We start from the raw sequence: 56007 nt of genomic DNA, 5'->3' as shown, positions 1-56007 counted from the left end.
CCGCCGGCACGGTCCGCGTTGTCACGGTAGCCCACGGTTGGCCCATCTACACGAGCACGTGCGCGCCTTCTGCCGAATGATGACGATCAGCAGCAGGCTGGCTGCACAACTGGTCTACACCAGTGTGCCGCACGGGACGCACCTGCCAAAACGGGCCGGTCAGGAGGATGCCGATGAGCGCGAGCAGCGCCGCCGCAGCACCACCCCAGCCGAGGTGGTGGAACGGCCTGTTCCAGGGGCTCCAGAAGATGGGGCGGAGTCTGCAGCTGCCGATCGCCGTCCTTCCGGCGGCGGGCATCCTGAACCGGCTCGGGCAGCCGGACGTGTTCGGCAAGGACGGCCTGGACTGGGCGGACGTGGCCAAGGTGATGGCCGGAGCCGGCGGTGCGCTGCTGGACGCGGACCTGGGTCTGCCGCTCTTGTTCTGCATCGGTGTCGCGATCGGCATGGCGAAGAAGGCGGACGGCTCCACCGCGCTGGCGGCGGTGGCGGGGTTCCTCGTCTACCGCGGGGTGCTGCACGCCTTCCCCGACGACTGTCCGCCCGGCACGAAGGACGTCGGGGGCGGTTGCACCACGCCGACGGACACCTTCGCGGGGTACACGTACCAGAACCCGGGGGTGTTCGGCGGGATCATCATGGGTCTGCTCGCGGCCTGGTTCTGGCAGCGCTTCCACCGGGTGAAGCTCGTCGACTGGCTGGGCTTCTTCAACGGGCGTCGGCTGGTGCCCATCATCATGTCGTTCGTCGCGATCGCGTTCGCGGTGGTGTGTCTGGGCATCTGGCCGCCGGTGGGTGCCGCGTTGGAGAGCTTCTCGGACTGGCTGGTGGGGCTGGGTGCCTGGGGTTCGGGCCTCTTCGGCCTGGCGAACCGTGCGCTGCTGGTGATCGGTCTCCACCAGTTCCTGAACGTGCCCGTGTGGTTCCAGTTCGGCAGCTATACGAAGCCGGACGGCACGGTGGTGCACGGCGACATCAACATGTTCCTGCAGGGCGACCCGGACGCGGGCCAGTTCCTGTCCGGCTTCTTCCCGATCATGATGTTCGCCCTCCCGGCGGCGGCGCTGGCGATCACGCACTGCGCGAAGCCGTTGCGCCGCAAGGAGGTCGGGGGGTTGATGCTGTCGGTGGGCCTGACGTCGTTCGTCACCGGCATCACGGAGCCGATCGAGTACTCGTTCCTCTTCGTGGCGCCGGCGCTGTACGCGATCCACGCGGTGCTGACGGGCGTGTCGATGGCGGTGACCTGGGGGCTGGGCGTGCACGACGGCTTCAGCTTCTCGGCGGGGTTCATCGACTACGTCATCAACTGGCGGCTGGCGACGAAGCCCTGGATGATCATTCCGATCGGCCTGTGCTTCGCGGTGGTGTACTACGCGGTCTTCCGCTTCGCGATCACGAAGTTCGACATCCCGACGCCGGGGCGGGAGTCGGACGAGGAGATCGCGGCGATGCAGGCGGACAACACCAAGGCGTAGCGGCGGGTCGCGCCCGCCCGGAGGCCGTCGAGGCCCTTGGATCGGTGATCCGGGGGCCGTTCGCCATGGGCGGCCGGGTGTGGTGCAGACCACAGGAAATCGAAGGTTCCTTATCTATCCCCGACCATGCTACAACTGGTCTACACCACCCATTGGTGTAGACCACGCACGAGCAGGGCACCTCTGTCCGAGCGCTCGCGTACCCCCGTTCCGAGACGCCGCCGATCCCCCGTTCCCCGGGCGCGCGCCTTGCCTTCTGGAGGAAGCTCATGTCCACAGCCACCGCTGCTGCGGAAAAGAAGAAGGGCGCGGGCGTGATGGCTGTCATGCAGCGCATCGGCCGGAGCCTCATGCTCCCCGTGGCGGTGCTGCCTGCCGCCGCGCTGCTCGTCCGCCTCGGCGACAAGGACATGCTCGGCGACCCGTCGCTGCCGGGCTTCCTCACCAAGATCGCCGGTTACATGTCCGCCGGCGGCGGTGCGATCCTCGCGAACATGGCGCTGCTGTTCGCCGTCGGCATCGCGATCGGTTACGCCAAGAAGTCCGACGGCTCGACCGCTCTCGCCGCGGTCACCGGCTACCTGGTCTTCGCCAAGGTCCTCGCGACCTTCACCGACCCGAACCTGCCGAAGGTCGAGACGGTCGTCGACCACAAGGTGGCCCTCGTGGACGCTCCCGTCGACGCGAAGGTCCTCGGCGGTGTCGTCATGGGCATCGTGGTGGCCCTGATCTACCAGAAGTTCTACCGGACCAAGCTGCCCGAGTGGGCGGGCTTCTTCGGCGGCCGTCGGCTGGTCCCGATCCTGTCCGCCTTCGCGGGTCTGCTGATCGGCATCCTCTTCGGCCTGATCTGGCCGGTACTCGGTACGGGCCTGCACAACGTCGGCGAGTGGCTGGTCGGCTCCGGCGCGGTCGGCGCGGGCATCTTCGGCGTCGCCAACCGCGCTCTGATCCCGGTCGGCATGCACCACCTGCTGAACTCCTTCCCGTGGTTCCAGGCCGGCGAGTACAAGGGCAGCAGCGGTGACATCGCCCGCTTCCTGGCCGGCGACCCGAGCGCCGGACAGTTCATGACCGGCTTCTTCCCGATCATGATGTTCGCCCTCCCGGCGGCCTGCCTCGCGATCGTCCACTGCGCCCGCCCCGAGCGCCGCAAGGTCGTCGGCGGCATGATGTTCTCCCTCGCGCTGACCTCCTTCGTCACCGGTGTGACCGAGCCGATCGAGTTCACGTTCATGTTCATCGCCCCGGTGCTGTACGCGCTCCACGCGGTGCTGACCGGTGTCTCGATGGCGCTGACCTGGGCGCTCGGCATGAAGGACGGCTTCGGCTTCTCCGCCGGCGCCATCGACTACATGCTGAACCTGGGCAAGGCCACCAACCCGCTGGGCCTGGCCGTCGTCGGCCTGTGCTTCGCCGCGGTCTACTACGTGGTCTTCCGCTTCGCGATCATCAAGTACAACCTGCCCACCCCGGGCCGCGAGTCCGACGAGGAGCTCGCCGAGCTGCTCAAGGCCGAGGCCAAGTAGGCCGGTAACCCGTACGGCGCCTGCGCCCGTACGGCACCTGCGCCCGTACAGCGCGAAGCCCCCGCCTTCCCTTCCGGGAGGGCGGGGGCTTCGTCCGTTCGGGCTCGTTCGGGCTCGTGTGGGCCGGAACCGCGCGGGCTCAGACCTCGTACACGGCGCCCGCGTACGCGAGGTCGACCGGGCCGTCGTAGACCGCGCGGGCGTCGGCCAGGTTCTGCCGGGGGTCCGTCCACGGCGGGATGTGCGTGAGGACCAGCCGGCCGACCCGGCCGGTGCGGGCGAACTCCCCGGCCTCGCGGCCGTTGAGGTGGAGATCGGGGATGTCCTCCTTGCCGTGCGTGAAGGACGCCTCGCACAGGAACAGGTCCGTCTCCTCGGCCAGCAGCCCCAGCTCGGGGCAGACGCCGGTGTCCCCGGAGTACGTCAGGGAGCGGCCGCCGTGCTCGACGCGGATGCCGTACGCCTCCACCGGGTGGCTGACCCGCTCGGTGCGGACCTGGAACGGGCCGATCTCGAAGGTGCCGGGCTTGAGGGTGCGGAAGTCGAAGACCTCGCTCATCGAGCGCTCGTCGGGGACGTCGTCGTAGGCGGTGCTCAGCCGCCTCTCGGTGCCCTCCGGGCCGTAGACGGGGATGGCGGAACAGCGGCCGCCCTCGTGCCGGTAGTAGCGGGCCACGAAGTACGCGCACATGTCGATGCAGTGGTCGGCGTGCAGGTGGCTCAGGAAGATCGCATCGAGGTCGTAGAGACCGATGTGGCGCTGCAGCTCGCCGAGGGCTCCGTTGCCCATGTCGAGGAGCAGCCGGAAGCCGTCGGCCTCGACGAGGTAGCTCGAACAGGCCGATTCCGCGGACGGGAACGACCCCGAGCAGCCGACGACGGTGAGCTTCATGGAGCGTGAACCTCCAGGGACGGTCCGTGGACGGAATGCGGGCCGTGCGTGGGTCGAGCGTAAGGCGCGAAACGTCAGGTCGCTCCTCCGCGGCAGGCCGTTGTGGGGGGAATCACCTGTGCTGTCACCCGGGGGAGCGACAGGGGGCACGGGCGTGCCGGTGCACTGCCGTGCCGGGGGTTGCGCGCGAGGCTAACGTCGGAGCATGGACACGTCCTGGTGGCCCGCGGCGGCGGCGGTGGTCGCCGTGCTGCTGGTGGTGCTGGTCGCGGGGCGTCTGCCGGCTCTGCCCCGGCGTGCCCTGCCGCAGCACACCTCCGGTACGGAGCCGCAGCCGCGCCCGGGTGAGCTGTGGCGCCTGGCGGACGGGCGGCTGTGCCTGGTGCTGACGGTGGAGCCGGTCCGGGCGCACCGGGCGCGGGTGGCGTGGATCAGCGGGAAGTACGACGACCGGCGGCCCGGGGTGATCCCGCTGCCGCCGGGGACGGTGGGGGCGCAGGGCCGGCCCGGCTTCCTGGAGGCGGACCGGCCGGAGCAGGTGTGGGTGTGGGAGTTCCGCAGCCGGCTGGGGATGCTGGATCCCGCGGTGTGGGACGAGGTCAAGGGACTCGGAGGTGGCGGCTGATGGTGGGCGCGGTGCGGGTGCGGCGGGTCTACGATCCGGCGGAGCCGGAGGCCGACGGCGTACGGGTCCTGGTGGACCGGCTGTGGCCGCGGGGCCTGGCGAAGGCGCGGGCACAGGTGGACGACTGGCCGAAGGTGCTGACCCCGTCGGGGGAGCTGCGCACGTGGTTCCATGCGGGCGGTTCGGCCGAGGAGTTCCGACGGCGGTACGAGGCGGAGCTCGCGGAGCCGGAGGCGGCGGCCGAACTGTCCCGGCTGCGGGAGCTGGCGTCGAAGGGCCCGGTCACGCTGCTGACCGCGGTCCGCGATCCCGGGTCGAGTCACGCCGCGATCCTGGCGGAGCTGCTGTCCCCGTGACGGCCGCCTGAGGGCCTCCGGTTCCCGGCCTCGGGTCCGGCCTCCGGTCCCGGCCTCGGGTCCGGCCTCCGGTCCCGGCCTCCGGTTCGCGTCGGCCGGGCGCCGGGGCTTCGGGGTGTCTCGTCGATCGCGCCGCGGGCCCGGCTCGATCGGCAGGACACCCCTAGGCCCAGAGCTGGCCCTGGAGGGTTTCGATGGCCTCTTCGGTCGTCTTCGCCGTGTAGACGCCGGTCGAGAGGTACTTCCAGCCGCCGTCTGCCACGACGAAGACGATGTCCGCCGACTCGCCCGCGGCGACCGCCTTGCGGCCCACGCCGATCGCCGCGTGCAGGGCGGCTCCGGTGGAGACGCCCGCGAAGATGCCCTCCTGCTGGAGGAGTTCGCGGGTGCGGGTGACCGCGTCGGCGGAGCCGACCGAGAAGCGGGTCGTCAGGACCGAGGCGTCGTACAGCTCGGGGACGAAGCCCTCGTCGAGGTTGCGCAGGCCGTACACGAGGTCGTCGTAACGGGGCTCGGCGGCGACGATCCTGACGCCTTCGATGTGCTCGCGCAGGTACCGGCCGACACCCATCAGGGTGCCCGTCGTGCCGAGACCGGCCACGAAGTGGGTGATCGAGGGGAGGTCCCGCAGGATCTCCGGGCCCGTGGTGGCGTAGTGGGCGCCCGCGTTGTCCGGGTTGCCGTACTGGTAGAGCATCACCCAGTCGGGGTGCTCGGCCGCCAGTTCCTTGGCCACCCGGACGGCGGTGTTCGATCCGCCCGCCGCCGGCGACGAGATGATCTCGGCTCCCCACATGGCGAGAAGGTCGCGGCGCTCCTGGCTCGTGTTCTCCGGCATGACGCACACGATCCGGTAGCCCTTGAGCTTCGCGGCCATCGCCAGGGAGATGCCCGTGTTGCCCGAGGTGGGTTCCAGGATGGTGCAACCGGGGTGGAGCCGGCCGTCCTTCTCGGCCTGCTCGACCATGTGGAGCGCGGGGCGGTCCTTGATCGAGCCGGTCGGGTTCCGGTCCTCCAGCTTGGCCCAGATCCGGACGTCCTCCGAGGGGGACAGCCTGGGCAGCCGGACGAGCGGCGTGTTGCCGACCGCGGCCAGCGGGGAGTCGTAGCGCATCAGACGGAGCCGCCGGCGACGGCCGGGAGGATGGTGACGCTGTCGCCGTCCTTGACCGCGGTGGAGATGCCGTCGAGGAAGCGGACGTCCTCGTCGTTGAGGTAGACGTTCACGAAGCGGCGCAGCTTGCCGCCGTCCACGATGCGCTCCTCGATGCCCTTGTGGCGCTTCTCCAGGTCGGCGAAGAGCTCGGACAGCGTGGTGCCCTCGCCGGTCACGGCCTTCTCGCCGTCGGTGTAGGTGCGGAGGATGGTGGGGATGCGGACCTCGATGGCCATGGCAGCAGGCTCCAGTCGTGTCGTGACGAAAGTGTGGGGGCGCGGCGCAGGGCCCCCCGCGCGAGGGGCTGTGGGTGCTCAAGCGGCAGGACAGATACTGCTGGCGAGGCGGCACAGGTCGACGTGCAGCCGCGCCACGAGCAGCAGCCTGCCGGGCGTCTCGATGCTCACGTCGTGGGGAACCATGCGGTCATGTTAACGATTCCCGCTCCCCGGTTTGGAGTGTGATCCCGCATCGTGGACGTCTCACGCTCACATCGTGGTCAGTAGGCCTCGACGACCTGCACTTCTTCCTCGGTGATGACGCCTTCGACGATCCGGTACGAGCGGAACTGGAACTCGCCGAGGCCGTCGGTGTCGGCCGTCGAGACGAGCACGTAGTGCGCGCCGGGCTCGTTGGCGTAGGTGACGTCGGTGCGCGAGGGGTAGGCCTCGGTCGCGGTGTGGGAGTGGTAGACGATCACCGGGTCCTCGTCGCGGTCGTCGAGCTCCCGGTAGAGCTTCAGCAGATCCTTCGAGTCGAACTCGTAGAACGTGGGCGAGCGGGCCGCGTTGAGCATCGGGATGAACCGCTCGGGGCGGTCGGTGCCCGCCGGGCCGGCCACGACGCCGCACGCCTCGTCGGGGTGGTCCTGGCGGGCGTGCTCGACGATCCGGTCGTACAGGTCCTTGGTGAGGGTCAGCATGAGCGACAGGATAAGCAGACGGGCCCTCCCGTACCGAGGTGTGGTACGGGAGGGCCCATATCGTGGACACGAGCTCTGTGGAGCAGGCGTCGTGAGACCTGGTCAGGAGGCCTTGTTGAAGGCGGCTCCGGCCGGGTTGCGGCGCTTGAGCACCAGGTAGGACACGCCCAGGATCAGGCCCCACAGGGGGGCGCAGTAGAGCGAGACGCGCGAGTCGGCGTCGATGCCCATCATCACGATGACCACGGCGATGAAGGCCAGCGAGAGCCAGCTCGTCCACGGCGACCCGGGGGTCTTGAACGGGGAGGCGGGCAGCTCTCCGCGGTTCACCTTGGCGCGGTAGCGGATCTGGCAGACCAGGATCATGATCCAGGCCCACATGCCGGAGATGGTGGCGAAGGAGACGACGTAGTCGAAGGCCTTGCCCGGCGCGACGTAGTTGATCCAGACGCCCACCAGCATCAGGCCGGCGGAGAAGGTGGTGCCGACGAGCGGGGTGCCGCTCTTGGTGAGCTTGGTGAAGACCTTCGGGCCCTGGCCGTTGAGCGCGAGGTCGCGCAGCATGCGGCCGGTGGAGTACATGCCGGAGTTGCAGGAGGACAGGGCGGCGGTCAGCACGACGAAGTTGACGATCGCGGCGCCGAGGCCGAGGCCCATCTTCTCGAAGGCGAGCACGAAGGGGCTCTCGCCGGCCTTGAAGTTCGACCACGGGATGACCGACATGATCATGATGAGGGCGCCGACGTAGAAGACGGCGATGCGCCACGGCACGGTGTTGATGGCCTTGGGCAGGGTCTTCTCGGGGTCCTTGGACTCGCCGGCGGTGACGCCGACGAGCTCGACCGCGAGGAAGGCGAACACCACGATCTGGAGCGTCATCAGCGTCTCGCCGATGCCGTTCGGGAAGAAGCCGCGGTCGTTCCACAGGTTGGAGAACGAGGCGCCGCCGGCGGCGTCGGAGAAGCCGATGGTCAGGACGCCGGCGCAGATCAGGATCATGCCGACGATGGCGGTGACCTTGACCATGGAGAACCAGAACTCCAGCTCGCCGAAGAGCTTCACGGAGATCAGGTTGGCGGCGTAGAGGATGACCGTGAAGATCAGCGCGTAGGCCCACTGCGGGAAGCTGTCGTGGGTCCAGTACGACATGTACTTGGCGGCGGCGGTGACCTCGGTGATGCCGGTGACCACCCAGAAGAGCCAGTAGGTCCAGCCGGTGGCGTACCCCCAGAAGGGACCGAGGAACTGGCGGGCGTAGTCCGAGAAGGAGCCCGAGACCGGGCGGTACATCAGCAGCTCGCCCAGGGCGCGCATGATGAAGAAGATGACCAGGCCCGCGATGGCGTAGGCCAGGATCAGGCTCGGTCCGGCCTTGGAGATCGCCTTGCCGGCGCCCAGGAAGAGACCGGTGCCGATGGCTCCGCCGATCGCGATCATCTGGATCTGGCGGGCGCCGAGTGCGCGGTGGTAACCCTCGCCGCCCTCGGCCGGTGCGCCCTCGCCGGGCGTCCTGTCGTGCTGCTCGACCTGCACAGAGGTCATGTCTTGGTGCGCCTTTCTCCACGCCGACCCGCGCCTTGACTGGCTGCGGATCGGGTCCTCGATCCCCCCGGATACGGATGGAGTTGCACCCGGCGGTCAGCCGGTTCAAGCGCGCCGGGGGACATGGGTGGCGCCCCGTCGGCGGTCGTGAAGATTTATCACGGCCCTACGGGTGATCGACGGGTGCAAATGTGACGCAGGACACCAAAAATTCAGGACAAAGGTCCTGAAACAGATCAGATCACCGCATGGCGGTGATCTGATCGTTATCCGGATTTGAGCGTCCGCTGAGCGAACGGAGCGCGGGTGGTACGCGACCGATGGCCGCCTCTGAGCTTTTCCTGAGCTTTCGGGCGGCTCTCAGAGGGTTTCGATGAGCGTCTCCTGGAGCCCGCCGAGCCAGAGGTAGGCCATCACCATCGGCTTGCGCGGATCGTCGTCCGGTAGCCGGAAGAGCATCGCGCTCTCGTCGTCCTCGGTGATCTCCAGGCGGGCCGCGATGGTCAGCCGCAGGTCGTTGAGGGCGCCCAGCCAGCGCAGCGGCAGCTCCCCGGTCAGCTCCAGCACGGCCGTCTCGTCCTCGCCCGGCGCGAGCCCGTCCAGGCTGTGCACGACGGCCAGCGCGTCCTCCCGCTTGCGGGTGCGCAGGTCGTTCTCGGTGAACCGGCGGAACTCCGCCGAGCGCGCGGCGAGCTCGGCCGGGTCCACGCCCTGGTCCTCGGGGCCGGGGCCGCCGTAGGCGTCGGGGAAGAGCCGGGCCAGCGCCGGATCGGCCGGCCGCTCGGTGGGCCCGTCGCTGCCCTCGGCGAACAGCACGGCCAGCGGGTCCGCATCCGCGTCGGGCTCGGGCGCGCCCGGCCCGATGAGCTCCAGCAGCTGCACGGCCAGGGAGCGCAGGATGGAGATCTCGATCTCGTCCAGCGCGATGACGGCGCCGCCGCCCTTCAGTGCCTCGAACATCCCGGCGGAGCGCCCCATCAGATGCGGTCCTGGGAGAGGGTTGCCCACAGGCCGTAGCCGTGCATGGCCTGCACGTCGCGCTCCATTTCCTCGCGGGTGCCGCTGGAGACGACCGCCCGCCCCTTGTGGTGGACGTCGAGCATCAGCTTGTGCGCCTTGTCCTTCGAATAGCCGAAGTACGCCTGGAACACGTACGTCACGTAGCTCATGAGGTTGACCGGGTCGTTGTGCACGAGGGTCACCCAGGGGACGTCGGGCTCGGGGACCGCAGCGGCTTCTTCTGCCGACTGGGTGCGTTCGATCTCAATGGGAGCAACACTCACTCGTCCCATGCTGCCACTGTGACGGGCCCGTCGCACAAACGACCCCGACATCTCGTCACTCTGACGAAATGTGCGCTAGCATCCGTGACATGAACCCTGCGGACCTGGGCCTGCCGGTGGACGTGCCGTCGACAGCGCTCTTCACGGATCATTACGAGCTCACGATGCTGCAGGCCGCCCTGGCGAACGGCACCGCCGACCGCCGCTCGGTCTTCGAGGTCTTCACCCGGCGGCTGCCCGAGGGCCGGCGCTACGGAGTGGTGGGCGGCACCGGACGCGTCCTGGACGCGGTGGAGAACTTCCGCTTCGACGGCGCCGTGCTGGAGTTCCTGCGCGAGCGCGCCGTCGTCGACATGCGGACCCTGGACTGGCTGGCCTCCTACCGCTTCTCCGGCGACATCTGGGGCTACCCGGAGGGGGAGGTCTACTTCCCCGGCTCCCCCGTCCTGCGCGTCGAGGGCAGCTTCGCCGAGTGCGTGCTGCTGGAGACCGTGATCCTGTCGATCCTGAACCACGACTCCGCGATCGCCGCCGCCGCCTCCCGGATGGCCTCGGCGGCCGGCGGGCGGCCGCTGATCGAGATGGGGGCGCGGCGCACGCACGAGCTGGCGGCCGTGGCGGCCTCGCGGGCCGCGTACGTCGGCGGATTCGCCTCGACCTCGGACCTGGCGGCGGGCTTCCGGTACGGGATCCCGACGGTCGGCACCTCCGCCCACGCCTTCACCCTGCTGCATGACAGCGAGCGCGACGCCTTCACGGCGCAGGTGGCCTCGCTGGGCGGTGGGACCACGCTGCTGGTGGACACCTACGACGTCGCCGAGGCGGTACGGACCGCCGTGGAGGTGGCCGGGCCGGGACTGGGAGCGGTGCGGATCGACTCCGGGGACCTGCTGCTGGTCGCGCACCGGGTGCGGCAGCAGCTGGACGAGCTGGGCGCCACCGGGACGCGGATCGTGGTGACCTCGGACCTGGACGAGTACGCCATCGCCTCGCTGGCGGCGGCTCCGGTGGACGCGTACGGCGTCGGCACGCAGCTGGTCACCGGCAGCGGGCACCCGACCTGCTCCATGGTCTACAAGCTGGTGGCCCGGGCGCAGTCCGCCGACCCGAAGGCGCCGCTGGTGCCGGTGGCGAAGAAGGCCGGCGGCGGGAAGACCTCCGTCGGCGGCCGCAAGTGGGCGGCGCGGCGGGTGGACGCCGAGGGCGTGGCGGAGGCCGAGGTCGTCGGGACCGGGCCGGTCCCCGCTGCCCTGGCGGACCGGCAGCTGCTGGTCGAGCTGGTCAAGGCCGGCGAGGTCGTCGCCCGCGAGCCGCTGGAGGCCGCACGGCAGCGCCACCGCGAGGCCCGCGCCGGACTCCCCCTGTCGGCGACACAGCTCTCGCGGGGCGAGGCCGTGATCCCGACGGAGTACGCGTAGCGCGGCCCGGGCGGGGGGAAGAGCCTCCCGCAGGGCCCGCCGCAGCACACCACCGAGCCGAAGGGCACCCGAAATGCACCGCGCACTGATCGTCGTCGACGTACAGAACGACTTCTGCGAAGGCGGCAGCCTGGCGGTCACCGGCGGGGCCGATGTCGCCGCCGCCATCACCGAGCTGATCGGGCAGGCCACCCCCGGGTACCGCCACGTCGTGGCCACCCGCGACCACCACGTCGACCCGGGCCCGCACTTCGCGAGGCCGCCGGCCGAGCCGGACTACCGGGAGTCCTGGCCCGTCCACTGCGTCGCCGGCACCGAGGGCGTGGGGTTCCACCCGAACTTCGCGCCCGCCGTGGCCTCCGGCGCCGTCGCCGCCGTCTTCGACAAGGGGGCGTACGAGGCCGCGTACAGCGGGTTCGAGGGCGCCGACGAGAACGGCACCGGGCTGGCGCAGTGGCTGCGCGAGCGGCACGTCAGCGAGGTCGACGTCGTCGGGATCGCCACGGACTACTGCGTCCGGGCCACCGCGCTCGACGCCGCCCGCGCCGGTTTCACCACCCGGGTGCTGCTGAACCTGACGGCGGGCGTGGCCCCGGACAGCACCGAGCGGGCCGTGGAGGACCTGCGGACGGCCGGCGTGGCCGTCGTCGGCGGCCCCGCCCGCTGAGGCCCGTCCGGGCCGCCTGGGGCCCCTCAGGTGCCCAGCAGGGCGCGGATGGGGTGCCAGAGCTCCTGGGCCCGGTCCGGGGCGCCCCGCCAGAGCAGGCCGTCCGGGTGGTGCAGGACGGCGGTGACCTCGTCCGGGGTCGGGGGCTGCGCGTTGCCCCGCAGGTACACCGCCCGCATGCCGTGGTTCCGCAGCCTGGTCAGGGCGCGGGCCCGGTTCGCGGCGTGGACGAGCACGCGGACGTTCCCGTCCTCCCCGGACGGCCTGGGCAGCGTGAGCGCGACCACCACGCTGCCGCCTGGCAGTCTGACGAAACCTCCACCGGGCATGATCTTCAGCTCCCCCGTCAATAAGAAACTCAGCTCACGCATCTAAACGCGATCGGCCGCCGCCCGCTAGAGGGCGACGGCCGATCATGCTTTGACCTGCGGTTTTGCGAGTTACTTCGCGGCGGGGCCGACCTCGACCGTCATCTGGAGGCCGTCGTAGGTCTCCTTGGCGATCTTGATCTTGGTGTTGGTGTCAGTGACCTTCACCGAGCCGGTCGGGTTCTCGTCGTAGTAGTACTTGCCCTTGTGGTCGTCGAAGACCAGGTTCGCGGGCTTCGGCTTGAGGAAGAGCTCCTCGCCGTTCTTGTGCAGGGTGAACGCATCCGTCGAGTACGCGCTGAACGGCGCGTCGTACGGCTGGATCTTGTTCCGCAGCAGGGTGCCGTCGGCCCACTTCATGGGCTTGGCGTTGGCGTCGATCGGAAGGATCAGACCGGCGCCCGGGTGCTGGCTGACGTTGTTGTCCTTCTGGGACTTGTCCCAGAGCCAGATCAGCAGGCCGTCCTGGTACGGGTAGTGCTCGACCCAGTTCGGCTTGGAGTTGGCGAAGCCGAAGTTGTACGGGCCGACCTTGAGGGTGGAGTCGTACGACACGTAGCGGCGGTTCTCCGCGATGTAGTACTGCTCGTACTCCTTGGTGAAGCCGGCGCCGATGCGCGAGAAGCCCTTGCCGGTCCAGCCGTTGTCGCCGTTCTCGGCGCCGTCGGTGAACAGGGTCTGGCCGTCCGCGGTGATCGAGAGGGCGTCGGCGGTGAAGCCCTTGCCGCCCGCGCCGCCGTCCGTCTGGTAGCGGAAGCGGAGGTCCACCTTCTTGCCCGCGTAGGCGTCGAGCGGGAACTTCAGGTCCTGCCAGCCGCCGGAGACGTCGGTCAGACCGGCGTTGCCCGCGGCGTCGGCCGGGATGGCCTTGCCGTTGGCGGTGCCGTTCAGGACGGTCCAGGTGGCGCCGCCGTCGGTGGACACCTCGGTGTAGAGGTAGTCGTAGTCCTTCTCGATGTCCCACCAGCCCTTGAGGGACAGGGCGGCGGAGGACTTGCCGGTCAGGTCGACCGAGCGGGTCAGGGTGTTCTTGAGGTCGTCACCCATGTTGCTCCACCACTGGGTGGAACCCTCGGCGGGAGCGACGACCTCGGTCTTGACCTGCTTCTTGGGCAGCTCGACGAGCAGCGCCTGCTTGTCCTTGGTGTTGTACTCCGAGACGCCCAGCTTGTGGGTGGACTTCGTCGCGGCCTTCGCCGTGTCGTAGTTCAGCCAGCCCAGCTGCAGCTTGTCCCAGGCGGTCATGTCGCCGGGGAGGTTGCCTATGGACTCCTTGCCGTCGCCGAGCCAGGAGCCGGCCGACATCAGGGACCAGAAGCCGACGGAGTTCTCGGCGGCACCGGAGGTGTCGTAGAGGTCCGGCAGACCGAGGTCGTGGCCGTACTCGTGGGCGAAGACGCCGAGGCCGCCGTTCTCGGGCTGCATCGTGTAGTCACCGACCCAGAGGCCGGTGTCGCCGATCTGGGTGCCGCCGGCCTTGTTGTTCTCCGGGCCGGTCTTGCCCGCGTTGGTTCCGTAGGCGTACCAGCGGTGCGCCCACAGCGCGTCGTGGCCCTGCACGCCGCCGCCGGCCGACTCGTCCTCGCCCGCGTGGACGATCTGGAAGTGGTCGATGTAGCCGTCGGGCTCGTTGAAGTTGCCGTCGCCGTCGAAGTCGTTGCGGTCCCACTGGTCGTACTGCGCCAGCTGAGCCTTGATCTGGGCGTCGGTCTTGCCGGCCTTCTTCTGCGCGTCGACCCAGGCGTTGACGCCGTCGCGGACGGTGTCCCAGACATTGGCGCAGTTGGTCTGACCGCAGTAGTTCGAGCCGTAACGGGCCTCGTTGTACGGGACCTTGACCCAGTCGGCGACCTCGCCGTCGACGGAGTAACGACCCGAGGAGGTCTTCTCGTAGTAGGTCTTCAGCGAGTTCTTGCCCTGGCCGGTACCGAAGTACAGGTCCTGGAAGTACTCGCGGCTGAAGTCCTTGCGCCAGGCGGTGCTGTTGTTCGTGGCGCGGTCCGGCTGGGCGATCTGGTTGTGCGCGGGGCCGGGGGCGCCGCCGTACTTCGGCACCGCCGGCTTGGGGCCGTCGGGACCGTCCGGGTCGAACATGGTCGTGTTGTCGACCTGGTCGCCGAAGTCGACGAGGATCGTGAAGATCTTGTCGGTCTTCTCGCGGCCCAGCTCGACGTACTTGTTGTCGTCGAGCTTGACGACCTTCGAGGCACCCCGCTGCTCGACCTGCTTCTTGCCCTTCAGCACCTGGTCAAGGGCAGCCTCGCGCGCCTGCGCCTGCTGCTTGCTGAACGGACCGTCGAGGTTGTGCGGGACCTGCTCCTTGGCGGGAGCGGTCGGGTCCTGGCGGTCCGCGGCCGGCGCGCCGCCCCAGCTGGTGTCGGCCTGGGCCGCGGTGAAGAAGGCGCCGGAGGCCGCGGTGGCGGCCAGGGTCACGCCGATGGCTGCGGCACGCAGCGCTCGTCGACGGCTGGAATTGCTGGTCACTTGATGTCGTTCCCCTCCCGCGGCCGCGACACAGGTCGGAACATCTCCGTAGGAGTGGGGGGTTCCGCGCGGCGCGCGTCTCAAGTGACGACATTTGACCGGAGAGTCGAGAGAAAAGACAGACCTTGACTTGTTCCTTACAACTGCACTATGCGGTCAGGTGGTTCCGCTATCCGGACGTTCTCCTGCCATAGGGGACGAAGGGAACTTCCCGCCCCTCGCACCGTGGTGGAGCGTGACCCCGTGCGCCCCCCGTGCACCGGCACCGTGGGTTAGGTCACGCTTACTGCCGGTTCCGCCCGGGAATCTCCCGTCCTAGAGTCTCTTGACTGGCCCTCCCGCCTTGAGGACGGATACCGCCATGCCGCGTCCGACTGCCGCACAGCTCGTGTACGGGTCCGCCACGGTCGTCGTGTCGACCATCGCCATGCTGCTGCTCTCGCAGACGAGTTCGGGCATCGGGGTCGCGGTGATCTGTGTGGCCGCGCTGGCCCTCGGTCTGCTCATCGCCGTCAGCGGGGCGATCCCCGCGCGGCGCCCGCGGCCCGCTCCTGCACCCGCCGCCAGGGCCGCCGCCACGGCCGCCGGCACTGCCGCCGAGGGGGAAGAGGCGGCGGAGGCGGGAGCTCCCACGCCGGCGGCCGCCCGGGTGCCCGAACCCCGGACGGCCGCCGCCGAACAGCCGGTGCACCACTGAGCCGTACGCCCGCCCGGCCCGGGGTGCGCCGCGCTACACCACCTTGACCACCACCGTCTTGCCCACCTTGTCGTGCAGGGCCTGCTTGTACGGCTTGTCGACGAGCATCGAGACGATCAGCGCGAGCGGCCACAGGCAGAAGCAGCAGATCAGCGTCGGCAGCCAGAGCACCGCGGCGCGGGCCAGGGAGGCGCCCGACGGCGGGACGCTGCCGTCGTTGAGCATGGCGGTGCGCAGGCCCAGCGCCTTCTTGCCGATGGTCTGCCCGCTCCGGTGGATGAACCACCAGTCGTAGCCGACGTACACGGCGATCGAGATCAGGGTCATGGCCAGGCCGCTGCCGCTGTACGACTTGGTGATGACCTCGCTGACGTCCTCGCCCTTGTTCGTCTCGACGACGTAGCGGTTGGTGCCGAAGGCCAGCTGGATCAGGGCCAGCGGAATGGCCACGATGATGACGTCGATGATGCGGGCGCCGAGCCGCTTGCCGAAGTCGGCGAGCGGGGGCATCCCGGCGAGCGGGTCGGGCATGCCGTAGCCGCCACCGCCGTACGCGCCTCCCCCGCCGTTGTACGGGCCGCCGGGCGGCGGGGGCGGTGGGGGCGGGTACCCGCCTCCGCCGCCGCCGTAGGGGCCTCCTCCGCCGCCGTAGGGGCCTCCGGGCGGCGGCGGCCCGCCCGAGGTCGGCGGCTCCGTGGGCTTCTTGCGGAACGGGTCGTCCTCGGGCCGCTCGGCCGGCGGCGGCTGATCGGTACTCATGCCCCGAGTCGACCCCGCCTCCTGACGACCCGCAACGGGACGGAGTCCGTTAGGGGTATCCACCCCCCGGACGGCGCCCAGGGCGGCACCGGGGGGCCTGTCGGGGGCCGGGCGCCGCGGGCCCTGGCGGCCCTGCCGTGGGGGCTAGTGCTGTGACCGGAAAGGTCCACCGGGTCGCGCCGCCCGGCACGGCACTAGCGGGACACGTACGTCCCGGCCGCGCGGTCGTGCCAGCCGCGGCGGCGGGGCCGGTCGCCGAGACACCACAGGCAGCCGAGGAGCCCGAAGAGGGCGAACACCAGCCAGCGGCTCAGGGCCGCGCCGAAGCCCGGGGGGCGGAGGGTCGAGGCGGCCAGGACCCGGATGCCGAGGAGCTTCTTGCCGGGGGTACGGCCCCAGCGGGCGGTGGGGAGGACCTCGTAGAACACCCCGAAGAGGAGGACGGCGCCGAGGACGAGGCCGAGGTGGCCCGCGACGGTCCCGTCGAACAGCCAGACGGTGGTGGTGCGGCCGGTGCTCCGGGCGGCGTCCACCTTGGCCTGGAGGTGTGCGGTCGCGGCGGGGACCAGGGGCCGGGCGGTGGCCGCGGCGACCGCGGCGAGGACGAGGGAGTCCAGCGCACGGGCCGCGGCCCGGCGCGGCAGCCCGGCCGGCCGCACGGCCCGCTCCGCCATCTGCTCGAACACGTCCCGCCCAGTGGGCCGGTGCCGGGCGGGGGCGGAGCCGTCCGCATCCGGCCGGTCCGCATCCGCCCGGCCCGCGGACGGCTCGGCCCGGAGCGAGCCGCCCCCGGCGGAGCCCTGCCGAGGCGTCCAGGGGACGGCACCCCGCGGCGCCGACTCGCCGTCCCGGGTGTCCCGTTCGCCGCCGCGTACGGTCTGCCGGTCGCCGCCTGCCTCCGGGCCGGGCCGCCCCGGCGCGGGCTGCTCGGGCGTCCGGACTCCCGTGCCCCGAAGGCCACCGGAGGCCGGCTCCGCCGCCCGCACCTCCGCGCGGGCCGGCTGCCGGACACCGGCAGCGTCCGGGGCGGGGCGGTCCGGAGTGGACGGCCACCGGGGTTCGTCCGCCGTGGCACGGCTCGGTGCGGGCTGCCCGGACGGCGACCAGGGGTCGGGCTCCCCATGCTGTGGGCGACGGGGCGCCGGCTGGGCCTCGGGCCAGGACGAGGTGAGGCCGGAGTCGGAGCCGCCGCCCGGCGCGGAGGGCCAGGCCGGGGGCTCGGCGGCGGGGGACCGCGCCGACAGGATGCCCACCCCCTCGGCCGAGCCGCGCCCTGCCGCGGCCCCGGCCCCGGCCCCCGCTCGGGCGAAGGACACCCCCGGCCCCCGCTCCGCCGCCGGCGGCGCGGGCTCCGGCTCCGGCGCGGCCTCCGGCTCAGGCTCTGCCTCCGGCTCGGGCTCTGCCTCCAGCTCCGCGCGGTGGCCCCAGGACACCCGGTCGTCGCGGGGCCCGCCGAAGCCGGCCTGCTGGGCGGGATCGGCCTGCCATGCGGCCGCCGGCGCCCGCTCGGCCACCACCTCGGTCGCGCCCGTCCGGTCCAGGAACACCGGCCCCGTCTCGTCGGCGGGGGTGGCGGGGCGGCTCGTACCCGGGACCCAGGACAGGCCGTTCCAGTACCGGACGTACCCGGGGATGGACGGATCGGGGTAGTAGCCCTCGCGGGCCGCGTGCTCGCCGTCACCTGGGGAGGGCGTCAATGTCCCCAACTCCGATCGTGGCTTGAGGCTTGTGCAGGGGGAGGACCATAGCCAAGAACCGCCCCCCGACCGGTCCGGTAACGGGAGAATCCAAGCCTTCGAGCGAACCTCCCCCCGTGCGGCTCTTTTCGGTCAGTCGACAGAATCCGGCCAATCCCCCGATGGGGTGCCCGAAGTCGCGTCATACCCGGGCACTTCGGCGCTCTCTGCGGGTGTGGGGCCCGAACCGGCCCCGCACCCGGCACCCCTGCATTCCTGCACCCCTGCAGCCCGAACCGAGAAGAGGCCGCCATGCACCAGCACCCCGTCATCGAGCGCGAGCTGGAACTCAAGCTGGTCCTGTCCCCCGAGCGCAGCATCGCCGTCCCCGCCCGCCTGGTGTACCTGGCCGACGACCCGTACGCCGTTCACATCACCTTCCACACCGGCTCCAGCGCGCCGGTCAACTGGACTTTCGCGCGCGAGCTGCTGGCCGAGGGGGTGTTCCGCCCGTGCGGCCACGGCGACGTCCGGATCTGGCCCACGAAGGTGGACGACAAGGCGGTGTTGTGCATGGCGCTGAGCTCCCCGGACGGCGACGCGCTGCTGGAGGCCCCGGGGCCCGCCGTCTCGGCCTGGCTGGAGCGCACCCTGCGCGCCGTCCCGCCCGGCAGCGAGGCCGAGCGGCTGGGCCTGGACGAGGCGCTGGCCGAGCTGCTCGCCCCGACTCCGGCCGACGACCTGTGGATGCGCGACCCCTGGCCGTCGGACGAGTCGGCGGACGGCGAGCTGTGATGCCGGGCGGGCGGAGCCCCGTACCGCGGCCGCGGCGGCCGCGTGGGGCGTCAGTGGAGCTTGCCGGGGTTGAGCAGGCCGAGCGGATCGAAGGCCTGCTTGACCGCGCGCTGCATCTCCAGGCCCACGGGTCCCAGTTCGCGGGCGAGCCATTCCTTCTTCAGGACGCCGACGCCGTGCTCGCCGGTGATGGTCCCGCCGAGCTCCAGTCCCAGTTCCATGATCGCGTCGAAGGAGGCGCGGGCCCGCCGCGTCTCGTCCGCGTCGGCCGGGTCGAAACAGACCACCGGGTGGGTGTTGCCGTCGCCCGCGTGCGCGCAGACCCCGATCAGCAGGTCGTGCGTGCGGGCGATGGCGGCCGTCCCGTCCAGCATCTCGGCGAGCCGCGAACGCGGTACGCACACGTCGTCGATCATCGTCGCGGGCCGCAGCGCCTCCAAGGCGGTCAGCGACATCCGGCGGGCCCGCAGCAGCAGTTCGGACTCCGCCCGGTCCTCGGCGGGGACGACCGCGGTGGCTCCGGCGGCCGTGCACAGCCGCGCGACGGCGGCCAGGTCTCCGGGGGCCTGCGGGGTGTCGAAGGCGGCCAGCAGCAGGGCCTCGGTGGTCTCGGGCAGGCCCATCCGGCCGAGGGCGTTGACGGCCCGGACGGTCGTACGGTCCATCAGTTCGAGCAGCGAGGGCGCCAGGCCCGCCTCCATGACGGCGCAGACGGCCGCGCAGGCGGCCGCGGCGGAGGGGAACTCGGCGGCCAGCGCGAGCTGCGGGAGCGGCGCGGGGCGCAGCCCGAGGACGGCGCGCACGACCACGCCGAGGGTGCCCTCGGAGCCGGTGAAGAGCCGGGTGAGGTCGTACCCGGCAACCCCCTTGGCGGTGCGCCGGCCCGTGCGCAGCAGCCGCCCGTCGGCCAGGACCACGTCGAGGCCGAGCACGTACTCGGCGGTGACCCCGTACTTGACGCAGCACAGGCCGCCCGAGGCCGTGCCGATGTTGCCGCCGATGGTGCACTGCTCCCAGCTGGAGGGGTCGGGCGGGTAGTACAGGCCGTGCTCGGCGACGGCCCGGGAGAGGACGGCGTTGACGACGCCTGGCTCGACGACGGCGATGCGGTCGACGGTGTCGATCTCCAGGATCCGGTCCATCCGGATCAGGGAGAGCACGATGCAGCCGTCGGTGGCGTTGGCCGCGCCGGACAGGCCCGTACGGGCGCCCTGCGGGACGACGGGGACGCGTAGGGCGGTGGCGGTGCGCAGGACGTGCTGGACCTGTTCGACGGTGCGGGGCAGGACGACGGCGGCCGGGGTGCCGGCGGGGCAGAAGGCGGCCATGTCGGTGGCGTAGGAGGCGGTGACCTCGGGGTCGGTGAGGACGGCCTCGGCGGGGAGCCCTTCGAGCAGGCTCTCCGTCAGCCGCGCGGCGAGCGGGTGCCCGGAGCGCGGTACGGAGGCCTGGAGATCATCGGCTGTGAGATCCATGGGCTCAGCGTGGCACCGGGGGCCATCGGTGTGAACACGGCGGCGACCGGCTTCGGACAGCCGGGCACGCTCTTCATATTGACGCACAGTGCCTTCATGGACCGTATCGACGAGGAATCGCAGCAGCCCGTGCCGCCCGTGACCTTCACCGGCCGCAAGACGCTCGTGGCGGCCGCGGTTGCCGTGGTCCTGATCGTCGGGGCGCTGGTCATCCGGCCTGCCCGCCAGGGCGACGACGCGCGCCCGCCGGGTCCCAGCGAACGGGCCGCCTCGGCGGTCGGCATGGGCGCGCCCGCGGCGGCGGTGGACCTGACGGCCCTGGTCGCCGACCGGGAGAAGTGGGTCGCGGGGCATCCGGACGACGACGGGTCGTGGGCGGTGCTCGGGGCGGCGTACCTGGAGCAGGCGCGGCGGACGGCGGCCCCGGGCTGGTACCCGAAGGCGGAGAAGGCGCTGAAGCGGTCGCTGGAGATCCACCCGGCCGAGAAGGGCAACTTCGACGCGATGACGGGCATGGGCGCGCTGGCCAACGCCCGCGGGGACTACGCCACCGGCAAGAAGTGGGGCGAGCTGGTGCGGGCGCAGGCACCGCAGCGGTGGACGGCGTACCCGGTGCTGGTGGACGCCTACTCGGGCCTCGGGGACTACAAGGGCGCCGAGCGGGCGATGGAGCGGCTGGTGGACCTGCGGCCGGGACTGACGGCGTTCATCCGGGCCTCGCAGGTCTACCGGGACCGCGGCTGGCGCGAGGACGCGGCGATGGCGATGGAGCACGCGGCGGGCGCGGCGAAGTCCCCGGCGGAGAAGGCGTACGTGCTGTTCCGGCTCGGCGAGCTGGCCTGGGAGCGGGGTGAGACGACGGAGGCGCTCGGCCAGTACGAGGGCGCCCTGCGGGCGGACCCGGCGCAGGCGGAGGCCCTCGGGGGCCGGGCGCGGGCGCTGGCCGGGCTGGGCCGTGGCGGGGAGGCGGTACGGGACTACCGGCTGGCGCTGGGCCGGGCGCCGATGCCGCGACTGGCGCTGGAGCTGGGCGAGTTGCTGGAGTCGCTGGGGCGGGCGGACGAGGCACGGGTGCCCTACGACATGCTGCGGGCGGCGGCGCGGGAGGGGGCGGACGGGGTGAACGACGAGGTGGTCCTCGGCCTGTTCGAGGCGGACCACGGGGATCCGGGCGCGGCGGTGCGGCGGCTCATGCAGGAGTGGGCACGGCACAAGAACATGCAGGTGGCGGACGCGCTGGGGTGGGCGCTGCACAAGTCGGGGGACGACACGGCGGCCCTGGAGTACGCGAAGAAGGCGACGGACCGGGGTTTGCGCAGTGCGGACTTCTCCTACCACCTGGCGATGATCGAGCGGGGTGTCGGGGACGAGGCCGGGGCGCGGCGCCACCTCCAGGAGGCGATGCGCACGAACCCGCGGTTCTCGCCGGTCCGGGTGCCGCTGGTGAAGGAGGCCCTGGCCTCGATCGGCCAGCCACAGCCGGGCGGTCCGGAGAACATGCAGCCGCCCACGCCGTGGGTGGCGCCGGAGCTGCCCAAGCCGGCCAAGCCCGAGCCGAAGCCCGCGGCGGCGAAGGCGGCTGCGCAGAAGCCGGCCGCGGCGAAGCCGAAGGCGGCGGCTGCGCCGGCGAAGCCGAAGCCGGCCCCTTCGCCGACGCTGACGCCGGTGCCGGCGCCGAGCCCGTCGGGAGAGTGACACGGCGGCGGGCCGGGGCCCGGGAGCTCGTGCCCCGGACCCCGGCCCGCGTACCGCCGACCCCCGTACGGCAGGCCGCGTACGGCCCGTCTACCGCAGAGCCGCGTAGCCGCTGTGACGGCTAGAGGTTGCCGCGCTTGGCCTGCTCGCGCTCGATGGCCTCGAACAGGGCCTTGAAGTTGCCCTTGCCGAAGCCCATGGAGCCGTGGCGCTCGATCATCTCGAAGAAGACCGTCGGGCGGTCCTGGACCGGCTTGGTGAAGATCTGGAGCAGGTAGCCGTCCTCGTCGCGGTCCGCGAGGATCTTCAGCTCGCGCAGGGTCTCGATCGGGACGCGGGTGTCGCCGACCCACTCGCCCAGCGTGTCGTAGTACGAGTCCGGGGTGTCCAGGAACTGCACGCCCGCCGCCCGCATCGCGCGGACCGTGGCCACGATGTCGTTGGTCGCCAGCGCGATGTGCTGGACGCCCGCGCCGCCGTAGAACTCCAGGTACTCGTCGATCTGCGACTTCTTCTTCGCGATCGCCGGCTCGTTGATCGGGAACTTCACCTTCAGGGTGCCGTCCGCGACCACCTTCGACATCAGCGCCGAGTACTCGGTCGCGATGTCGTCGCCCACGAACTCCTTCATGTTCGTGAAGCCCATGACCTTGTTGTAGAAGCCGACCCACTCGTTCATGCGGCCGAGCTCGACGTTGCCGACGCAGTGGTCGATCGCCTGGAAGGTCCGCTTGGCCGGCGGCTCGACCATCGGGCCGACGGCGACGTAGCCCGGCAGGTAGGGGCCGGAGTAGTTCGAGCGGTCGACCAGCGTGTGGCGGGTCTGGCCGTAGGTGGCGATCGCGGCCAGCACGACCGTGCCGTGCTCGTCGGTCAGCTCGTACGGCTCGTCCAGGCCGCGCGCGCCCTGCTCGACGGCGTACTTGTACGCGGCGCGGGCGTCCGGGACCTCGATGGCGAGGTCGATGACGCCGTCGCCGTGGTCGGCGACGTGTTCGGCGAGGAAGCGGCCGCGGTCCGTGGTCGGCTTGATGACCGAGGTCAGGACGAAGCGCGCGGCGCCGTTGGTGAGGACGTAGCTGGCCGTCTCGCGGACGCCGTTCTCCGGTCCGGAGTAGGCGACGAGCTTCATGCCGAAGGCGGTGGAGTAGTAGTGCGCGGCCTGCTTGGCGTTGCCGACGGCGAAGACGACCGCGTCCATGCCCTTCACCGGGAAGGGGTCTGCCTCACGCGCGGTGTGCGGGGTGGTTTCGAGGTTCGCCAAGGAGTCAGTCATGAGCGCAGAGTCCCGCCGATCCACAAGCTGCGCAATAGTTTCCATTTCTCCTGTACAGGTTGCCCAGTAGGGGCGGAGGATGACTGAGAGATCTGTGCAGGATGACCACTCCCCGAGCGCCCTGGAGGCCCCGATGGGAATCGACGCACTCGACGGCCGGCTCATCGTGCTGCTCGCGCGGGAGCCCAGGATCGGGGTGCTGGAGGCCTCGCGCCGGCTCGGCGTGGCCCGCGGCACCGTGCAGGCCCGGCTCGACCGGCTCCAGGCGAACGGGGTGATCCGCGGATTCGGCCCCCAGGTGGATCCGGCGGCCCTCGGGTATCCGGTGACGGCCTTCGCCACGCTGGAGATCAAGCAGGGCCAGGGGGCCGACGTACGGGCCCACTTGAGCGGGGTGCCTGAGGTCCTGGAACTGCACACGACCACCGGGCACGGGGACATGCTGTGCCGGCTGGTGGCCCGGTCCAACGCCGACCTCCAGCGGGTGATCGACCGGGTGGTCGGCTTCGAGGGGATTGTGCGGGCCTCGACCGCGATCGTCATGGAGAACCCGGTGCCCCTGCGGATCATCCCGCTGGTGGAGCAGGCGGCGGAAGACCGCTGACACAGTTCCAAAGAACTGTTTGCAAAGAACTCATTGCATAGAGTCCTTTGCAAGTCTACGGTTGAGGCATGCCCGAAGAGCCCCAGGCCACCGAGCCCGCCAAGCAGCCACAGCTCCGCATGCTGGACGCCCGCTCCCTGCGCGGACTCGCCCACCCGCTGCGCATGCGCATGCTGGCCGCCCTGCGGCAGGACGGCCCGGCCACGGCCTCCCAGCTGGCCGAGCGGCTCGGGGAGTCCAGCGGCTCCACCAGCTACCACCTGCGCCAGCTCGCCGCGCACGGGTTCGTCGAGGACGCCCCGGAGCACGGCAAGGGCCGGGAACGCTGGTGGCGGGCCTCCCACGAAGGCACGGGTTTCGACGAGTCGATGCTGTACGACGGCGACCCCGAGACCCGGGGCGCCGCCGATGTCTTCCTGCACGAGATCGCAACGATCCACGCGCAGGAGATGGACACCTGGCTCGGCAATGCCCACGCGTGGCCGACGGAGTGGCGGCGCGGCTCCGACATCAGCGACTTCACGCTGCGCCTGACGCCCGAGCAGAGCCTGGAGCTGGTCCACAAGCTCCACGACCTGGTCAACAGCTACCGCGACCTGCCGGCGGTGGAAGGCATGGAGACAGTCCGCGTCCACACGCACGCCTTCCCCCGCCGAAGCGGGGCATAGCCGGCCGCCGGCCACCCGCCGGTCCCGCTCCGCAGGCTCGTCCCGCGCGGATGCACCTGTGCGTCCGCGCCCGTACCTCACCCCTCCCTGCCTGAGAAGGAGTCCTGCCATGCACGCCTTCCCGTCCGCCGCCCCGTCAGCCGAGCTCCATGCCGGCGCCCATGCCGCCCGCGGCGCCGAGCCGGCCGCCGAGGCCGCCGCCAGGCACCCCGCCGGGGAAGCCGCCCCCGCCACCTCCCTGCGCAACCGGCTCGGCGCGGCACTGATCGGCGCCGGGCTGCGCCTCGTCCAGCCCGGCCCCCTCCCCAGCCGGATCGCCCGCGCCCCGCACGCCGCATGAGCCGGCGGCCCTTCACGGCCGTCCTGGCCGCCAACACCGTCTCCATCGCGGGAAGTTCACTCACCCTCATCGGCGTCCCGTGGTTCGTCCTGCAGACCACGGGCAGCGCCGGGCGGGCCGGGGTCGTCGCCTTCTGCGCCACCCTGCCCGTCGTCGTCGCCGCGCTCGTCGGCGGCCCGGTCATCGACCGGATCGGCCGCCGCCGGGTCTCCGCGGCCTCCGACCTGATCTGCGGTCTGGCCGTCGGCGCGATCCCGCTGCTGCACTACGCGGGCCTGCTGGAGTTCTGGATGCTGTGCGCGCTGATGGCCGTCGGCGGCCTCGTGCACACCCCCGGCCTGACCGCCCGCGGGGTCCTGCTGCCCAGCCTGGCCGAGCACTCCGGAACCACCCTCACCCGGGCGGCGGGCCTCTACGACGCGGTCTCCCGCGGTGCCCGCATGATCGGGGCCGCGGTGGCCGGCCTGCTGATCGCGGTGTTCGGCGCCGAAGCCGTCCTGCTGCTGGACGCGGCCACCTTCGCCGTCTCGGCGCTGCTGGTCACCGCCTTCCTGCGCGGGGTGCCGGCCGCCGATCCGCAACCGGCCGCCGGCAAGGTCTCGTTCGCCGGCTACCGGGCCGAACTGGCCGAGGGTTGGACCTTCCTGACCCGTTCACGGCTGCTGCTCGGCATCACGCTGATGGTGATGATGACCAACGGCCTCGACCAGGGCTGGTCCTCGGTGCTGCTGCCCGTGCACGGCCGCGAGGCCCTCGGCGGCGCCACCGCGCTCGGCCTGCTGATCTCCCTGTTCGGCGGCTCCGCCCTGCTGGGCGCCCTGCTGTACGGGTGGTGGGGCGAGCGGTTCCCCCGCAGGACCGTCTTCGCCGCGGCCTTCCTGGTCTCCGGCTCGACCCGCTACGTCGTCGCCGCACTCACCGGCAGCACGCTCCCGCTCGCCGTGACGATGGCCCTGGCCGGGCTGGGTGCGGGCATGCTGAACCCGATCCTGACCACGGTGGTCTACGAGAAGGTGCCCGAGGAACTGCGCAGCCGGGTCGCCGGGGTGAGCACGGCGGGCTGCGAGCTGACCATGCCGCTGGGCGGGCTCGCCGCCGGTCTGCTGGTCGACGGGTTCGGGACGGCGCGGGCGCTGCTGCTGTTCGGCGGCACCTACCTGCTCGTCACGCTCGCGCCGCTGGTCTTCCCGGCCTGGCGCGCCATGGAGCGGGCGCCCGGGCCGGTCAGCACGACGGAGCCGGCTCTCCCCGGTTCAGCGCCCGCAGCGCGTTCACCGCATCCGTCAGCGAAGTGACGGGGACCAGCCGCAGCCCCTCGGGGAGCTCGGACTGGGCGTCCGTGCACTCCGCCTCCGGTACGAGGAACACGTCCGCACCGTCCCGGCGCGCGGCCTGGGTCTTCAGCGCCACCCCGCCGACCGCGCCGACCTTGCCGTCGGGGGTGATGGTGCCGGTGCCGGCGACGGTGCGGCCGCCGGTGAGGTCGCCGCCGCTGCCGTCCCCGTCGAGCTTGTCGACGATGCCGAGGGAGAAGAGGAGGCCCGCGCTCGGCCCGCCGACGTCGGCGAGGTGGAGCTCCACCTTCACGTCCTTGGGGTCCTTGTGGAGGTATCCGAGGGCGGCCCGGGAGGCGGCCGACTGCGACGTGGCCATTTCCTCCAGATTGTGCTCCTCGATCTCCTCGTCGCTTCCGCCCGAGGGGTAGACGGCCTCCTTGGGCATGACCGCCCGGGTGGTGTCGAACAGGTTGTCCAGCAGCTCGGGCAGGGTCACCGTGGTCGACGGGCCGGTCGCCTGGATGGTGGTCATCCGCAGCTGGCCGGTGGTCTGCCGGGTCGGGGCGCCGGAGACGACGATGACCTGCTTGCCGTCCCGGACACCGAGCACGTCGGCCGTGGGCCCGGGCCGGGCGATCACGAACGGCAGCGGCGCGAAGGCCGCGGCGGCGAACAGGCCGAGCACGGGCGCGGCGCAGGCGGCCAGGGCGGCGGGACGCGGCAGACGTGTGAGGCGAGAGAGCACCCGGCCAATCTATCGGGCGCCCGATGCGGCGAAGCCGCGCCCCGACGACGGGACGCGGCTTCGGCGGGGCACGGCCCCGTGCGGCGCGCTCAGCGCAGGGCGTCGGCGACCTCGCGGGCCGCGTCCACCACCCGCGGGCCGACCCGCTCGGGCACGGCGTCGGCCAGCATCACCACGCCGACGCTCCCCTCCAGCCCGGTGATGCCCACGAGCGGGGCGGCGGCTCCGCTCGCACCGGCTTCGAGCTCCCCGTGGGTCAGCGTGTAACCGGGCTCGATCAGCGAGCCCTGCCGCGCGGCCAGGATGGCCCGGCCGGCCGCGCCGCGGTCCAGCGGGTGGCGGAAGCCGGCCCGGTAGGCGACGTGGTAGTCGGTCCAGGTCGGCTCGACGACGGCGACGGCGAGCGCCTCGGTGCCGTCGACGAGGGTCAGGTGCGCGGTGGCACCGATGTCCTCGGCGAGGGAGCGCAGCGCGGGCAGTGCCGCCTCGCGTACGAGCGGGTGCACCTGCCGCCCCAGCCGCAGCACGCCGAGTCCGACCCGGGCCCGGCCGCCGAGGTCGCGGCGGACCAGGGCGTGCTGCTCCAGGGTGGCCAGCAGGCGGTAGACCACGGTGCGGTTGACACCGAGTCGGTTGGAAAGCTCGGTGACAGTCAGACCGTGGTCGGTGTCGGCGAGCAGCTTGAGGACCCTGAGCCCTCGGTCGAGAGTCTGGGAGGTTTCCGCGGTCACGACGCCTCTCCCTCTTTCGGTGGCGGCGGTGACTCTCACGGGGTGGAGCGCTGCCGGTCCCTCGGCGACGCACGGAGAGGCCGCCGGTAGCGGCCATGGCACCGGCTGCGCTCCCGCGGCGGCGCTGCCACGGGGCGTTCGATGCGGGGACAGTAGCGAGCGGGTCCGCTCAGCGGAAGTCCTCGTCCAGAATCCGGGCGCGTACTACCCCTTTATGACGGTTTCCGCAGGCCCGTCGGCGTCAATTCGTGATCGGCAGCGACCGGTTGGGTCCGTACGAAGCACCGCACGGACCCCACGGTCACATCTGGAGAAACCACCCACGGAGTCGGGGGGTCAAGCCGGGCGCCCGGGCTGCGGCCGGGGGGCGGGGCTGCCGGCCGGGGCCTGGGCGCCGGGGCGTCAGCGCATGCGCGTGGCCCACTCCTGGACCTTCTTGATCCGCTCCCGCAGCTGCCCGGCCGTGGCCTCCGCGCTCGGGGGCCCGCCGCACACGCGGCGCAGCTCCGTGTGGATCACGCCGTGCGGCTTGCCGCTCTGGTGGACGTACGCCCCCACCATCGTGTTCAGCGACTTGCGCAGCTCCAGCAGCTCCTTGTGGGAGACCACCGGCCGCCGCTCCGCGGGCAACTCCAGCAGGTCGGCCTCGGCGTCGGGCTTGCGGCGGCTGTGCGCGATCTGCCGCGACTGCCGCTTCTGGAGCAGCAGCTGCACCTGGTCCGGCTCCAGCAGCCCCGGGATGCCGAGGTAGTCCTGCTCCTCCTCGCTGCCCGGGTGCGCCTGCATGCCGAACTCGGCTCCGTCGTACAGCACCCGGTCGAAGACGGCGTCGGACTCCAGCGCCTCGAAGGACATCTGCTCGTCCTCGCCGGTGTCCTCGTCCTCCTGCCGGTTCGCCTCCTCCATCTCCTTCTCGGACTCGGCGTACGGGTCCTCCTCGCCCTGCTTCTTCGGCCGGTCGAGGACGTGGTCGCGCTCGACCTCCATCTCGTTGGCGAAGCCGAGCAGGTAGGGGATCGTCGGAAGGAATACGGACGCCGTCTCGCCACGTCTGCGCGAACGCACGAAACGTCCGACGGCCTGGGCGAAGAACAGCGGGGTCGAAATGGTCGTCGCGTACACGCCGACCGCGAGGCGCGGTACGTCCACGCCTTCGGACACCATCCGGACCGCGACCATCCAACGGTCGTCGTTCCCGCTGAAGTCGTCGATCCGCTTCGAGGCGCCCGCGTCGTCGGAGAGCACGAGGGTCGCCTTGGTCCCGGTGATCTCGCGGATGAGCTTGGCGTACGCGCGCGCCGCGTCCTGGTCGGAGGCGATGACCAGGCCGCCCGCGTCGGGGATGCTCTTGCGCACCTCCGTCAGCCGCTGGTCGGCGGCGCGCAGCACGTTCGGCATCCATTCGCCGCGCGGGTCCAGGGCCGTGCGCCAGGCCTGCGAGATGGCGTCCTTGGTCATGGGCTCGCCGAGGCGGGCGGCGATCTCGTCGCCCGCCTTCGTACGCCAGCGCATGTTGCCGCTGTAGGAGAGGAAGATCACGGGGCGCACGACGCCGTCGCCGAGGGCGTTCCCGTAGCCGTAGGTGTAGTCGGCGGAGGAGCGCCGGATCCCGTCGTTCCCCTCTTCATAGGTGACGAAGGGGATGGGGTTGGTGTCGGACCGGAAGGGCGTACCGGTCAGGGCGAGGCGGCGGGTCGCCGGGTCGAAGGCCTCCAGGCAGGCCTCGCCCCAGGACTTGGAGTCGCCGGCGTGGTGGATCTCGTCGAGGATGACCAGCGTCTTGCGCTGCTCGCAGCGGTTGCGGTGCAGCATCGGCCGCACGCCGACGCCCGCGTACGTCACGGCGACGCCGTGGTACTCCTTGCTGAGCGGCCCGGCGGAGTAGTCCGGGTCCAGCCGGATGCCTATCCGGGCGGCGGCCTCGGCCCACTGCTTCTTCAGGTGCTCGGTCGGCGCGACGACGGTCACCTGCTGCACCACGTGGTGGTGCAGCAGCCAGGACGCCAGGGTCAGGGCGAAGGTCGTCTTGCCTGCGCCGGGCGTCGCCACCGCGAGGAAGTCGCGGGGCTGGGTCTGCAGGTACCGGTCCAGCGCACCCTGCTGCCAGGCGCGCAGCTTGCTGGCGGTGCCCCACGGGGCACGGCCGGGGAAGGCGGGTGAGAGGTGGTGGGAGGCGGTAGTAGTCACGGTCTCCGGTTCGGGCTCTCGGCGGCGGTCGTACGTAGGACAACCGGGCCACCCTACCGGTGCGGGCCGACCCCTCGGCGAGGGACAGGCCCGCGACCTCGCCGGGTGCGGTGAGCGTCACACCGCTTCGTGCAGCGCCTTCAGCCGCCGGGCGATCTGGCCCGCGTCTTCGAGGCTTCCCGTCACCACCTCGATCACCAGCTTGTACGCCTCGTCCTGATCGACGTCGATCATTTCGGTCCCGTTGAAGTCGAGGAACACGACGGTGCACATCCACGCCATGCGCTTGTCGACTACTTTGCGGCGGGAGCCACGGCCGGTACGGCATCCACCCGGGTCGCGACCCACGCCCCCACCAGCGCCACGGCGGCCATCGGCAGGAAGACGACGACGAAGGCGGCCGGGTGCGAGGCGGTCGTTCCTTCCGCGAGGGCGTGGCCGGCGCCCGCCGCTCCCCCGCCCACCGCTCCCCCGCCCAGCGCCGCGAACGCCGCGCCCCCCGCGGCGAGCAGCACCACATTCGCCAGGGCGTCCGAGATCTGCAGGGCGGCGGAGTTGGCCCCCGCCTCCTCCGGCGCGGACAGCTTCAGCAGCAGCACGCTCGTCGAGCCGATCACCAGCCCCATCCCCAGGCACCCCAGCGCCCAGACCAGGGCCACCGTCCACACCGGCACCGCCTCGACCAGCACGGCCGGCGCCCCCGCGATGGCCGCCGCGACGAACACCATCCCCAGCACCATGAGCCGCTGCCGGTACGGCGCCACCCGCCCCTTGGACTGCACCCACGAGCCGCCCGCCCAGGTCACCCCGCCCAGCGCGAGCGAGAACCCGGCCAGCGTCGGGCTCAGCCCCCGCTGGGTGACCAGCATCAGCGGCACGAAGCTCTCCGCGGCGATGAAGGAGCCGGCCGCGACCCCGCGCAGCAGCACCACGGAGGGCAGCCCGCGCCGCGCCAGGTACGTCCCACGCGGCAGCAGCCCCAGCACCGCGGGCACCAGCAGGGCGGCCCCGACGAGACCGGGCAGCACCGACACCCACCGCAGGTCCTGGGCGGCGTACTGGAGCAGCCCCGCCCCGACGGAGATCCCGAGCGCCAACCGGATCCGCCGCCGGTCGAAGGCCGCGGGCGGCGCGTCCGCGTCGACGGGGCCGGAGGCGGTCCGCCGTATCGCGGGCAGCGCGACCGCCAACGGCACCACGACCAGCGCCGGAATCCCGAGGAACACCCACCGCCACCCGAGGTGCTCGGTCACCGTCCCGGCGGCCAGCGGTCCCACGATGGACGGCACGACCCAGCTCGCGGCGAAGGCGGCCATGATCGCGGGCCGCAGCCGCTCCTCGTAGGCCCGGCTGACGACGACGTACAGGGCGACGATCACCAGCCCGCCCCCGAACCCCTGAACGGCCCGCCCGAGCACGAACACCCCCATGCCCCCGGCGGTCCCGCAGCACACCAGCCCGGCGGCGAAGGACCCGATCCCGACGGTGAGCGGCCGCAACGGCCCCCGCCGGTCGGCCCACTGGCCGGAGAGCACCATGCCGAAGAGGCTGGTGGTGAAGTAGGCGGAGAACCCGAAGGCGTAGAGCCCGATCCCGTCGAGCTCCCGCGCGGCGACGGGCATGGCGGTGCCGACGGCGGTGGCCTCGAACGCGATGAGGAACACCACGGAGATGATCCCGACGCTGAGCGTCCGGTACGCGGACCCGAGGATCCCGCCCCCGGGCTGGGGCGGGACCGGCACGCTGCGCTGCGGAACGCGGGGTTCAAGGGCACTCATCGCCCCAGAGTAAGGCCCGTAGCCGCCGGGCGCCCCTGTCATTTCGACGGACCCCGCCTCGTCCCGCGGACCTAGGCCCCGCGCGACTGTGAACGCAGCATGGCAGTCCCATTGCAGCCCCCGCGCCGCCCTTCCCGAAGCTCCCCGCCCCCCGTAGCTTCATTCCCGGAAGCACCACACAGCCGTGTGCCCGAGTGGTTGAGGGACTCGCCTGCAAAGCGAGTTACGCCGGTTCGATTCCGGTCACGGCTTCCACGGCAAGGCCGCCCAGCCGGGTCTGGGCGGCCTTCGCTTTTGGCTCTTCGGCTCACGGCTTCGTCTTGGCGACCTTCTCCTTGACGATCAAGGTGTCCGGGAGGCCACCGTTGCCCTTGCAGGCCAGCTCCCTGCTCATCACGAGGGCAGCGGAGTGGGCGATGGCGAGGTTGGCCTCCCTTAGAGCGGTTTCATCCGCTGATGAAGCCGAGTTGACGTTGACACTCACCTTGACCGGTACGGCTTTGTCAGGCCCGGCGAGGCGAGGGCTCGCGCAGTCGAAGAAGAGCAGGGCTCGGTCGGACAGGACCAGGGCGTTGCGGCCCAGGTCGTACTCCCAGTAGTGGCCCTTACCGCTCTCGCTGCCCTCCCCCGTCCGCTGCAACTCGGACTGGATCTCGAACGACACCGACAGGCGTCGTCTGTTCGTCGTGTCGAACGGCACGGCCTCGCAGGCCCTGTCTCCCGGGGAGGCACCGATCGCCGCATAGCCACCGGAAAGCCTCTCGGCCACAGCTGCCACGCGGGCGCTGGCGTCTTTGCGGGGCGGGTCGAATTCCGTGCTCCCGGTCAACAGCTCGACCGCTCGGGCAGCGCCCGCGTTCAGGAGCCCGTCGCCGCACACCTCTGCCGAGGAAAGACGGACCGGCTGATCGTCCTCCTTCTGCCCGCTGCATCCCACGAGGAGAACAGCGGCCAGCACTGCGCCCAGCGAGGCGCAGCTGCGGAGAGCCGTGCCCTTCCCCGCGCCACCGCGTCTCTCCTTCATCCGGGCAGCACCTACTTTTTCACCTGGGTCTCGTTGCCCGTGTGCCGCTCAAGACCCCAGCCAGTGTTGTAGCCGTTCATCGACGACTGCCTCAGTACCTCGTCCAGCGGGTCGTCGTCGCTGACCGGGTGGCGCTTCAGGAAGCTGTCCACGGGTCCTCGGGAGTGCTGCTCCCCTGACTGGTACACGCTCGCCTTGTCATCGTGGGCCTTGCCCTCGCTCTTGTCCTTCTGCCGCTCGGACTCCTCGTTCGACCAGTCGCTGATGAGCCCGCCTGCGGCCTGCTCCAGCGCACCGCTGCCGGTGTCGACGGCGAGGGGCACGATCACGGCCGCGGCGCCGGCTGCCAGAGCAGTGGCCGGGAAGAAGGCCACACCAGCCGCGATGGCTGCCGTGGTACCGAACTCGATCCAGCCCGACCGCTTCTCCAGGGCCCGGTCGTAGTCCTTCAGCCACTTCTCCGCATCGGCGTCGATCTGCTTGCCGCGAGACTCGTCCAGGATCCCCTGGAATTCCCCGCCGGTCCGGGCCGCCTCCATCAGACCGCTCTCGTTGAGCTTTCCCCCGGCGCCCACCTGGGACTCCAGCACCGAGGCCTGGAAGATCGACTCCGCCCGCGACATCGTGACGTACGAATCAGGATGCTGGCCCAGGCTGCTGAGGAATTTACGAGCAGCTTCCCGATCGAATTCCGCATGGCCGTCGGCGACCCCGGCGAAGACGCTTACTGAGCTGTTGTCGTTCAGTGCGTGGTTCAAGTCATCGATGTAGCCGGCTCCCATCCGCCCGAGGCTGTCCGCCATGGACTCCTGGTTCTTCAGCAGGGCCGCATCCCCGCCGTACTTGGACACGACCTCCTGCATGATGCGCGTCGACACCTCGTCGCGCTCCAGCTTGGGCGACAGATCGTCCCAGGCGTGGCCCAGGGTCGCCGCCTCCAGCGCGTGGCCGAGGGCGTTTGGCATGTACTGCTGGACCGTCTTCAGGTCGTCCGGGTTGGTGCCCTCCATGTCGATGGTGAAGTCGTACTTGGCGTTGCCGAAGAAGTCGAGGTAGCTCTTGAGGGGCTTCTTGTCGGCACCCTTGCCGAGATCAGCGGGGCCGGACTTCTCCGTGCCGTCCTCGTTGTACGCGTGTGGTGGCCGCTCGGGGTCGAAGAACTGCTGGGCCGCTTCCGGGCTGTGGCCCAATGCCTCAAGGAAGCTGACCACCGGGTCGTAGCCGGCGCCGTTGACCCCGGATGGGTTGAAGAGGTTCTTGCCGTAGCCGTCGAGACGCCGGGCCTGGTTGAAGAAGTCCGTGTTCTTGGCGTGCAGCTGCGTCGCGTGCTCGGCGATCGGGACGAGGAACTTCGGGTCGTAGTTCCCGTACCGCATGATGCCGCCGAGTAGCTGGTACCCGTACGGCGGGTTCTGGTCGTACTTCGCGAGGGGGATGTGCTGAGTGCCCAGCTTGCGCATCTCCTGGGCGAAGCTGTCCGGTAGGTGGGGCTCGTTGTGGGAGTTCGTGGCGGTGGCGAGGTTGAGGCCCAGGTTCTTCTGGAGTTCCTGGACGTCCTTGAGTCGCTGCTCGTCCAGTTTGGAGTAGTCGTACGTATCCGTGGACATGTACCCGAAGAACTGGAGCGCGCCCATGGGTCCGAGCGCCGTGTAGAAGTCCCTGGAGAACTCCGGAACCTTGGCGTTGTCCGCCAGCAGCTCGTTGAGCTCGCCGAGCTCGGCGTGTGTCAGGTCGCGCCCCTTCCTGGCGAGGTCGGCGGCATGTCCGGCCTGCTCGGCGTCGAGGCTCGCATACTTGGGTCCGCTGAAGTCGTGGTCGTCGGTGACGTTCGCAGCGAGCGCGCGTGCCAGCGACTGGTCTACGTCATCGCAGCCGTCGACGATGGCGTCGATCTTCTGCTGCCAGAGACCACGGTTCTGGCGCACCAACTGGTAGTCCGGATCGTGCCGAGCCGCGTTCCGTTCGGCCTCGGTGGCGAGTGGGGCGGCCGATACCCGGCCAGCCGCATCCACTTGGAATCCGGCGGCGGGCGCCTCCTCGGCCACGATCTTCCTGAGTTGCTCCTTGGCCGCCTTGAACGCGGCGTGTCCCTCGGTCAGGGCCTTGTGAATGCCCGTGGCCTCCTTGGCCGCGTCCTCGAATTCCTTCGCCGACTTGTCGACGAACGCCCGCCCGACCCCTGCCGTGACCCCGCTCCACTCGGCCTTGTCGGCCTTTGCCTTCATGCCGTTACGGGCAGCCTCGGCCAGCTCTTCGAGCTTGTCGGCCATGGCCTTCCAGTCGTCCATCGCAGTCTGGAGCTTGTCGAGCGGTGCGTTGACCACGTTCTCGTACGTCAGCATATGCGCACCTACTTGAGGTATTGGTCGATCGCGGAGACGGCGAAGTCGGCCTGGAGCTGTTGCTCGTCCTTGGCGTGGGAGGCAACGGAGTAGTTGAGGCCGTTGGAGATGTTGGCGCAGGCGGCCACAAGGGTCTTCACCTGGCTTTCCCAGCGGGACTGTACCTTCTGCAGAGCCGCCCCGCTGGCGAAGTTCCCCTTCGTGAGGGCGCTCGCGGCTTCGGTGGTGGTGGCGGCGGCGTGCTTGCCGTCGGTCTGTAGGCGAGAGTGGAGCTTGTACGCCTCGGTGCCGATGGCTCCGATGTGGTCCTGGTTGAGCTCCAGGTCGCCGCCGGCGGTGTTGCCGCTGCCGCCGGGGTCGTTGGGGACGTGGTTGAGCCGCATGGAGACATTGGCCGCGGCGGTGGCCCGCGCGGCGGACCATTCCTCGTCGAACGACATCGCGTGCTCGTCTCCTTCCGTCCTGCCTCGGTACGCGTGGTGACGGCTCGGGTCAGCTCGACTTGGTCGGCCGTCGTTCTTGCGACCGCTGGGGGTCAGCGAGGGCGGATGACACCGTAGCCGACGGGGTCGGTTCGCTCGACCTCCGTGCAGGGGCCCCGGGGGTGGAGGGATGCAATTGAAGCCACCCGGGGGTGGGGATGTAGAAGGCACGCACAGGTTGTGACGCTGTTGGTGTGCATGGTGCCCTGAGGGTGAGACTCTTTCAGGACAAGATGAGGATCACCCTGCCGGGACTGAGCGACGGTGACGGGGGCCGTCCCGGCCCCCGGTCAGCGGTTCCGGCGAACGACCACTGCAACCACGGCCCCACCGATGATCACGCAAGCGCCCAGCCCGAGGGCGATCCAGGGCAGGTTGCTGCCGCCGTCCTCCTTGGCCTCGGCCTGAGGTGCATCGGACGCCGGCTTCTTGCCGTCGGCCGACGGAGCGGGCGAGTTCTTGGCGTCGGCGGCGGCCAGGTCAGGGAGCGGGTACACATCCGCCGGACCGGGGTCACCGGGAGTCGGCAGCGCGATCTTGGGCCGCACGATGCCGTAGCCGAGGTAGTCGTTCCGCTCCTTACCGTCATCGGCCTTGCCGGCGGTGTTCAGGAGGACACGGAGGACCTGGTTGTTGGTCCAGTCGGGGTGCGCGGACCAGAGCAGTGCGGCCGAAGCGGAAGCGAGCGCCGTCGCGTCACTGGTGCCGTGTGACTTACAAAATCCGCTCTCTCCCGCGCAGGCGGTGAAAATGTCCTCTCCGGGAGCCGAGAGATCGATTTGTGAGCCATGCTGAGATTCCTTGGTAGGTCCGCCGCTCGGGTCAACGGCAGAGACACCCACGACACCCGGCGTCGCAGCCGGATAGAGAATCTCGTTAGTCGTGTCCCCGGAGTTACCAGCGCCAGCAAAGATCAACTTGCCCTTTGACAGGGCATACTTCACCGCTTCAAGCCGAGCCGGATCGTCCTTAGGTGTGACCATGGAGATGTTGATGACTTTGGCGTCGGAGTCAGCCGCAAAGCGAATCGCCTCAGTCCATGACGGACTGGTCTCGTTGAACTCATGAGGTACCCGAATGGGAAGGATCTTGGCTCCGGGCGCGAGACCGAACGCACCATCTCCGCTGGGATGCTTACCGGAGCCTGCGATGACTGCAGCCATAGTCGTACCGTGTCGGTCGTAGTCGGTACGTTCGTCACCCTCGTATGACGTGGCAAAATCCTTGCCGGCTAGAACTTGTCCTTCCAGCTCGGGGATGCGCGCAACGCCACTGTCGATCACCGCCACAGTGACGCCCTTGCCAGTACTGATTTTCCAGATGTCGTCGGCCTTCATGGCGCCGAGATGCCATTGCTGTGATCGAATCGTGGCCGCCTGGGCCGGGGTCGCGACGACCCCGGCCAATAGAAGACCCACAAGGGCTGAAGTCGCCTTGTACATCAGCGGTTGCGACGGACGACGACCGCGGCCACGGCTCCACCCAAAACCAAACAGGCGCCCAATCCGAAGGCGAGCCAAGGAAGAGAACTACCTTCACCCTTCTTGGCTTCGGCCTGGGGCGTCGGCGACTCATTGACGTTACCGTCCGCCGATGGGGACAGTGACTTCTTATCAGCTGCTGCGAGGTCGGGGAGCGGGTACACATCCGCGGGTCCGGGGTCGCCGGGGGTCGGCACGGCGATCCGAGGACGGACTACGCCGTAGCCGACATAGTCATTACGGTCCCCGTCATCTGGCTTACCCGCTGTATTCAGCATCACCCGAAGTACCTGGTTGTTGGTCCACGCGGGGTGGGCAGACCAAAGCAGGGCGGCGGAAGCAGACGCAAGGGCAGTCGCATCGCTAGTGCCATGCCCCTTGCAAAGACCCGTGCCCCCGCTGCAGCCAGTCACGATATCGACCCCTGGAGCCGACATGTCGACATACTTGTTGTGGTGGGACTCTTTTGTCGCTGCACCGTCAGGGTCAACGGCACCGATACCCACTACGCCTGGCGTTGCGGCAGGGTATCGGACATCATTTGTAGTTTGGCCGTCGTTCCCGACAGCCGCAAAGATGAGCTTGCCTTTATCCATGGCATACTTGACCGCATCCGCAAGATCGCCACTTTCCGAGAAGTTACCCATCGAAATGTTCAAAATCTTGGCATCCGAGTCTGCGGCATACCGAATCGCCTCAATGATCGACCTGTAGGGCGCCGTCCCATCACCCCCAAGGTCCACCCGCAGGGGGAGGATCTTTGCTCCTGGGGCAAGACCGAACGCACTGTCCGAACCACTCGGCCCCTTGCCATTGCCAGCAATGATCGCGGCCATACTGGTGCCGTGATTGTTGTAGTCGGTACGTTCGTCACCCTTGTACGACTCAGATGCAAAGTTCCGACCTTTAAGCACCTGTCCTTCCAGCTCAGGAATTTGAGCCACACCGGTATCGATCACTGCGACAGTGACACCCTTGCCGGTGCTGATCTTCCAGATGTCGTCAGCTTTCATGGCGTCGAGATGCCACTGCTTGGACCGAACCGTCTCCGCGTGAGCAGGCGTCGCGGCGACCCCCGCTAGCAGGAGGCCCATCAGGGCTGAGGTCGCCTTGCGCAGGCGCATCACGTGCAAAGTCCGTTCTCTCAGTCGATCACTGGCGGCACAACGCGATCGTTGCCCTGCCAGGTTTCTTCGTCCTCGGCCAGGTAGTCGGGGCGCTCGCCCGCGTTGTGGTCTCGCTTGTTGCCCGCGGTGTGGACACCCGCACCGGCGTGTCCGATCCCGCTGCGAGCCGGGCCCGAGCCGGCATTGTTGCGTACGAGACCCGAGCCGCCCTGTGTGAACGGCTGACCGCCCGTGGTCGGGCGGCCAATCGCCCCGGCCTGACGGCCACCGACGACACCGCCCGGCTCCATCGCCAGTCGGCGTCCCGTCGAAGAACCGCTCTGGCCGCCGCCATGAGGGCCACCCGCGCCAGGATGCATTCCGGCGCCCATGCCACGACCAGCTTGCGAGCCGCCTTCGTGACCGATGACATTGCCGCGCGGGATTCCCGGCGTGGGCCCACCGGTGGTCACCTGGCGACCACCGACGATCCCGGTGTCACGCGGGAGCAGAGGAGAAAGACCGCCGGTCTTCCCTCCCGGAGCCGTCAGAGGCGGAAGTTTACTGACGGGGCCGCCACCTCCGATGGGCAGCGTCGGTCCACTCATCGGCGGAAACGAGACTGGCGGCACCGGCCCAACAGGGCTGGTGCCACCCGGGCCGGGGCCAGGGGGCAGGGTGGAGATCGGAGGGACTGTCTTGTCGGGCAGGGTTGCTACGTGGTCGAGGTCCACGTCCACGTCGTGGTCCGGGACCATCGGCACGGGCGTGGGTCCGGTTGTCGGGGGCAGCTTCGGGTCCGGCTGGTGGCCGGTCACCCAGCCCGGGTCGCTGGAAGATCCATCGCTTCGTGGGGCCGACGGCGCGTACGACGCACCGACAGAACCGGACGACCCGCCAGAGCCACGCGAGACGTAATCGTCATTCCCATAGTCACCAACCGGGGTGAAAGTCGCCGGCGGTGGCGGGAAGGTCGGGATTTCAGCCTTGCCCATCTGCGTCTTCGACTGGTCGTACGAGCCGGCGAGCTTCGTCAGGGCGTCGACGGCCTTCTGGTGGTCGCTGTTCAGCTTGACGCTGGCGATTTGGCCGAGCTTGGCCGAGTCCGGGTCGTTATGGAAGTCCTTGGAAGCCTTCAGGTTGGCGGCCGCGTCCGTGTCGTACGCCGGCATGTTCTTCTTGACCTCGACCATGGTCTGGGCGGCCTCGGTCATCCACTTGCCGCCCGCGGCGCTGTACTCGCCCAAGCGCAGGGTGGCGTTGCCCGCTCGGCTGACCCAGTCTTCGAAGGCCGTGGCGGCATCGCCTTCCCAGCCCTTCACCCTGTGCTTCTTGAGGCTTTCGCCGATCTCCTTGATCGCGGCAGCGGCCTCCGTCAGCTGCGTGCCACGGGTCTTGACCGTCTCGGGGTCGATCGAGGCGATCATGGCAAGCAGCTGCTGGTGCGTGTAGCCCTCGAAGTTCGTTGCCATCAGAGCTTGCCCTTCCCCTGCTTACCCTCGTCCGTGGTCCCGTGCTGGGCATCCTTGCCCTGCTTGGCCAGCGGGTCCCGGTCGGGGACATAGTCCTTCTTCGCCTGGGCGACGATCGCCCGCATGCGCGCCTGGGTTTCTTCGTCCACGCCACCGAAGCCCTTGCCCGCCGTCAGGATCGCGATGCCCAGGGCCTCGATCTGGCCCGCCAGGCCCTTGGACAGGTTCTGCAGCTGGGTGTGGACCTTCGAGTACGTATCGAACAGGGCGTCCGCCTCGGGGAAGCCCTTGCCGAGGGCCCCCTCAGGGAGGGTGCCGTGGGCTAGTTTCTTGTCGTCTGCCGGGGAGCCGTCGAGCTTGTCCAGGAGGTCGTCGACCAGCTTTTTGTAACCGGTCATTGACTCGAACTCGACCTCAAGCGCCTTCGCCTGCGCCATGATCGCCGCCGACAACCCCGCCGAACTGCCCACCAGCCCAGCCAGGCCCGAAGCCTGCTCCTCTGCCACGATGGCCTCCCCGATTCCCCGTCGTCCCCGTGGGCACGGCGTTTCCGCCGTGCGCCCCGTCCCCGTTCGCACCCGTTCGCACGCGCACGTCACACGTCCTACCCGATCACTCTAGCGACCGTCGCCGACAGTCCCAACCTCGGGGTTGCACGTGCAATGCGGGTCACACGGTCACGAGTTGGGCGACACCACCGCCGCTGACGGTCTGATCGGGAGCCTGTTCACCGGGCGGCCCGTGGCCGCGCGTACTGCCGAGGCTACCGCCGCCGGCGTCGTCACCACAGGGATCGCGCTCGCCGCCTTCGCGCCGAACGGGGCCACCACGTCGCGTTCTTCGACCAGTTTGACGATGCGGACCGTCGGGGCGTCCAGCGAGGTCGGCAGGGCGTAGCCCGTCAGGTCCGGGTGGCGGATGACGCCCGAGGCCGAGCGGAGGTTCTCCGTCAGGGCCGCGCCCACGCCCTGGGTGACGCCCGCTTCGATACGGGCCTCCAGCTGGCGGGGGTTGAGGATGCGGCCCACGTCCTGGGCCACCGCCAGCTCGACCACCCGTACCGAGCCCAGCTCGATGTCCACGTCGACCACCGCGCGGATCGCGCAGAAGGCCAGGCCCACGAAGGCATCGCCCTGGCCGTCCGCGTCCAGCGGTTCCGTGGGGTGGGGGCGGCACTGGGCCGTGGCCCAGAGTTCCTTGCCCTCCATCGCCTCCGCGACCGTCGTCGAGAAGGCGCCGTCGTAGGAGGTGATCCGGCCGTCCTGGATCTGGAGGAGTTCCGTCGACATGCCCAGCTTGTGCGCCATGGGCTGGAGGAGCTGGGTGCGGACCATCTTCGCGGCCCGTTCGACCGCGCCTCCCGACACCCACGTGTGGCGGCCGTGCGCGGACGGGCCCGCCGGCGGCTGGTCCGTGTCGACCGGGGCCGTCACCACCTCGTCCACGCCCAGCGTCTCCTGCACGATCTGGCGGGCGAGGGTGGCGAAGCCCTGGCCGGTGTCGACCGCCGCGCAGATCACGGTGGCCGCTCCGTCGACCACCTTGACCGTGGCCGTCGACACCTCGTCCGTGCCCTCCGCGCCGAGCATGTGCACCATGCCGACGCCGTACCCGACGCCGCGCCGCACCGCGCCCGGCTCGCCCGCGCCCTCCGGGCCGCCCGGCAGGAGCCACTCGTCCTCCGGGGTGTCCTTCGGGAGGGAGGGCAGCTCGAAGTCGCGTACCGCGCGCAGCAGTTCCGCCACCGGTGCCGGGCAGGTGACCGTCTGGCCGGTGGGGAGCAGGTCGCCGGTGGCCAGTACGTTGCGCAGGCGCAGTTCGGCGCCGTCGAGGCCGAGGGCGGCCGCGAGCTTGTCCATCTGGCCCTCGTACGCCGCGCAGACCTGCATCGCGCCCTCGCCGCGGACGTGGCCCGACGGCGGGTTGTTCGTACGGACCGCCCAGCCCTCGACGAAGGCGTGCGGGACGACGTACGGGCCGCAGGCGAAGGCCACCGCCGCCGCCAGCGACTCGGCGGAGGAGTCCGCGTAGGCGCCGGCGTCCATCAGGATCTGGGCCTCCACCTTGACCAGGCGGCCCTCCGCGTCCGCGTGGTGGCGGTAGCGCAGCAGCGTCGGGTGGCGGTGGGTGTGGCCGAGGAAGGACTCCTCGCGGGTGGCGGCGAGTTTGACCGGGTGGCCCGTACGGAGGGCGAGGAGGCCCAGCGGGAGCTGGAAGGCCGCGTCCTCGCGGTCGGCGGTGGCGCCGGGCACACCGGTGACCACGACGCGGACGCGGTCGGGCTCCAGCCCGAAGCACGCCGCCGCCAGGTCGCGGTCCAGGTGCGGGTCGGTGGAGGCGGTGTAGATCTCCACGCCGCCGTCGGGGCGGGGCACGGCGAGGCCGGCCTCGGCACCGATGGGCGCAGGGTCCTGGCGGCCGATGCGGTAGAGGCCCTCGACGACGACCTCGCCGGTGGCCTCCGGGTCGCCGTAGCGCAGCGGGATGTGCCGGATCAGGTTGCCGTCGGGGTGCAGGGGCGGGGCGCCGAAGGACTGCTCGGGGTCGGTGACGGCGTCGAGGAGTTCGTACTCCACCGCGATGGCGGCCGCGGCGAGGCGGGCCGTGTCCGGGTGGTCGGCGGCGACGGCGGCGATGGGCTCGCCGTGGTGGCGTACGACGTCGTGGGCGAAGACCGGCCGGTCGGCGATCCGGCGGCCGTGCGTGCTCGCGCCGGGGATGTCGGCGTGGGTGACGACGGCCCGCACGCCGGGCATCTCGGCGGCGGCGGAGGTGTCGACGGACAGGATGCGGGCGTGGGCGTGCGGGGAGCGCAGCACGGCGGCCCAGAGCAGGCCCTCGGCCCACAGGTCGGCGGCGTAGGGGAAGGTGCCCTCGGCCTTGGCGCGGGTGTCGGCGGCCGGGACGGAGACCCCGATTCCGCGCAGGACTTCCTGCTCGCCCGCCTCGGCGACCGCGGCGGCCGCCGCCCCCGTGGACACCGTCACCGTCGCCGTCCCCGTCGCCGTGGCCGCGTCGTGCCCGCTCACGCCATGCCTCCGTTGTGGTGGGTCTCGTGCGGCCCGTCGGTCCCGTGCGCCCCCGGAGCCCCGTGCGCCCCCGGCATTCCGTGGACACCGCCCTCGCCGGGCGGCGCCTGGTGCGGGATGTGGGGGAGGTGCGGGGTGCGCTGCTCGGCCGCTGCCGCCTGCTGCGCGTCGGCGGCGCCGGCCGCCTCCCGCTCGGCGACGACCTCGCGCACCGCCTCGATGACGCCCTTGTAGCCGGAGCAGCGGCACAGGTTCCCGCACAGGGCCTGGCGGGTCTCCAGCTCGCTCGGGGCGTGGTTGCCCTCCAGCAGGTCATGGATGGTCATGGCCATGCCGGGCACGCAGAACCCGCACTGCACCGCACCCGACCTGCACAACGCCTGCTGCACGTCCGAGAGTTCCCCGCCGCTCGCGAGCCCCTCGACCGTACGCACCTCGCTCCCGGCGGTCGTCGCGGCCGGCACGAGGCAGGAGGCGACGAGCCGGCCGTCGACCTGCACGGCGCAGGCGCCGCACTCGCCCTGCGAGCAGCCGTCCTTGGCGCCGGCGAGGCCGAGGCGCTCGCGCAGCACGTAGAGCAGGGATTCGCCGATCCAGGCGCCCGTGACGGGGCGGTCGGCGCCGTTGACGCGCAGGACGTAGGAAGCCAGCGGGTGCTCGTGATGGGCGACGGCGGCGGTTTCCGGCTGGTTTTCCCCGTACGTCGCCTCCTCGCCCGGGAAACCCTCGGCGGTCCCCGCATCCGGCGCCGCCACAGCGCTGTCCGCGGTACCCGCACCCGGCGCGGGCGCGGCCGTGTCTTCGCCGGAGCCCGGGAGGGAGGCTTCGGCGAAGCCGTGCCCGCCCGCCCCGGCGGGCTCCGCCGCGCCACCGTCCGGGCCGTGCGCGGAGGCGCTGGAGCCCTGCCCGAGGGTTCCCCCGGCCTCCGTGAAGCCCCCCGCGTACGCGGGGTCGGCCCCGCCCGCCGGAGCCTCGCCGCCCGCTTCGCCCCCGCTGTCGGAAACCCGGGCGGAATCCCCGTCGGCGACCGCTGCCGGGCCGGGGCCCGCCCCGGCAGCGGCGTCCACGGCCGGGGTCTCGGCCTGCTCCGCCCCCGGGTGCGGCCGCTCCCCCGCAGCCTGCATCGCCGCCGGGCCGTGAGCGGCCTCGATGTCGTGCGGAGCCGCAGCCACGGGCTCCGGCTCGGGCCCGGCGGAAGCCGAAGCAGCAGCCGAGGCGGAAGCCGCAGCCGAGGCCTCAACCGCAGCGGAAGCCGCAGCCGCAGCCGAACCCGCAGCAGCAGCCGCCCCCGCCCCGTACTCCGGGCCGTGTTCCGGCGCAGCCGAAGCAGCCACCGGCTCCGGCACCGGCACCGCCGCCGGCTCCGGCTCCGGCTCCGGCTCCGGCTCCGGCAGGGTGCCCACACCGGGCCCGCCCAGCACACGCGGCCCGCGCGAAGGGCCGGCGACACCGGCGACACCGGCACCATCGGCCCCCGGGCCGCCGACGCCGGGACCGCCGAGCAGCCGCAGGCCCGCGCCCGAGGTGCCGCCCGGTCCGCCCGCCTCGGCCTGCGCGTCCGGAAGCACGCCAGAGCTCAGCGGGGCACCTGCGCGCGCCTTCTCGAAGTCGGGGTGCGCGGCCCACGGGGCCGCCGCGCCGCCCGGCAGCGTGGCCGGGGCCTGGCTCCAGTCCGCCGTCGGGGCGCTCGGGCGGAACTCGCCCGTCTGCTCGGACAGTTCCGGCAGGGTCCACTGCCCGGTCGCCACCGGCTCGGGCTCCTGCGCCGCCTCCGGGAACCGCCACTCGGCGGTGGCGCCGGGGTCGTGCCCGTCCTCGGCGGGGGCCGGACCGCCGGCCGGGTCCGCGAACCCCGCAGCCACCGACGCGGGGATCGGGACCGACGCCGGGATCGGTCCGCCGAGCGGAGCGGGAGAGGCCGCCCCGGCCGCGGGAGCCGTGCCCCCGCCCTGGGGTGCGCCCGCGCCCGCCTCCGGCCACTGCACCCCCGGAATCGTCCAGGTGCCCGTCGCCGCAGGATCCGTACTGGCGGCGGAGCCGAGCGGCACGATCATCGGCGGCGGCACGTAGCCGTGCCCGGGGGCGGCGAGCGGCTCCCCGGTGCCGAGCGCGTCCAGCATGTCCTGCGGCAGCTTCACGAAGGCCGTCGCGTCGGAGTCGAAGTCGCCGCCGTGCGGGACCGGCTCCCAGCCCCAACCGGAACCGCCCTGACCGCCGTACGCGCCTTGACCGCCCTGGCCCCCGTACGCGCCCTGACCGCCCTGCTCTCCGTAAGCGCCCTGACCGCCCTGGTCTCCGTAGCCGCCCGCGGACCCCGCGTCCTCCGTCGTACCGCTCACGTTCTCGTTCTCGTTCCCGCTCATGAGGTCAGCGCCCTCCCCAGGGCCCTCCGTGCCAGCACGGCCACCGTCCGCCGCAGATGCAGTACCCCGGGAGCCACCGGTTCCCCCTGGTCGGGGACGCAGGCGGCCGCGACGTACTCGCCGAAGGCCTCCAGCGCCTCGGGGGCCAGGTTCCGCTCCCCGTCCCAGTCGATCAACGAGGCCACCCACTGCTCGGCTTCCAGGGGCCGCAGCGGCATCGGGGCGACCGCGCCGATCGCGCAGCGCACACCCCGGCGCGCCGGGTCCAGTACGAGCCCCACGGACGCCACCGCGCGCCCCGGCCCCGTACGGCCGGTGGCCTTCAGAAACACCTGCGGCGCGTGCAGCAGCGGCACCCGCACGAAGCCGATCAGTTCCCCGGGCCGCAGCATCTCGCGGCCGGCCAGCAGGTACGAGACCGGGATCTCCCGCTGCGAGCCGCCCGGGCCGACGACGAGGAGCACGGCCTCCAGCGCGGCCAGGACGGGCAGCGCGTCGCCCGTCGGCGCGGCGCTGGCGATGTTCCCGCCGAGCGTGCCCGCGTTGCGGATCTGCGGCGGTCCGGCGGCCCGGGCGGCCGCGGCGAGCGCGGGGATCAGGGCGGCGAAGTCCGGCCGTCCCATCCGGGCGTGGGTCAGGCCGGCGCCGAGCAGGGCGTGGCCGTCCTGGTACTGCCAGCCGCGGATCTCGTTGATCCGGCCGAGACCCACCAGTGCGGCGGGCCGCAGCTGGCCGGCGTTGACGGCGGCCATGAGGTCGGTGCCACCGGCGACGGGCACGGCCGCGGGCATGGCCGTGAGCGCCGCCACGGCCTCGTCGAGCGAGGCCGGCAGCATCACGGACTGCGCCGCCTGCGGGCCCTGAGCCCCCTGAGAAGAATGCGGTGCGTGCACTGCGTGCGGTGCGTGCGTGGTCAACCCAGCTGCCCCTTCCCGATGTCCCGGTCCCGGCGCTCACGCCTGTCCGCCGTACGGTACGTGCTCACCGCCGGGACGTGGCAACTCTGGCACATCTTCCCCACCTCCCGGCGCGAGGGTCCGGCCTCCCGGCGCGAGGGCCCGGCGGGCGCCCCCCGGAGCTCCAACCCGTCCATTTTGCGCCGTATGCGCCCCCTACCCCGCATGCCCTGCACATCCCGTCCACCCCGTATCGGGGAAAGCGGCAGAATCAACCGAATGCCCGGGATTCCCACGAGAGTTCCCCCGGCTCACACCGCCTCGCTCACACGAAGGGCGGCTCGCCCTCGATCGGGCGCCCGAGCACGCCCGGACGCCGCTGCCACGGCAACGGGCCTCCCGGCGGCCGGTATTCGACGCCGAGCGCGTCCAACCGCCGGTAATGTCCGGCCATCCGGGCCTCGAAGCCGGCGTAGTCGCGCGCGTCCGGCTCCGGCAGCCGCGACCACACCGTCTCGGCGAAGGCGGCGAGTCGCGGGAACACCTGGTAGTCCACCCGGCTCCGGTTCTCCATCACCTCGGTCCACACATTGGCCTGCGCGCCCAGCACATGGGCGGCCGCCCGGGCCGGCAGCCGCGGCGGCACCGGCTCGAAGCGGTAGACGTCCTCCAGCGAGCGCACGTAGCCGATCGGCACCGGTTCGTCGGGGCCGCCCGCCTGACGGTGGTCCAGGTACACCTGCTGCTCGGGGCACATCACCACGTCGTGTCCGGCCTCCGCGGCGGCGATCCCGCCCGCGTAGCCGCGCCACGAGGACACCGCGGCTCCCGGGGCGAGTCCGCCCTCCAGGATCTCGTCCCAGCCGATCAGGCGCCGGCCGCGGCGGGCGAGCCAGGCGTCGAAGTGCCGGATGAACCAGGCCTGGAGCCCGTCCTCCCCGTCCACGCCCAGTTCCCGGATCCGCGCCTGGGCGCGCGCCGAGGCGCGCCACTGCGCCTTGGGGCATTCGTCACCGCCGACGTGCACGAACGGCGAGACCTCCGGCGGGAACAGCTCCAGCAGCTCCTCGAACACGCCCTCGTAGAAGCGCAGCACGGCCTCGGTCGGTGCGAGCACGTTCTCGCTGATCCCCCAGTCGTCCCACACGCCCAGCGCCGAGGTGTCGACCACGTCCGTGTTCCCCAGTTCGGGGTACGCGGCGATCGCCGCCTGCGAGTGCCCCGGTACGTCGATCTCCGGGACCACCCGCACGTGCCGCTCGGCGGCGTAGGCGACGATCTCGCGGATGTCGTCCTGCGTGTAGAAGCCGCCGTGCGGGGTCTCGTTCCACAGGGGTGAGGCCCGGTGGCCCCAGCGGCTGCGGGGCCGCCAGGCGCCGACCCCGGTCAGCCGCGGGTGGCGCGTGATCTCGACCCGCCAGCCCTGGTCGTCCGTCAGGTGCAGGTGCAGCACGTTGAGCTTGTGGGCGGTGAGCAGGTCGATGGCGCGCAGGACGCCGTCCTTGGGCAGGAAGTGCCGGGCCACGTCGAGCATGAGCCCGCGCCAGCCGAAGCGGGGGGCGTCCGCGATCGTCCCGTGCGGCAGGCTCCAGACCCGCCCGCCGCGCCCGCCCAGCGGAGCCCGCCGGTGGGCGTCGGGTCCCAGCAGCTGACGCAGCGTCTGGGCGGCCCAGAACAGCCCGGCCGCGTCTGCCCCGGCCAGTTCCACGCCGGTGGCGTCGACCGTGATGCGGTGACCCTCGGGCCCGAGCCGTGCGACGCCGTCGGCGTCGAGGCGCAGCCGGATGTCCGCGGCGGCTTCCGGGCCGGCCTCAGGGAGGTCCCAGCCGGTGGCCGCGCCGAGCTCCCGGCGCAGCCAGCGCGCGGTGCCCTCGGCGCCCGGGCCGGTGGCGAGGACGGGCCCGGGCCCAAAGGCGTACGGGGGCGCGTCCTCGCGGAGGTCGACGGCCTGGGGCAGCGGGATCAGGTCCATGCGTCGGGCCTTTCGCAGCGAACGGAGCGACCGGAGCGAGCGAACGGAGACGGGGCGGGGCGTTGCGCGGTGCGCAACGCCCGTTCCGCACCGTGCTCGCCACCCGCCGACCCTAGTACGGACGAGGCCCCCGGGGTACGCCCGTGCGCACCCCGGGGGCCTCGGTCCGCCGAGCCCGGTGAGCCCGCCGAGCCGACCGGGCCAAACCGAGCCGAGCCGACCGGCCGGACTAGTTGTCCTTGCCGCCCTTGTCCTTGTCCCCGCCGGGGCCCATGGACTCGTAGATCTCCTTGCACATGGGGCAGACCGGGTACTTCTTCGGGTCCCGGCCCGGCACCCACACCTTGCCGCAGAGCGCGACGACGGGGGTCCCGTCGAGTGCGCTCGCCATGATCTTGTCCTTCTGGACGTAGTGGGCGAAGCGCTCGTGGTCGCCGTCGCCGTGGGACACCTGCGGCGTCGGCTCTACGAGGGTCCCCGTACCAGTCCCGCGCTCGGGCTCAAGAGTGCTCATAAAAGCCAGGGTACCGACCCCCGCGCGGGTCAGTTGAGCAACGGGTCGTCCGGATAGGTGGCGACCATCGCGAGCTCGTTGCGCTGGCGGCGCAGTACGGCCCGCCACAGCCGTTCGGGGGCGGGAAACGACACGTCGCCGGGCTCCGACTCCACCACGTACCAGGCGCCCTCACCGAGCTCGATCTCCAGCTGCCCGGGGCCCCAGCCGGAGTACCCCGCGAAGATGCGCAGCGAGCCCAGGGCCGAGGCCAGCAGCTCCGGCGGGGCCTCCAGGTCCACCAGGCCGATCGCCCCGTGGACGCGGCGCCACCCGATCGGCCCCTCCTCGCCCGGGATGACCGCGACCCCCAGGGCCGAGTCCAGTCCCACCGGGCCGCCTTGGAAGACCACTCCCGGATCGCCGGCCAGCGTCGCCCACGGCAGCAGGATGTCGCCGACACCCACCGGGGTGGGCCGGTTGAGGACCACGCCGAGCGAGCCCTGCTCGTCGTGGTCGAGCAGGAGCACCACCGCGCGGTCGAAGTTCGGGTCCGCGAGGGCGGGGGTGGCCACGAGCAGCCGCCCTGTGAGGGAGGACACCTCGGTCATGGCGCCATGATCTCGCACATTCCCCCTTGAGGGGGAGCCCGGGAGGAGATCGGTTCGCATACGGCCCAGGGGCGCACGGCAGCAGGCAGGAGCGCGCGGCCGCCGGATCACACGGATGCCGTACGGAGGCGCGCACGGGTGCTGCACGCGAGCGACACGCGAACGACACACTCGGCACGGCCGCATTGCCCGGAGCGCGACACTCCGCCATGGGGTGCGCACTCAGGGTGTTGCGGCTGATCCATGACAGCTCCCCGGCCGCGTCGGCCTTACGGAACGGGGGGTCGTGCCCCTTACCCTTTTCCCCTGGCCCCTGCCCACCATCCCCCTGGCCACCGCCGGGAGGACCCCCTCCGGAACGCGAGATTCATGACCGGCACAGACAGTGACGACGTTCTGCTTGTCCATGGCGGTACCCCGCTTGAGGGCGAGATCCGTGTCCGCGGTGCGAAGAACCTCGTGCCCAAGGCCATGGTCGCCGCTCTGCTCGGCAGCGAACCCAGCCGGCTCCGCAATGTCCCCGACATCCGCGACGTCCGGGTCGTCCGCGGGCTGCTCCAGCTGCACGGCGTGACCGTGCGCCCCGGCGAGGAGCCGGGCGAGCTGGTGCTCGACCCGACCCACGTCGAGAGCGCGAACGTCGCCGACATCGACGCCCACGCGGGCTCGTCCCGCATCCCGATCCTCTTCTGCGGCCCGCTGCTGCACCGCCTCGGCCACGCCTTCATCCCGGGCCTCGGCGGCTGCGACATCGGCGGCCGGCCCATCGACTTCCACTTCGACGTGCTGCGCCAGTTCGGTGCGACCATCGAGAAGCGGGAGGGCGGCCAGTACCTGGAGGCCCCGCAGCGGCTCCGGGGCTGCAAGATCCGCCTGCCGTACCCGTCGGTCGGTTCGACCGAACAGGTGCTTCTGACGGCCGTTCTGGCCGAGGGCGTCACCGAACTCAGCAACGCCGCCGTGGAACCGGAGATCGAGGACCTCATCTGCGTCCTGCAGAAGATGGGCGCCATCATCTCCATGGACACCGACCGGACCATCCGGATCACCGGTGTGGACCGCCTGGGCGGCTACAACCACAAGGCGCTCCCGGACCGCCTGGAGGCCGCCTCCTGGGCGTCCGCGGCGCTGGCGACCGGCGGCAACATCTACGTCCGCGGGGCGCAGCAGCGCTCGATGATGACCTTCCTCAACACCTACCGCAAGGTGGGCGGCGCGTTCGAGATCGACGACGAGGGCATCCGCTTCTGGCACCCGGGCGGTCCGCTCAGCGCGATCGCGCTGGAGACGGACGTGCACCCCGGCTTCCAGACCGACTGGCAGCAGCCGCTGGTCGTGGCCCTGACCCAGGCCGCCGGCCTCTCCATCGTCCACGAGACGGTCTACGAGTCCCGGCTGGGGTTCACCTCGGCGCTGAACCAGATGGGCGCCCACATCCAGCTGTACCGGGAGTGCCTGGGCGGCTCCGCCTGCCGCTTCGGCCAGCGCAACTTCCTGCACTCGGCGGTCGTCTCCGGCCCCACCAAGCTGCAGGGCGCCGATCTGGTGATCCCGGACCTGCGCGGCGGGTTCTCGTACCTGATCGCGGCGCTGGCGGCCGAGGGCACCTCGCGCGTCCACGGCATCGACCTGATCAACCGCGGCTACGAGAACTTCATGGACAAGCTCGTGGAGCTGGGGGCCAAGGTCGAGCTCCCGGGCGGCGACCTCGTCTGAGCAGGGCCGCCTCCAGGGCCTCTGAGGGGCCCTGGACAGGCCGAAGGGCGGCCACCCCGGTGGGGTGGCCGCCCTCCTGCTTTTCTGCGCGCTGCGCAGGGCATGACGCGCACGGCGTGACGCGTACGGCTGCCGCTGCGTACTGCTGCCGTCCCGGGGGCTGTGCGGCCCCCGGCACAAGGGCTACTACTTGCCCTTGGCGGCTTCCTTGAGCTTGGAGCCCGCGGAGACCTTCACGCTGAAGCCGGCCGGGATCTGGATGGGGTCGCCGGTCTGCGGGTTGCGTGCGGTGCGAGCGGCACGGTGGGTGCGCTCGAAGGTCAGGAAGCCGGGGATGGTGACCTTCTCGTCGCCCTTGGCGACGACCTCACCGACGGTCTCGGCGAGGGCGGCCAGAACGGCGTCGGCGTCCTTGCGGGTCACCTCGGCGCGCTCGGACAGAGCGGCCACCAGCTCACTGCGGTTCATGTTGTACTCCCGTGTTCAACTTGCCATAGAGGCGTGAGATCGAAGCCGATGCTGCCAGGGCCCTCGGACAGTCCCCGGACCCGGGTCTGAACGTCAGACCCTCTCGCCCGGTTACGCATCCTGCCCCCACCAGCGGCGGGAAAGCCAATCCGGCACCCGCCAGGGTCACACGAAAAGCGCCACAGTCACGCCGCGGTGACGCTCCGTCCGCACTCGGTGGATGCGGACCGCGGACCTCGCGGGCATCCCCGCAACCCTAGAGGCGGCCCGCCGGGCCCGCATCTCGCGACGCGCCGGGAACCGGGCGCCCGCTAGGCGGTCGTGGAGCCCGTGGCGGCCGGTCCCTGCGCGGCCGAGGCGGCCTTGCGGACCGCTCCGGCGACGGCGCCCGCGACCTTGTCGTTGAAGACGGACGGGATGATGTAGTTCGCGTTCAGCTCGTCCTCGCCGACGACGTCGGCGAGCGCGGTTGCGGCGGCCAGCATCATGTCGGTGTTCACCGTACGGGACTGGGCGTCCAGCAGGCCGCGGAAGACCCCCGGGAAGACCAGGACGTTGTTGATCTGGTTCGGGAAGTCGGAGCGGCCGGTGGCCACGACGGCGGCGGTCTGGCGGGCGATGGCCGGGTCCACCTCGGGGTCCGGGTTCGCGAGCGCGAACACGATCGCGCCGTCCGCCATGGCGGCGACGTCGTCGCCGGACAGGACGTTGGGGGCCGAGACGCCGATGAAGACGTCGGCGCCGACCACGGCCTCCCTCAACGTCCCCGTGTAGCCCTCGGGGTTGGTGTTCTCGGCGATCCAGCGCAGCGGGGAGTCGGCCGCGGCGCCGACCAGATCGGGGCGGCCCGCGTGCACGACCCCGTGGATGTCGGCGCTGACGACGTTCTTGACGCCGGCCGCGAGGAGCAGCTTGAGGATGGCGGTGCCGGCCGCACCGGCGCCCGACATGACGACCTTGACGTCGCCAACTGCCTTGCCCACGACGCGAAGTGCGTTGGTGAGGGCGGCGAGCACCACGATGGCGGTGCCGTGCTGGTCGTCGTGGAAGACGGGGATGTCGAGGGCCTCGCGCAGCCGGGCTTCGATCTCGAAGCAGCGGGGTGCGGAGATGTCCTCAAGGTTGATGCCGGCGAAGCCGGGGGCGATGGCCTTGACGATCTCGACGATCGCGTCGGAGTCCTGGGTGTCCAGGCAGATCGGCCATGCGTCGATGCCGGCGAAGCGCTTGAAGAGGGCCGCCTTGCCCTCCATGACGGGCAGCGCGGCCTTGGGTCCGATGTTGCCGAGGCCCAGGACGGCGGAGCCGTCCGTCACGACTGCGACGGAGTTGCGCTTGATGGTGAGGCGGCGTGCGTCCTCGGGGTTCTCGGCGATGGCCATGCACACGCGGGCCACGCCGGGGGTGTAGATCATCGAGAGGTCGTCGCGGTTGCGGATGGGGTGCTTGGACGCCATCTCGATCTTGCCGCCGAGGTGCATCAGGAAGGTTCGGTCGGAGACCTTGCCGAGGCTGACGCCCTCGATGCCGCGGAGCTTGCCGACGATCTCGTCGGCGTGCGCGGTGGAGGTCGCGGCGATGGTGACGTCGATGCGGAGCTTCTCGTGGCCGGAGGCGGTCACATCGAGGCCGGTGACCGAGCCACCGGAGGACTCCACGGCGGTGGTGAGCTGGGAGACCGCGGTTCCGCTCGCGGGCACTTCCAGGCGGACCGTCATCGAGTACGAGACGCTGGGCGCCGTTGCCATGGCCGTGTTCCTCTTCTGTTCCCTGGTTTCGCTGTCACAGGGCCCCACTCGCGGCGGGCGCGGCAGGACCTGTTGTCCGATCGTCCCACCTACCAGCCGGTACAAGGTAACCAGCTACAAATTTCGGAAAGACTCTTCCACCATACGAGATTGATCGACGCGGTGGAAGCGGAGCCCCTACGAAAAAGGTCCGCGCTCCTCGATGCCGAGGGGCGCGGACCTGTTCCCACGTATAAGACACCGACCCGCCATGCTCGCCTCGCGGCAAGTGGTCGCTCTAAGCGACGAAGGTTGGGCCCGGGGGCTTGGATCGAGCCGGTGTCGTACCCAGGCTAACAAAGGATCGCCTCAGCCGGTCCCCCTCGTGGGAGTTGGCCTCGTCTCACCACGCGTGTGGCCGCGGGCCATCCGTGCCCGGGCCCGGCCCGCGCCCGGCCCGCGCCCGGCCGGGCCCGTGACCCGCCGGACGCACCCCTGCGGAGGCAGCAGCGCGTCGCCTACGGCCGCAGCAGCGCGGGCACGCCGTCCGCGTCCGGCTCGTCGCGGTCGGTCGACACCACCGTGAGCTGCTGGGTCGCCCGGGTCAGGGCCACGTAGAGCACCCGCAGGCCGGCCGCGGACTCCTGGGCGATCTCCGCCGGGGAGACCACCACCGTGGCGTCGTACTCCAGGCCCTTGGCCTCCAGGCTGCCGAGCGCCACCGCCCGCTCGCCCAGGTCCGCCAGCCAGCCCGCGGCCTCCGCACGCCGGTCCATCGCCACGACCACGCCCACCGTGCCGTCGACCTGCTCCAGCAGCCGCCGGGCCTCCTCGTGGACGGCCGCGGCCAGGTCGTCCCCGGCGGTGGTGAACCGGGGCTCCAGGCCGGTGGAGCGCACCGCCGTCGGCGGCTCCATGCCCGGCATCGCCTGCCGCAGGACGCGGGCGGCGACCTCGGCGACCTCGGCCGGGTTGCGGTAGTTCACCGTCAGGGTGAAGCGCCGCCGCGGCCGGGTCCCCAGGGCCTCGTCGCGGGCTGCGGCCGCCTCCTCCGGGTCCGTCCACGAGGACTGGGCCGGGTCGCCGACCACCGTCCACGTGCCGTGGCGGCCGCGGCGGCCCACCATCCGCCACTGCATCGGCGTCAGGTCCTGCGCCTCGTCCACGATGACGTGGGCGTACTCGGTGCGCTCCGCCGCGAGCCGCTCGGCCCGCTCCCACTGGGTCTCCTCGCGGGTCGGCATCAGCTCCTCCAGCCCGCTGAGCTGGTCCAGCGGGTCCAGCTCCCGCTTGCGCCTCGGCCGCGCGGGCGCGCCGAGCAGCTGCTGGAGCTCGTCCAGCAGCGCCACGTCGTGCACCGACAGCGGGCCCTTGCCGTCAGCGCCCAGCCGGCGCAGCGAGCGCGCCAGCTGGCGGGTCTCGCGCGGGTTGAGGATCCGGCGCGCCCAGCGGCCGAGGCGGCGCTCGTCGGCGAGCGTGGCGAGCACCCCGCGCGGGGTCAGCTCGGGCCACCAGGCGTTCAGGAAGTCGATGAACGCGTCCTCGGTGGAGACGTCCTCGTCGAAGGCGGAGCGCAGCTCGGCGGCCAGCTCCGGGTCGCTGTGCCGGCCGGCCTGTCCGGACTTCGCGTACAGGGCGTCGAGCAGCAGCTTGCGGGCGCGCGGGCGCAGCAGGTTGACCGGGGCGGTGCCGCCGAGGACGTTCTGCCGGATCCGGTCCAGCTCCTCGGCCTCCAGCTCCTGGCGGCGTCCGAAGGCCACCACCCGCAGCCGCTCCGGGGCACCGCCGAGCTCCAGGGCGCCCCGTACGGCCTTGCGCAGCAGCTTGAGCATCCGGGAGGAGCCCTTGATGCGGGCCACGGCGGGTTCGTCGTACGTCGTCGCCTCCGCGCCGTCGACCAGCGAGCCCAGCGCCCGGATGGCGACCTGCCCCTCCTCGCCGAGGGAGGGCAGCACGCCCTCGGTGTAGGCCACGAGCAGCGGGGTCGGCGAGACGATCAGGATGCCGCCGGAGTAGCGCCGCCGGTCCTGGTAGAGCAGATAGGCGGCGCGGTGCAGGGCGACGGCCGTCTTGCCGGTGCCAGGACCGCCCGCCACCTCGGCCACGGACGCGGCGGGAGCCCGGATGACCAGGTCCTGCTCGGCCTGGATGGAGGAGACGATGTCCCGCATGGAGTGCGTACGGGCCCGCCCGAGCGCGGCCATCAGGGCGCCGTCGCCGATCGCGGGGAGCTCCTGCCCGTCGAGGAAGGCGGTGATCTCGGGGCGCATCAGGTCGTCCTCGACGCCGAGCACCTTGCGGCCCTTGGAGCGGATCACGCGGCGGCGCACCACCCGGCCGGGATCCTTGGGCGTGGACCGGTAGAAGGGCGCGGCCGCCGGGGCGCGCCAGTCGATGACCAGCGGGGCGTAGTCGGCGTCGAGCACGCCGATCCGCCCGATGTGCAGGGTCTCGGCGATGTCGGCGGTGAGGTCCTCGCGGATCGCGTCGTCGGCGGGCTCGACGGAGGTGTAGGCGCCGTCGGGGCCGCGCTCCCCGTCCTTGCCGAGCACCAGGTCGATCCGGCCGAAGAGGAAGTCCTCGAACTCGTTGTTCAGCCGGTTCAGGTGGATGCCCGCCCGGAAGACCTGCGCATCGCGCTCGGCCAGGGCGCCGGGCGTGCCGACCTGGCCGCGCTTGGCCGCGTCGTTCATCAGGAACTCGGCCTCGTCGATCTTCTCTTCGAGCCGGCGGTACACCTGGTCCAGATGCGTCTGCTCGACCGCGATCTCCCGATCGCGGACGGAATCCGCCGTGCTGTCGACAGCGGCATTCTGCGCGGCCACCAAGGCCCCCTTCTGACGTGCATGGGCGACCGTCAACCGTACGCGAACCCGCGCCCTGTCCGCACGCCCGTTCCGGTGACCGGGCGAAGATCACCCCGGGATTCAGCCCGGCCGGGCGGCCAGCACCCTGCGCCGGTGGCGGGCGACCCGCTCCCGGTTGCCGCACAGCTCGCTGGAGCACCAGCGCCGCCGGTGGCCCCGGGAGGTGTCCAGGTAGACGCGGGTGCAGCCGTCGCCCTCGCAGGAACGCAGCAGGGCCCGCTCGCCGGGGTCGGTGAGCAGTTCCACCGCGTCCCGGGCGACGGCGGCCAGGAGCGCGCCGCAGCCCACCCCGCCGCACAACTCCCGTACGAGGTGGCCCTCCTGGTCCTGAACGGCACACAGTCCGGGGGGTGGACCGGCGGCCAGCGCGTTGACCCGGGCGAGCGCTCCCCCGTCGGGGCCGTTCCCGGCGAGCTCGGCCCGTACGAGGCTCTCCACGTCGGCGCGCAGGGCCCGGAAGGCCTCCACCCAGTCGGGGCCCACCCGGGCGAGCGGCGTCCGGTCGGGCACGAGCCCGGCTCCGGCCAGCCACAGC

At 71.5% G+C, this 56007-nt stretch carries 50 protein-coding genes and 1 tRNA gene (1 of these 51 only partly in view); 15 read left to right on the top strand and 36 right to left on the bottom strand.

Annotation, left to right across the window (positions count from 1 at the left end):
- Positions 1-173: 173 nt before the first annotated feature.
- Both AC0666_RS03890 and AC0666_RS03885 read left to right on the top strand, forming a co-directional pair.
- Positions 174-1478, top strand: a complete 1305-nt coding sequence (locus AC0666_RS03890; RefSeq protein WP_478707032.1) for a PTS transporter subunit EIIC — start codon at positions 174-176, stop codon at positions 1476-1478.
- A gap of 269 nt (positions 1479-1747) precedes the next feature.
- A complete protein-coding gene (locus tag AC0666_RS03885) occupies positions 1748-3007 on the top strand; it encodes a PTS transporter subunit EIIC (RefSeq protein WP_361722408.1) in 1260 nt (419 codons plus the stop codon).
- Between the two features lie 139 nt (positions 3008-3146).
- Here AC0666_RS03885 and AC0666_RS03880 read toward each other — a convergent pair whose 3' ends face one another.
- Positions 3147-3899, bottom strand: coding sequence for an MBL fold metallo-hydrolase (locus tag AC0666_RS03880; protein WP_468582780.1), 753 nt, complete (start codon positions 3897-3899; stop codon positions 3147-3149).
- 205 nt (positions 3900-4104) lie between these two features.
- On the opposite strand from AC0666_RS03880, the gene AC0666_RS03875 reads away from it, so the two are divergent.
- Positions 4105-4524 (top strand): hypothetical protein, encoded by a 420-nt coding sequence (locus AC0666_RS03875; protein WP_468582779.1) that lies wholly within the window; start codon positions 4105-4107, stop codon positions 4522-4524.
- Entirely contained in the window at positions 4524-4880 is a 357-nt protein-coding gene (locus AC0666_RS03870) for a DUF488 domain-containing protein (protein ID WP_468968323.1), read from the top strand. The genes AC0666_RS03875 and AC0666_RS03870 overlap by 1 nt, the downstream gene beginning before the upstream one ends.
- Positions 4881-5043: 163 nt before the next feature.
- Here the strand turns inward: AC0666_RS03870 and AC0666_RS03865 are convergent, their stop codons facing one another.
- The 7 genes from AC0666_RS03865 to clpS all read right to left on the bottom strand — a co-directional run bounded on the left by AC0666_RS03865 (position 5044) and on the right by clpS (position 9792).
- Complete coding sequence (locus AC0666_RS03865; RefSeq protein WP_478707031.1) at positions 5044-5994, bottom strand: PLP-dependent cysteine synthase family protein; 951 nt, start codon at positions 5992-5994, stop codon at positions 5044-5046.
- Positions 5994-6272 carry a MoaD/ThiS family protein gene (locus AC0666_RS03860; protein ID WP_468968325.1) on the bottom strand — a complete coding sequence of 93 codons (279 nt, stop codon included), beginning with the start codon at positions 6270-6272 and terminating at the stop codon, positions 5994-5996. Before AC0666_RS03860 ends, AC0666_RS03865 begins: the two co-directional genes overlap by 1 nt.
- A 78-nt stretch (positions 6273-6350) precedes the next feature.
- Positions 6351-6458, bottom strand: a complete 108-nt coding sequence (locus tag AC0666_RS03855) for a putative leader peptide (RefSeq protein WP_324603773.1) — start codon at positions 6456-6458, stop codon at positions 6351-6353.
- A gap of 77 nt (positions 6459-6535) precedes the next feature.
- Positions 6536-6958: a M67 family metallopeptidase gene (locus AC0666_RS03850; protein ID WP_468968328.1), complete on the bottom strand. Its 423-nt coding sequence runs from the start codon at positions 6956-6958 to the stop codon at positions 6536-6538.
- Positions 6959-7060: 102 nt separating this feature from the next.
- Positions 7061-8500, bottom strand: a complete 1440-nt coding sequence (locus tag AC0666_RS03845; RefSeq protein WP_468968330.1) for an amino acid permease — start codon at positions 8498-8500, stop codon at positions 7061-7063.
- A gap of 360 nt (positions 8501-8860) precedes the next feature.
- Positions 8861-9478 (bottom strand): DUF2017 domain-containing protein, encoded by a 618-nt coding sequence (locus AC0666_RS03840; protein WP_468968333.1) that lies wholly within the window; start codon positions 9476-9478, stop codon positions 8861-8863.
- On the bottom strand, positions 9478-9792 hold the full coding sequence (gene clpS, locus AC0666_RS03835; RefSeq protein WP_468582770.1) for an ATP-dependent Clp protease adapter ClpS: 315 nt from the start codon (positions 9790-9792) through the stop codon (positions 9478-9480). Before clpS ends, AC0666_RS03840 begins: the two co-directional genes overlap by 1 nt.
- Before the next feature lie 80 nt (positions 9793-9872).
- On the opposite strand from clpS, the gene AC0666_RS03830 reads away from it, so the two are divergent.
- Both AC0666_RS03830 and AC0666_RS03825 read left to right on the top strand, forming a co-directional pair.
- Positions 9873-11201, top strand: a complete 1329-nt coding sequence (locus AC0666_RS03830) for a nicotinate phosphoribosyltransferase (protein WP_468582768.1) — start codon at positions 9873-9875, stop codon at positions 11199-11201.
- A 73-nt stretch (positions 11202-11274) separates the two neighbouring features.
- Positions 11275-11868 (top strand): nicotinamidase, encoded by a 594-nt coding sequence (locus AC0666_RS03825; protein ID WP_468968337.1) that lies wholly within the window; start codon positions 11275-11277, stop codon positions 11866-11868.
- A 26-nt stretch (positions 11869-11894) separates the two neighbouring features.
- Here the strand turns inward: AC0666_RS03825 and AC0666_RS03820 are convergent, their stop codons facing one another.
- Both AC0666_RS03820 and AC0666_RS03815 read right to left on the bottom strand, forming a co-directional pair.
- Positions 11895-12197, bottom strand: a complete 303-nt coding sequence (locus tag AC0666_RS03820) for a hypothetical protein (RefSeq protein WP_468583091.1) — start codon at positions 12195-12197, stop codon at positions 11895-11897.
- A 111-nt stretch (positions 12198-12308) separates the two neighbouring features.
- Positions 12309-14720, bottom strand: a complete 2412-nt coding sequence (locus AC0666_RS03815; RefSeq protein WP_468968340.1) for an immune inhibitor A domain-containing protein — start codon at positions 14718-14720, stop codon at positions 12309-12311.
- Between the two features lie 361 nt (positions 14721-15081).
- On the opposite strand from AC0666_RS03815, the gene AC0666_RS03810 reads away from it, so the two are divergent.
- The gene (locus tag AC0666_RS03810) at positions 15082-15417 is read left to right on the top strand and encodes a hypothetical protein (RefSeq protein WP_468968343.1); all 336 of its coding nucleotides are present in this window, start codon (positions 15082-15084) and stop codon (positions 15415-15417) included.
- A 33-nt stretch (positions 15418-15450) separates the two neighbouring features.
- Here the strand turns inward: AC0666_RS03810 and AC0666_RS03805 are convergent, their stop codons facing one another.
- Together AC0666_RS03805 and AC0666_RS03800 are read right to left on the bottom strand one after the other, a co-directional pair.
- Entirely contained in the window at positions 15451-16176 is a 726-nt protein-coding gene (locus AC0666_RS03805; RefSeq protein WP_478707030.1) for an RDD family protein, read from the bottom strand.
- Between the two features lie 194 nt (positions 16177-16370).
- Positions 16371-17873: an RDD family protein gene (locus AC0666_RS03800; RefSeq protein ID WP_478707029.1), complete on the bottom strand. Its 1503-nt coding sequence runs from the start codon at positions 17871-17873 to the stop codon at positions 16371-16373.
- Positions 17874-18164: 291 nt separating this feature from the next.
- On the opposite strand from AC0666_RS03800, the gene AC0666_RS03795 reads away from it, so the two are divergent.
- Positions 18165-18647, top strand: coding sequence for an SsgA family sporulation/cell division regulator (locus tag AC0666_RS03795; RefSeq protein ID WP_478707028.1), 483 nt, complete (start codon positions 18165-18167; stop codon positions 18645-18647).
- A 50-nt stretch (positions 18648-18697) separates the two neighbouring features.
- Here the strand turns inward: AC0666_RS03795 and AC0666_RS03790 are convergent, their stop codons facing one another.
- A complete protein-coding gene (locus AC0666_RS03790; RefSeq protein WP_478707027.1) occupies positions 18698-20122 on the bottom strand; it encodes an FAD-binding oxidoreductase in 1425 nt (474 codons plus the stop codon).
- A gap of 96 nt (positions 20123-20218) precedes the next feature.
- Here AC0666_RS03790 and AC0666_RS03785 point away from each other — a divergent pair, with 96 nt between their 5' ends.
- On the top strand, positions 20219-21817 hold the full coding sequence (locus tag AC0666_RS03785) for a tetratricopeptide repeat protein (RefSeq protein WP_478707026.1): 1599 nt from the start codon (positions 20219-20221) through the stop codon (positions 21815-21817).
- Positions 21818-21938: 121 nt separating this feature from the next.
- Here AC0666_RS03785 and hppD read toward each other — a convergent pair whose 3' ends face one another.
- Positions 21939-23093 (bottom strand): 4-hydroxyphenylpyruvate dioxygenase, encoded by a 1155-nt coding sequence (gene hppD, locus AC0666_RS03780; protein WP_468968359.1) that lies wholly within the window; start codon positions 23091-23093, stop codon positions 21939-21941.
- 133 nt (positions 23094-23226) lie between these two features.
- On the opposite strand from hppD, the gene AC0666_RS03775 reads away from it, so the two are divergent.
- The 4 genes from AC0666_RS03775 (at position 23227) to AC0666_RS03760 (ending at position 26000) form a co-directional block, all read left to right on the top strand.
- Positions 23227-23697: an Lrp/AsnC family transcriptional regulator gene (locus tag AC0666_RS03775; RefSeq protein ID WP_468582755.1), complete on the top strand. Its 471-nt coding sequence runs from the start codon at positions 23227-23229 to the stop codon at positions 23695-23697.
- A 68-nt stretch (positions 23698-23765) separates the two neighbouring features.
- Positions 23766-24365, top strand: coding sequence for an ArsR/SmtB family transcription factor (locus tag AC0666_RS03770; RefSeq protein WP_478707025.1), 600 nt, complete (start codon positions 23766-23768; stop codon positions 24363-24365).
- 109 nt (positions 24366-24474) lie between these two features.
- On the top strand, positions 24475-24705 hold the full coding sequence (locus AC0666_RS03765; protein ID WP_478707024.1) for a hypothetical protein: 231 nt from the start codon (positions 24475-24477) through the stop codon (positions 24703-24705).
- Positions 24702-26000, top strand: a complete 1299-nt coding sequence (locus tag AC0666_RS03760; protein ID WP_478707023.1) for an MFS transporter — start codon at positions 24702-24704, stop codon at positions 25998-26000. The genes AC0666_RS03765 and AC0666_RS03760 overlap by 4 nt, the downstream gene beginning before the upstream one ends.
- On the opposite strand, the gene AC0666_RS03755 is transcribed toward AC0666_RS03760, so the two are convergent.
- The 5 genes from AC0666_RS03755 to AC0666_RS03735 form a co-directional block, all read right to left on the bottom strand.
- Positions 25930-26727: a S16 family serine protease gene (locus AC0666_RS03755; protein ID WP_361722345.1), complete on the bottom strand. Its 798-nt coding sequence runs from the start codon at positions 26725-26727 to the stop codon at positions 25930-25932. The two genes, AC0666_RS03760 and AC0666_RS03755, sit on opposite strands and share 71 nt — an antisense overlap.
- An 89-nt stretch (positions 26728-26816) precedes the next feature.
- Positions 26817-27458 (bottom strand): IclR family transcriptional regulator, encoded by a 642-nt coding sequence (locus AC0666_RS03750; protein ID WP_007264382.1) that lies wholly within the window; start codon positions 27456-27458, stop codon positions 26817-26819.
- Between the two features lie 402 nt (positions 27459-27860).
- Complete coding sequence (locus AC0666_RS03745) at positions 27861-29645, bottom strand: DEAD/DEAH box helicase (RefSeq protein ID WP_356846873.1); 1785 nt, start codon at positions 29643-29645, stop codon at positions 27861-27863.
- 117 nt (positions 29646-29762) lie between these two features.
- Positions 29763-29927: a hypothetical protein gene (locus tag AC0666_RS03740; RefSeq protein WP_468968374.1), complete on the bottom strand. Its 165-nt coding sequence runs from the start codon at positions 29925-29927 to the stop codon at positions 29763-29765.
- 11 nt (positions 29928-29938) lie between these two features.
- A complete protein-coding gene (locus AC0666_RS03735; RefSeq protein ID WP_468968377.1) occupies positions 29939-31423 on the bottom strand; it encodes an MFS transporter in 1485 nt (494 codons plus the stop codon).
- Between the two features lie 180 nt (positions 31424-31603).
- On the opposite strand from AC0666_RS03735, the gene AC0666_RS03730 reads away from it, so the two are divergent.
- A tRNA-Cys gene (locus tag AC0666_RS03730) sits at positions 31604-31678 on the top strand.
- Between the two features lie 52 nt (positions 31679-31730).
- Here AC0666_RS03730 and AC0666_RS03725 read toward each other — a convergent pair.
- From AC0666_RS03725 to AC0666_RS03665, 13 genes are all read right to left on the bottom strand, one after another.
- A complete protein-coding gene (locus tag AC0666_RS03725; protein ID WP_478707022.1) occupies positions 31731-32447 on the bottom strand; it encodes a hypothetical protein in 717 nt (238 codons plus the stop codon).
- Positions 32448-32458: 11 nt separating this feature from the next.
- Complete coding sequence (locus AC0666_RS03720) at positions 32459-34789, bottom strand: hypothetical protein (protein ID WP_478707021.1); 2331 nt, start codon at positions 34787-34789, stop codon at positions 32459-32461.
- 8 nt (positions 34790-34797) lie between these two features.
- Entirely contained in the window at positions 34798-35229 is a 432-nt protein-coding gene (locus tag AC0666_RS03715) for a hypothetical protein (protein ID WP_478707020.1), read from the bottom strand.
- Positions 35230-35561: 332 nt separating this feature from the next.
- On the bottom strand, positions 35562-36713 hold the full coding sequence (gene mycP / locus AC0666_RS03710; RefSeq protein WP_478707019.1) for a type VII secretion-associated serine protease mycosin: 1152 nt from the start codon (positions 36711-36713) through the stop codon (positions 35562-35564).
- Positions 36713-37876, bottom strand: a complete 1164-nt coding sequence (gene mycP / locus AC0666_RS03705) for a type VII secretion-associated serine protease mycosin (protein ID WP_478707018.1) — start codon at positions 37874-37876, stop codon at positions 36713-36715. Before mycP (AC0666_RS03705) ends, mycP (AC0666_RS03710) begins: the two co-directional genes overlap by 1 nt.
- Before the next feature lie 20 nt (positions 37877-37896).
- Entirely contained in the window at positions 37897-39330 is a 1434-nt protein-coding gene (locus AC0666_RS03700) for a WXG100 family type VII secretion target (RefSeq protein WP_478707017.1), read from the bottom strand.
- Positions 39330-39836, bottom strand: coding sequence for a DUF2563 family protein (locus AC0666_RS03695; protein ID WP_478707016.1), 507 nt, complete (start codon positions 39834-39836; stop codon positions 39330-39332). The genes AC0666_RS03700 and AC0666_RS03695 overlap by 1 nt, the downstream gene beginning before the upstream one ends.
- 171 nt (positions 39837-40007) lie before the next feature.
- Positions 40008-42311, bottom strand: coding sequence for a xanthine dehydrogenase family protein molybdopterin-binding subunit (locus AC0666_RS03690; RefSeq protein WP_478707190.1), 2304 nt, complete (start codon positions 42309-42311; stop codon positions 40008-40010).
- Positions 42312-42355: 44 nt separating this feature from the next.
- Positions 42356-44722: a (2Fe-2S)-binding protein gene (locus tag AC0666_RS03685; RefSeq protein WP_478707015.1), complete on the bottom strand. Its 2367-nt coding sequence runs from the start codon at positions 44720-44722 to the stop codon at positions 42356-42358.
- Positions 44719-45558, bottom strand: a complete 840-nt coding sequence (locus AC0666_RS03680; RefSeq protein ID WP_361725481.1) for an FAD binding domain-containing protein — start codon at positions 45556-45558, stop codon at positions 44719-44721. The genes AC0666_RS03685 and AC0666_RS03680 overlap by 4 nt, the downstream gene beginning before the upstream one ends.
- Positions 45559-45943: 385 nt before the next feature.
- Complete coding sequence (locus AC0666_RS03675) at positions 45944-47590, bottom strand: beta-N-acetylhexosaminidase (RefSeq protein ID WP_468968398.1); 1647 nt, start codon at positions 47588-47590, stop codon at positions 45944-45946.
- Positions 47591-47819: 229 nt separating this feature from the next.
- Positions 47820-48104: a DUF3039 domain-containing protein gene (locus AC0666_RS03670; protein WP_215018346.1), complete on the bottom strand. Its 285-nt coding sequence runs from the start codon at positions 48102-48104 to the stop codon at positions 47820-47822.
- A 29-nt stretch (positions 48105-48133) separates the two neighbouring features.
- Entirely contained in the window at positions 48134-48694 is a 561-nt protein-coding gene (locus AC0666_RS03665) for a YqgE/AlgH family protein (RefSeq protein ID WP_361725472.1), read from the bottom strand.
- Positions 48695-49063: 369 nt separating this feature from the next.
- On the opposite strand from AC0666_RS03665, the gene murA reads away from it, so the two are divergent.
- Positions 49064-50410, top strand: a complete 1347-nt coding sequence (murA, locus tag AC0666_RS03660) for a UDP-N-acetylglucosamine 1-carboxyvinyltransferase (protein ID WP_468968402.1) — start codon at positions 49064-49066, stop codon at positions 50408-50410.
- A 186-nt stretch (positions 50411-50596) separates the two neighbouring features.
- Here murA and AC0666_RS03655 read toward each other — a convergent pair whose 3' ends face one another.
- From AC0666_RS03655 to AC0666_RS03640, 4 genes are all read right to left on the bottom strand, one after another.
- Positions 50597-50878 (bottom strand): HU family DNA-binding protein, encoded by a 282-nt coding sequence (locus AC0666_RS03655; RefSeq protein ID WP_243627406.1) that lies wholly within the window; start codon positions 50876-50878, stop codon positions 50597-50599.
- Positions 50879-51189: 311 nt separating this feature from the next.
- Positions 51190-52626 (bottom strand): NAD-dependent malic enzyme, encoded by a 1437-nt coding sequence (locus AC0666_RS03650; protein WP_468968405.1) that lies wholly within the window; start codon positions 52624-52626, stop codon positions 51190-51192.
- A 497-nt stretch (positions 52627-53123) separates the two neighbouring features.
- Positions 53124-55430, bottom strand: coding sequence for a HelD family protein (locus AC0666_RS03645; protein WP_468582733.1), 2307 nt, complete (start codon positions 55428-55430; stop codon positions 53124-53126).
- Between the two features lie 102 nt (positions 55431-55532).
- A protein-coding gene (locus AC0666_RS03640; RefSeq protein ID WP_468582731.1) for a CGNR zinc finger domain-containing protein crosses the window boundary here: on the bottom strand, positions 55533-56007 show its 3' portion. Its footprint extends 95 nt past the window's final position; the window shows 475 of its 570 coding nt (coding positions 96-570); its start codon lies off the right edge, out of view — the gene reads right to left on this strand; the stop codon is at positions 55533-55535.

This window comes from Streptomyces sp. NPDC043680 (assembly GCF_056436685.1).
Note: the sequence above shows the minus strand (reverse complement) of the source record. Positions and strands in the feature narration are given on the sequence as shown.

Coding starts and splice junctions, on each gene's coding strand:
- AC0666_RS03890 (WP_478707032.1), top strand. CDS start 174: ATGAGCGCGAGCAGCGCCGCCGCAGCACCACCCCAGCCGAGGTGGTGG.
- AC0666_RS03885 (WP_361722408.1), top strand. CDS start 1,748: ATGTCCACAGCCACCGCTGCTGCGGAAAAGAAGAAGGGCGCGGGCGTG.
- AC0666_RS03880 (WP_468582780.1), bottom strand. CDS start 3,899: ATGAAGCTCACCGTCGTCGGCTGCTCGGGGTCGTTCCCGTCCGCGGAA.
- AC0666_RS03875 (WP_468582779.1), top strand. CDS start 4,105: ATGGACACGTCCTGGTGGCCCGCGGCGGCGGCGGTGGTCGCCGTGCTG.
- AC0666_RS03870 (WP_468968323.1), top strand. CDS start 4,524: ATGGTGGGCGCGGTGCGGGTGCGGCGGGTCTACGATCCGGCGGAGCCG.
- AC0666_RS03865 (WP_478707031.1), bottom strand. CDS start 5,994: ATGCGCTACGACTCCCCGCTGGCCGCGGTCGGCAACACGCCGCTCGTC.
- AC0666_RS03860 (WP_468968325.1), bottom strand. CDS start 6,272: ATGGCCATCGAGGTCCGCATCCCCACCATCCTCCGCACCTACACCGAC.
- AC0666_RS03855 (WP_324603773.1), bottom strand. CDS start 6,458: ATGGTTCCCCACGACGTGAGCATCGAGACGCCCGGCAGGCTGCTGCTC.
- AC0666_RS03850 (WP_468968328.1), bottom strand. CDS start 6,958: ATGCTGACCCTCACCAAGGACCTGTACGACCGGATCGTCGAGCACGCC.
- AC0666_RS03845 (WP_468968330.1), bottom strand. CDS start 8,500: ATGACCTCTGTGCAGGTCGAGCAGCACGACAGGACGCCCGGCGAGGGC.
- AC0666_RS03840 (WP_468968333.1), bottom strand. CDS start 9,478: ATGGGGCGCTCCGCCGGGATGTTCGAGGCACTGAAGGGCGGCGGCGCC.
- clpS (WP_468582770.1), bottom strand. CDS start 9,792: ATGGGACGAGTGAGTGTTGCTCCCATTGAGATCGAACGCACCCAGTCG.
- AC0666_RS03830 (WP_468582768.1), top strand. CDS start 9,873: ATGAACCCTGCGGACCTGGGCCTGCCGGTGGACGTGCCGTCGACAGCG.
- AC0666_RS03825 (WP_468968337.1), top strand. CDS start 11,275: ATGCACCGCGCACTGATCGTCGTCGACGTACAGAACGACTTCTGCGAA.
- AC0666_RS03820 (WP_468583091.1), bottom strand. CDS start 12,197: ATGCCCGGTGGAGGTTTCGTCAGACTGCCAGGCGGCAGCGTGGTGGTC.
- AC0666_RS03810 (WP_468968343.1), top strand. CDS start 15,082: ATGCCGCGTCCGACTGCCGCACAGCTCGTGTACGGGTCCGCCACGGTC.
- AC0666_RS03805 (WP_478707030.1), bottom strand. CDS start 16,176: ATGAGTACCGATCAGCCGCCGCCGGCCGAGCGGCCCGAGGACGACCCG.
- AC0666_RS03795 (WP_478707028.1), top strand. CDS start 18,165: ATGCACCAGCACCCCGTCATCGAGCGCGAGCTGGAACTCAAGCTGGTC.
- AC0666_RS03790 (WP_478707027.1), bottom strand. CDS start 20,122: ATGGATCTCACAGCCGATGATCTCCAGGCCTCCGTACCGCGCTCCGGG.
- AC0666_RS03785 (WP_478707026.1), top strand. CDS start 20,219: ATGGACCGTATCGACGAGGAATCGCAGCAGCCCGTGCCGCCCGTGACC.
- hppD (WP_468968359.1), bottom strand. CDS start 23,093: ATGACTGACTCCTTGGCGAACCTCGAAACCACCCCGCACACCGCGCGT.
- AC0666_RS03775 (WP_468582755.1), top strand. CDS start 23,227: ATGGGAATCGACGCACTCGACGGCCGGCTCATCGTGCTGCTCGCGCGG.
- AC0666_RS03770 (WP_478707025.1), top strand. CDS start 23,766: ATGCCCGAAGAGCCCCAGGCCACCGAGCCCGCCAAGCAGCCACAGCTC.
- AC0666_RS03765 (WP_478707024.1), top strand. CDS start 24,475: ATGCACGCCTTCCCGTCCGCCGCCCCGTCAGCCGAGCTCCATGCCGGC.
- AC0666_RS03760 (WP_478707023.1), top strand. CDS start 24,702: ATGAGCCGGCGGCCCTTCACGGCCGTCCTGGCCGCCAACACCGTCTCC.
- AC0666_RS03740 (WP_468968374.1), bottom strand. CDS start 29,927: ATGGCGTGGATGTGCACCGTCGTGTTCCTCGACTTCAACGGGACCGAA.
- AC0666_RS03735 (WP_468968377.1), bottom strand. CDS start 31,423: ATGAGTGCCCTTGAACCCCGCGTTCCGCAGCGCAGCGTGCCGGTCCCG.
- AC0666_RS03725 (WP_478707022.1), bottom strand. CDS start 32,447: ATGAAGGAGAGACGCGGTGGCGCGGGGAAGGGCACGGCTCTCCGCAGC.
- AC0666_RS03720 (WP_478707021.1), bottom strand. CDS start 34,789: ATGCTGACGTACGAGAACGTGGTCAACGCACCGCTCGACAAGCTCCAG.
- AC0666_RS03715 (WP_478707020.1), bottom strand. CDS start 35,229: ATGTCGTTCGACGAGGAATGGTCCGCCGCGCGGGCCACCGCCGCGGCC.
- mycP (WP_478707019.1), bottom strand. CDS start 36,713: ATGTACAAGGCGACTTCAGCCCTTGTGGGTCTTCTATTGGCCGGGGTC.
- mycP (WP_478707018.1), bottom strand. CDS start 37,876: ATGCGCCTGCGCAAGGCGACCTCAGCCCTGATGGGCCTCCTGCTAGCG.
- AC0666_RS03700 (WP_478707017.1), bottom strand. CDS start 39,330: ATGGCAACGAACTTCGAGGGCTACACGCACCAGCAGCTGCTTGCCATG.
- AC0666_RS03685 (WP_478707015.1), bottom strand. CDS start 44,722: ATGAGCGGGAACGAGAACGAGAACGTGAGCGGTACGACGGAGGACGCG.
- AC0666_RS03680 (WP_361725481.1), bottom strand. CDS start 45,558: ATGCTGCCGGCCTCGCTCGACGAGGCCGTGGCGGCGCTCACGGCCATG.
- AC0666_RS03675 (WP_468968398.1), bottom strand. CDS start 47,590: ATGGACCTGATCCCGCTGCCCCAGGCCGTCGACCTCCGCGAGGACGCG.
- AC0666_RS03670 (WP_215018346.1), bottom strand. CDS start 48,104: ATGAGCACTCTTGAGCCCGAGCGCGGGACTGGTACGGGGACCCTCGTA.
- AC0666_RS03665 (WP_361725472.1), bottom strand. CDS start 48,694: ATGACCGAGGTGTCCTCCCTCACAGGGCGGCTGCTCGTGGCCACCCCC.
- murA (WP_468968402.1), top strand. CDS start 49,064: ATGACCGGCACAGACAGTGACGACGTTCTGCTTGTCCATGGCGGTACC.
- AC0666_RS03655 (WP_243627406.1), bottom strand. CDS start 50,878: ATGAACCGCAGTGAGCTGGTGGCCGCTCTGTCCGAGCGCGCCGAGGTG.
- AC0666_RS03650 (WP_468968405.1), bottom strand. CDS start 52,626: ATGGCAACGGCGCCCAGCGTCTCGTACTCGATGACGGTCCGCCTGGAA.